We start from the raw sequence: 56,557 nt of genomic DNA on the forward strand, positions 1-56,557 counted from the left end.
GACGGCACTGCTGGCCCGCGAGCACGGCGGGCCCGAACTGCGGTTCCAGTTGCTGTGGTACCCGACCGTCACCGCGGCGAGGTTGCCGCCCGCCGAGTCGCCGGCCACGGCGATGTTGTTCGGGTCGCCGCCGAGCCCGGCCGCGTTGTCGGCTACCCATTGCAGCGCCGCCCAGCAGTCGTTCACGCCCGCCGGGAACGGGTGCTCGGGCGCCAGCCGGTAGCCGACGGACACCACGATGGCCTCGGCGCCGACGGCGTGCGCGCGGGCGACCGGGTCGTGAGTGTCCAGGTCGCCCAGGCAAAACCCGCCGCCGTGGTAGAAGACGACCACAGGCAATGACGTGAGGTCGCTGTCGGGCCAGTAGATACGCACCGGGATGTCGGCGAGCTCGCCGTGGGGGATGGTGCGGTTCTCAATCCGCAGGTCCGGCAGCATACTCGTGGGAACCTTGAGCAGCCGGAGCCGCTTTCGGGCGACCTCGACGCCGTCGGCCTCGCGAAAGGTCATCGGATAGGCGTCGAGCAACGTCTTGAAGGTCGGATCGATGCCGGGGCGGGCGGTGGTCGGCTCGCTCATGCGTTCACCGTACGCCGCGGGGTGATCGGTGCAGGGCCGTGCGCAGCGCGGTCAGTCCGGCCTCGAGCGCAGCGGTGGCGGCGGGCACTACCCCGGCATAGCCCAGGTAGCCGTGCACCAGCGTCTCGGCGTTGTGCACGTGGGCGGCGACGCCGGCGGCGGAAAGCAACCCGGCGTAGCGGATGCCGTCGTCGCGCAGTGGGTCGTACCCGGCGACGGCGACGTAGGCCGGTGCCAGGTTGCTGAGGTCCTTCGCGCGCCCCGGCGCCATGTCCGGCGGGGGGTCGGACATGTTGACTTCGCCCGCGTACCAACGGGAGAACGCCGCGACGGACCTGGCATCCAGGATCGGCGCGGCGGCGTTTTCGGTGAACGACGGCAGCGACGCGTCCCACATGGTCGAGGGATACCACAGCAGCTGGAACACGATCGGCAAAGCGCCGCTGTCGCGCGCTCGCTGCGCCACCGCGGCGGAGATGGTGCCGCCCGCCGAATCTCCGGCGACGGCGATCCGGTTCGGATCGCCGCGCAGTTCGGTCGCGTTCTCTGCGACCCAAAGCGTTGCGGCCCAAGCGTCTTCGACGGCGGCGGGGTAGGGGTGCTCGGGGGCGAGCCGGTAGTCGACGGCCACCACGATCGCGTCGGCGCCCACCGCGTGCTGACGCGCCGTGCCGTCGTGGGTTTCCAGGTCGCCTATGACGAAGCCGCCACCGTGAAAATAGAGCAACACGGGAGCGGTGGCGCCCTGCTGATGATCGTCGGAATAGCTTGGTGGCCAATAGATCCGGAGAGCTATAGACCCCACGGGGCCTGGAATCGTGCGGTCCTCGACCCGCAGCTCGGGATGCGGCGGCCGGCGCGGCAGGTCGCGGAACCGCTGGCGCGCTGCGCCGATACCGTCCTCAGTGGATAGCCGGAAGGGAACCGCATCCAGTACCTTCTGCAGGATGGGGTCGATAGCGGGTTTCTCGTCGGCTGTGTTATCCAAGCTGGGCATGGACGTACCGTACGCACCTCGCCTGGTGGCCGGCGCCTGGGTGGTGGCCGGCTGGGTGGCCCTCGGCTATGGCATCTACCTGACCGTGCTGGCGCTGCGCTCGCCACCGGGAATCGAGTTGACCGGTCACTGGGTGTTGCAGCCCGCGTTCAAGGCCTCGATGGCGTTCCTGCTGGCCCTGGCCGCGGCCGGGCACGCCAAGGTCGGCGAGCGGCGGTGGCTGATGCTGGCGCTGCTGCTCTCGGCCATCGGCGACTGGGTGCTGGCGATTCCGTGGTGGTCGCTGTCCTTCGAGGTGGGCCTGGCGGCATTCCTGTTGGCGCACTTGTGTTTTATCGCCGCGCTGCTGCCGCTGGTTCCGGCGCTCTCCGGGGACTCGGAGGATGACCGCCCGACGACCGTGCGCATCGTGGCGGTGGTCCTGATGTGTGCGGCCTCGGTCGCGTTGCTGGTCTGGTTCTGGCCGCACCTGGGCACCGACAAGCTGACGCTTCCGGTCACGGTCTACATCGTGGTGCTGACCGCGATGGTGTGCACGGCCCTGTTGGCGAAACTGCCGACGATCTGGACGGCGATGGGGGCGTTGTGTTTTGCGGCCTCGGATTCGATGATCGCGATCGGGCGCTTCATCCTCGGCAACGAGGCTCTGGCGGTGCCGGTCTGGTGGTCGTACGCGGCCGCCCAGATCCTGATCACGGCCGGCTTCTTCTTCGGCCGCGAGCTTCCGGCTGAACCCGCCGGGGAGGCCCCGGCGCCCGCCGAGAGCTGACTGTCACCGGTGCCCGGTACGCTGCGGACCGGACGGTAAACATTGGATGACAACATGATTCGCGGTCCGGAGACGCCGTGAGTCCGAATGCGCGCAGGCCCGTCGAGGTGGAGCCCATAGCCCGGGTGCTGCCGATGCTGTCGGTGCCGCACCTGGACCGGGAATTCGACTATCTGGTGTCGGCCGAGCAATCCGACGACGCCCAGCCTGGGGTGCGGGTGCGGGTGCGTTTCCACGGCCGGCTGGTCGACGGGTTTGTGCTGGAGCGCCGCAACGACACCGATCACACCGGCAAGCTGGGCTGGCTGGATCGCGTCGTGTCGGCCGAACCGGTGCTCACCCCGGAAATCCGCCGGCTGGTCGATGCAGTGGCCGCGCACTACGCCGGCACCCGCCCCGACGTGTTGCGGCTGGCGGTGCCGGCCCGGCACGCCAGGGTGGAGCGGGAACCCGCGGTCAGCCGCGACGCCGCGGTCCCGAAGCCCGTCGATCCGAACGCCTGGGGCGGTTATGGCCGGGGCGCTCAGTTCCTGGCCGCGCTCGCCGAATCACGGGCCGCCCGGGCCGTCTGGCAGGCGCTTCCCGGCGAGTCGTGGACCGACCGGTTCGCCGAGGCCGCCGCGGAAACGGTGCGGACCGGCCGCTCGGTGCTGGCGATCGTTCCCGACCAGCGCGACCTGGACGCGCTGTGGCGGGCCGCGACGACGCGGATCGACGAGGCCAGCGTGGTGGCCTTGTCGGCCGGCCTGGGGCCGGCGGCCCGGTACCGGCGGTGGCTGGCGGCGCTGCGCGGCTCCGCACGAATGGTGATCGGCACGCGCAGCGCGGTGTTCGCACCGCTGAGCGATCTGGGGCTGGTCATGGTGTGGGCCGACGCCGACGACAGCCTGGCCGAGCCGCGCGCGCCGTATCCGCATGCCCGCGAGGTGGCGATGCTGCGCGCCCATCAGGGCCGGTGCGCGGCGCTGATCGGCGGCTACGCGCGCACCGCCGAAGCCCACGCGCTGGTGCGCAGCGGCTGGGCCCACGACATCGTCGCCGCGCGGCCGGTGGTGCGGGCCCGCACGCCGCGAGTGATCGCCTTGGATGACACCGGCTACGCCGACGAGCGCGACCCGGCGGCGCGCACGGCACGCGTTCCGTCCATCGCGCTGCGCGCCGCCCGCTCGGCGCTGCAGGCCGGGGCGCCGGTGCTGGTGCAGGTGCCGCGGCGGGGGTACATCCCGGCGCTGGCTTGCGCGCGGTGTCGCACGATCGCCCGTTGCCGGCACTGCACGGGCCCGCTGTCGTTGCAGGAGGGTGGCGCCGCACTGCTGTGCCGCTGGTGCGGCCGCGTCGACCCGACGCGACGGTGCGCGCGTTGCGGGTCCGACGCGGTGCGCGCCGTCGTCGTCGGCGCGCGCCGTACCGCCGAGGAATTTGGCCGCGCGTTTCCGGGCACGGCGGTGATCACGTCGTCGGGCGAGGCTGTGGTACCCGAGGTCGCGGCCGGTCCGGCCCTGGTGGTGGCCACCCCGGGCGCCGAGCCGGCGGCGTCCGGCGGTTATGGTGCGGCGCTGTTGTTGGACACCTGGGCGCTGCTGGGCCGCCAAGACCTGCGCGCGGCCGAGGATGCGCTGTGGCGCTGGATGACCGCCGCCGCGCTGGTGCGTGCCCGCGGCGACGGCGGCGTGGTGATGATTGTCGCCGAATCATCGCTTCCCACGGTGCAATCGCTGATCCGGTGGGATCCGGTGGGTCATGCGGAGGCCGAAGTGGCCGCGCGGACCGAGGTCGGGCTGCCGCCTAGCGTGCACATGGCGGCCGTCGACGGGACGGCGGGCGCGGTGACGGCGCTGCTCGACGAGGCCCGCCTGACCGATCAGGAGTCTCTGCACGCGGATTTGCTTGGGCCGGTGGACCTTCCGGCCGGCGTGCGCCGCCCGGCCGGAACTCCCGCCGGCGCCGCGGTGACGCGAATGCTGGTGCGCGTGCCCCGCCACCAGGGCCTGGCGCTGGCGGCGGCGCTGCGGCGCGGCATCGGCGTGCTCAGCGCCCGGCAAACCCGTGAGCCGGCCCGGGTGCAGATCGACCCGCTGCACATCGGTTGACCTTCACCAACCATTACCCTAGGCGACAATATGTGCATGCAATAATCTCTTTTTACGACATTAGAGTGTTGCTACACTTTCTAATCCTTAGCCGCCGAAAGGCCGGAAACCATCCGGGAAGGGGCGTTATGGCAGCGGATCACGCCGCGGTGGACGAGTCGTTGGACGTCATCACCGATGCCCTACTGACGGCCTCCCGTTTGCTGATGGCCATCTCGGCGCGTTCCGTCGGACAGGTGGACGAGACGATCACCATCGCGCAGTTCCGGACGTTGGTGATCCTGTCCAATCGCGGCCCGGTCAATTTGGCCACCCTGGCGGGTCTGCTGGGTGTGCAGCCGTCGGCCACTGGCCGGATGGTGGACCGGCTGGTTGCCGCCGGGCTGATCGACCGGTTGCCGCACCCGACCTCGCGGCGCGAACTGCTCGCCGCGCTCACCGCGCGCGGCCGCGACGTCGTCCACCAGGTCACCGCGCACCGGCGCGCCGAGATCGCGGCCATCGTGGCGAAGATGCCGCCGCCCGAGCGGCACGGCCTGGTGCGGGCCCTGACCGCCTTCACCGCTGCCGGCGGCGAGCCCGACGTACACCTGGACGCCGAGATCGACCTGTAGCGGCTGTGGCGATCGCGAGCGCGGCGGAGCCGCGTGAAGCGGGTCGCCACCGTTGGGTCTAGTGGCGATCGCGAGCGCGGCGGCGCCGGGTGATGCGGGTCGCCACCGTTGGGTCTAGTGGCGATCGCGAGCGCGGTGGAGCCGGGTGATGCGGGTCGCCACCGGCGGGTCTAGTGGCGATCGCGAGCGCGGTGGAGCCGGGTGATGCGGGTCGCCACCGTCGGGTCTAGTCGCTCCGCTTTCGGGCGGTCAGCAGCAGGTACTCCCACCCCATGGTCCCGTTGACCAGGTGGTGCTGCGCGAGTTCGACGAGCTGCGCGTCGAGTTCGGCGGCCAGCACCCGGTTGTGGCCGATGTTCGCGTATGCCTCGATTGTCGGCCCGTAGTGTCGCTTGAAGTAGGTGTGCACGGCCTCGGCGCTGTCAAAGCGGTTGACCGCCAACATGTCTCGTGCCGTGGTTATCTCGGTGATCTGGTCGCCGAGCAGCGCGGCGACGTAGCCGGGGCGCCCCCAAAGTGCCGCCGGCGGCACGGGGTGCGACAGGCTCGGCCGGTAGGGCCGAATGGTGGCGAGCATCCGGCCGAAGAACCCCTCGGGAGTCCAGCTGATCACGCCGATCGTGCCGCCGGGGCGACAGACCCGGGCCAGCTCGGCGGCGGCGCGCTGCTGGTCGGGGGCGAACTGCACGCCGATCGCGGACATGACGACGTCGAACTCGCCGTCGCCGAAGGGCAGTGCATGGGCGTTGGCTTCCCGGTAGTCGATGGTCAGGCCGCGTGCCTCGGCCCTGGCCTGCGACCGCCGCAACAACTCCGGGGTGAGGTCGGTGGAGACCACGGTGGCGCCCGCCGCGGCCGCCGGCAGCGAGATGTTGCCCGAGCCGGCGGCGACGTCGAGGACTCGTAGGCCGGGACGGATGCCGGTGGCTTCGACCAGCGCGGGCCCGAGCGGGGCCATCACTTCCTCGGCCATCAGGGCGTAGTCGCCCAGCGCCCATACCGTGCGATGCGTTGCGGCCACGGAGGCGTCACTGATCGAAGTGTCGACGGTCATCTGGAGCTCCTTGAAGAGAGGGGAAGGATTGTCTTTCGACCTCGTTGTCGACCCGATCAGCGGTGCGGCTCACACCGGCAGATAATGGCTTCTAGCAATAGTAGCCATAGGCAATAGTGTACGCACACACGTTCCCGCTCGGGCGGATCCGGCTGCGCACGCCGCTTCCTAGACTGGGTCGGTGCGTCTTGTCTTCGCCGGAACCCCCGAACCCGCGCTCCCCGCGCTGCGCCGCCTCATCGACTCACCACGTCACGAGGTCATCGCGGTGCTGACCCGGCCCGACGCCGCCGCCGGACGGCGCGGCAAGCCGGAGCCGTCACCGGTGGCCCGCGAAGCACTCGACCGCGGTATTCCGGTGCTGCGGCCGTCGCGGCCGAACTCGGAAGAATTCGTCGCGGAGCTCTCGCGGTTGGCACCCGACTGCTGCGCCGTCGTGGCCTACGGCGCGCTGCTGCGCGACGGCTTGCTGGCGGTGCCGCCGCGGGGCTGGATCAACCTGCACTTCTCGCTGCTGCCCGCCTGGCGCGGCGCGGCGCCGGTGCAGGCCGCCATCGCGGCGGGCGACAGCATCACCGGCGCCTCGACATTCCAGATCGAGCCGAGCCTGGACTCGGGTCCGATCTACGGGGTCGTGACCGAGACGATCCGGCCGACCGACACCGCCGGGGAACTGCTTGAGCGACTGGCTGTTTCGGGCGCAGCCCTGCTGTCGACCACACTGGACGGCATCGCCGACGGGACGCTGACGCCGGTGCCGCAACCCGCCGACGGGGTCAGCATCGCGCCCAAGGTCACCGTCGAGCAGGCCCGGGTGCGCTGGGATCTGCCGGCACTGGTCGTCGACCGCCGCATTCGCGCCGTCACCCCCAATCCCGGTGCCTGGACCTTGATCGGCGACCTGCGCGTCAAACTGGGGCCGGTGCAGCTTTTTCAGGATTCTATGCAACCCAAGCCCCCGGAACCGTTGCCGCCCGGCGCTATTCACGTCGACCGCAAGAGCGTCTGGATCGGCACGGGTTCCGATCCGGTGCGGCTGGGCCAAATCCAGCCGCCCGGAAAGAAATTCATGAACGCGGTCGACTGGGCCCGCGGCGCCCGCCTTGGCCCCGCGGTGCGGGCGACATGAGCACCGGGCGCGACGGATCGCGGCGCGGCCGTTCGGAACGCAACCCGAAACAGCGCGAGCGCCGGCCCCAGCAACGGGACCGCCGACCGCGGCGCCGGCCGCTTGACCCGGCCCGCGCCGCCGCGTTCGACGTGCTTCGGGCGGTCAGTGAGCGCGATGCATACGCGAACCTGGCCCTGCCCGCGCTGCTGCGCGAACGCGAGATCACCGGCCGCGACGCGGCATTCGCCACCGAGCTCACCTACGGCACCTGCCGCACCCGCGGCCTGCTCGACGCCGTGATCGCCGCGGCCGCGGGGCGATCGCCGCAAGCGATCGATCCGGTGCTGCTCGACCTGCTGCGCCTCGGGGCGTATCAGTTGCTGCGCACCCGCGTCGACGCGCACGCCGCGGTGTCCACCACCGTCGAGCAAGCCGGAATCGCATTCGATTCGGCGCGGGCGGGTTTCGTCAATGGAGTCCTTCGCGCCATCTCCGGGCGCGACGAGCACTCCTGGGTCGCCGAGCTGGCCCCCAACCCGGCGCAGGATCCGATCGGCCATGCGGCGTTCGTGCATGCCCATCCCCGGTGGATCGCCCAGGCCTTCGCCGATGCGCTGGGCGCCGCCGCGACCGAACTGGACGCGGTACTGGCCAGCGACGACGAACGGCCTCAGGTACATCTGGCCGCCCGCGCCGGCGCACTGACGGCCGCCGAGTTGGCCGACGCGGTCGGCGGGACCGTCGGCCGTTATTCGCCACACGCGGTGTACCTGGCAGGCGGTGATCCCGGACGGCTGGCGCCGGTGCGCGACGGCGTCGCGCTGGTCCAGGATGAGGGCAGCCAGCTAGTGGCCCGGGCGCTGACCCTGGCGCCGGTTGCCGGCGACGGTGGCCGGTGGCTGGACCTGTGCGCCGGGCCGGGTGGCAAGACCGCGCTGCTGGCCTCGTTGGGCATGCAGCAGCACCCGGAGTCCGGGTTCCGGCTCACCGCGGTGGAACCCGCGCCGCGCCGCGCCGATCTGGTGGCCGAAAACACCAGTGGGTTGCCGGTAGACGTGCTGCGAATCGACGGGCGAGAGACAGGTCTGGAACCGACCTTCGACCGGGTGCTCGTCGACGCGCCCTGCACCGGGCTGGGGGCGCTGCGCCGCAGGCCGGAGGCCCGGTGGCGCCGTCAGCCCGCCGACGTGCCGACGCTGACCAAGCTGCAGCGCGAGCTGCTGGGCGCCGCGATCGCGCTGACCCGTCCCGGCGGCGTGGTGCTCTACGCGACCTGCTCGCCGCACCTGGCCGAAACCGTCGGCGTGGTCGCCGACGCGCTGCGCCGCCACCCGGTCAGCGAACTGGACACCCGGCCGATGTTCGCGCCCGTCTCCGACCTGGGCGACGGGCCGCACGTGCAGCTCTGGCCGCATCGGCACGGCACCGACGCGATGTTCGCGGCCGCGCTACGCCGCGAGGCGGGGTAGGGGCGCGCCGGATGTGAAACGGGCCGTGCGGCTCAGTAGTCTGGCGCTCATGCCTCGCAATACGGAACCGTTGAAGGGGCCTCTGATCGCGCCGTCGATCCTTTCCGCTGACTTCTCCCGGCTCGCCGACGAAGCCGCCGCCGTGACCGGCGCCGACTGGTTGCACGTCGACGTCATGGACAACCACTTCGTGCCGAATCTGACCTTCGGGCTGCCCGTGGTCGAGAGCCTGCTGGCGGCCACCACCATCCCGATGGACTGTCATCTGATGATCGAGAACCCCGACCGCTGGGCGCCCCCGTACGCCGAGGCGGGGGCGTACAACGTCACCTTCCACGCCGAGGCCACCCAGAATCCGATCGCGGTGGCCCGCGATATCCGCGCCGCCGGCGCCAAGGCGGGCATCAGCGTCAAGCCGGGAACCCCGCTGGAGCCCTACCTGGAAATCCTGCCGCAGTTCGACACCCTGCTCATCATGTCGGTCGAGCCCGGGTTCGGCGGCCAGAGCTTCATCCCCGACGTGCTGAGCAAGGTGCGCACCGCGCGCAAGCTCATCGAGGCGGGGGAGTTGACGATCCTGGTCGAAATCGACGGCGGCATCAACGAGGACACCATCGAACAGGCCGCCGAGGCCGGCGTCGATTGCTTCGTCGCCGGGTCGGCCGTCTACGGCGCCGATGACCCGCAGGCCGCGATCGACGCGTTGCGGCGCCAGGCCGCCAACGCATCCCCGCACCTGCGTCGATGACGGTTCCGCCGGGCGACAGCCTTGACGCCGCGATGCGCCTGGCGATCGACCAGTCCAATCACGTCAAGGGGACCACGTATCCCAACCCACCGGTGGGGGCGGTCGTCTTGAACGCCGGTGGCGAGGTGGTCGGTGTCGGCGCGACCGAACCGGCCGGTGGCCGTCACGCCGAGATCCTGGCGCTGCGGCGCGCCGGTGATCTCGCGGCACGGGGCACTGTCGTGGTCACCCTCGAGCCGTGCAACCACTACGGCAGAACCCCACCGTGCGTGAACGCCCTGCTGGAAGCGAAGGTCGGCAGCGTGGTGTACGCCGTTGCCGATCCGAACCCGGAAGCCTCCGGTGGAGCGGCCCGGCTCGAGGAAGCCGGCGTAACGGTGCGGTCCGGCGTGCTGGCCGACGAGGTGACCGCCGGCCCGCTGCGGGAGTGGCTGCACAAGCAACGGACCGGGCTCCCACATCTGACTTGGAAATACGCCAGCAGCGTCGATGGCCGCAGCGCGGCGGCGGACGGCTCCAGCCAGTGGATTTCCAGCGAGGCGTCGCGGCTGGATCTGCACCGCCGCCGCGCGGCCGCCGACGCGATCGTGGTGGGGACCGGCACCGTGCTGGCCGACGACCCGGCGTTGACCGCCCGGCTGCCCGACGGCTCGCTGGCCGACCGGCAACCGCTGCGAGTCGTCGTCGGGAAGCGTGAAATACCCTCGGAGGCAAAGGTTCTCAATGAGGACTCGCGGACCATGCTGATCCGCACGCACGATCCACTAGAGGTGCTCAAGGCCGTGTCGGACCGCACCGATGTGCTGCTGGAGGGCGGCCCGACCCTAGCGGGCGCCTTCCTGCGGGCCGGGGTGGTCAACCGGATTCTGGCCTACATCGCGCCGACCCTGCTGGGCGGCCCCGTCACGGCGGTCGACGACGTGGGGGTGACCACGATCGGGCGGGCGCTGCGCTGGCAGTTCGACGGCATCGACCGGATCGGACCCGACCTGGTGCTCAGCCTGGTGCCGCGCAGCGGTTAGCGCTCGCCCAGCGAGACCGCTTGCGGCTCAGGGATTTCCGGCTCTTCGGCGTGCTCTTTGCGCCCGCCGAGCAACAGGCCCAGCAGGGCGCCCGCGATACAGATCACGACGGTGGCCAAGAAGATGTCGCCGTACATCTGCGCGAAGGCCTTCAGGTACAGCGTGCCCTGCGCGGCGATGCGCTCCAGCAAGGTGGCGTCGGGCGGGATCGAGGCGGTCAGGTTCGCGACGATCTGGTTGAACCGGTACAGGCCCCACGCGCTGAGCGCGGCCACACCGATGAGCATGCCGGTCATCCGGGCCACCACCACCGCCGCCGAGGCGATGCCATGTTGGGCGGACGGCACCACGCGCAGCGCGGCGGAGGTCAGCGGCCCGATCACCAGGCCGAGGCCAACGCCGGGCACCAGCAGGTCGGCGTGCAGCACGGGCACGCTGAACAGCCCGAAGATGTTGTGCTTCTGGTTCAGCACGTCCTGGCGCCAGAAGTGGATCAGCCAGTAGCCGTACGCCGCGATCAGCAGCCCGACGAAGGTCATGATGCGGTCACCGACCCGGGTGGCGATCCACCCGCCCAGCACCGCCCCAATCGGCAAAGCGATCAAAAACCACAGCAACAGGCCGGCGGCCTGCGTCTGATCCTGTCCCAGCACGCCCTGGCCGAACAGTTCCACGTCCACCAGCGTCACCATCAGCGCGGCGCCGGCGAACAGCGAGGCGCCCAGCGCGGCCAGGAACGGGCGGAAGTGCACCCCCGCCGGTTCGATCAGCCGGGTGCGGGCGAAGCGTTCCCAGAGCAGGAACAGCACCGCCACCACGACCGCCCCGATGACCAGCGGCAACCCGTAGCTCGGCAGGATCTGCTTGCCGTCGGGTTGCGGGTTGTAGAGACCGATCACGGCGAGGCCCAGGGCGACCGCCAGCAGCACACCACCGACCAGGTCGACCTTTTCGGGCTCCTCGACCCGTTGGTGCGACGGCAGGCTGAACTGGATCATCACCATCGCGATGAGGGTCAGCGGGACGTTGATCCAGAACACATAGCGCCAGTCGTGTGTCAGGAAGACGATGAAAATCCCGTACAGCGGGCCCAGCACGCTGCCGAGCTCCTGCGCGGCGCCGATGCCGCCCAGCACACCGGCGCGGTTGCGCTGCGACCATAGATCGGCGCCCAGCGCGAGGGTCACCGGCAACAGCGCGCCACTGGCCACGCCCTGGATGGTGCGGCCGCCGACCAGCAGGTGGAAATCGCCCCAGTGACCGGCCAGCGCGGTGACCACCGAGCCGACGATGAACAGCGCCAGGCTGACCTGCAGCACCAGCTTGCGGCCGAACCGGTCGGAGGCTCGGCCCAGCAGGGGCATGGCGGCGATGTACCCCAGCAGGTACATCGTGATGATCCAGGTGATGCGCTGCAACTGGTTAATCGGTATGTGAACGTCGGTCATGATGTCGCGCATGATCGTCACGACGACATAGGCGTCCAGGGCGCCCAGCAGGACCGCGAGGCTGCCCGCGCTGATCGCTACGCGGCGTCCGGTTTGGTGCCCCGCTGGGACTTCGGTTGCCGTGGTCACTGGCTCACCGGGGGCTTGGTGACCTGAACCTGCTGGCCCCAGTTGGACAGGGTGATCTGGGCGGTGTTGCCCGAGCTCTTCTGCAGGTTGGCCTGGACCAGCTGGTGGTCACCGCTCTCTTGGATCCATACCGTGCTCGGCACCGGCTGCGTCGCGTTGAACTGCGGGACGATCTTGTTCACCGCGTCCGCGGAGACGTTTCCACTGATCCGAATCGTGTTCTGCCCGTTGATGTTGTCGCGGCCCTCGGCTTTGGCGTCGCTGAAGTGCGCCAGCACGTTGCCCAGCCCGGTGTCGGGGTTCAGCAACACCGAAACGTCGTAGATGTCGGAGGCCTTGCCGAAGTCACTCCACTTGTTCGGGGTGAGGGCGGCGTACAGGGTCCCGTCGACCACCACGAAGTTGGCGTCGATATCGGACCCGCCCAGGGTGATCGTCGCGTTGCCCTTAGCGGCGGTGGCAGGCGCCGTGGCGAGGTCACCGGTGAGCGTCTTGAGCGGTAGCCCCTGAATCTTGCCCTGAACGCTCAGCACGAGGTGCGCGCTCTTCACATTCTTGGTGGCGTCGGCGGACTGCTTGACCAAGGTCGCGGCGTCGGGGAGCGGTGCGCCACTCTGCTTTGAGCCCGACGAGCAGCCGGCGATCAAGGCGGTGGCGAGGGTCAGGGATGCGATGACGGCCGATAGACGGCGGCGGGTCTGCATACTGTGCATCGTAGAGGGTGCCGGTGACTGCTCTGGTGAACGCGGGGTGCCGGTGTCGCCCGGATGCCGGCCTTTGTGGTGCTCATCTGCCTGCGAGAGGGCCAATTAGCCTAGGAGGATGTTTACCGGGATTGTCGAGGAACTCGGCGAGGTGACTGCTCGCGACGTCCTTTCCGACGCCGCGCGGCTGACCATTCGCGGCGCCGTCGTGACAGCCGACGCGGGCCATGGCGATTCAATCGCCGTCAACGGCGTGTGCCTGACCGTTGCCGAGCTGTTGCCCGGCGGTCAGTTCACCGCCGACGTCATGGCCGAATCGCTCAACCGTTCCAATCTGGGCGAACTGCAGGTCGGCAGCCGGGTGAACCTGGAGCGTGCCGCGGCGGTCAACAGCCGGCTCGGCGGCCACATCGTGCAGGGGCACGTCGACGGGACTGGGCGCATCGCGGCCCGCACGCCGTCCGAGCACTGGGAAGTAGTACGAATCGAGATGCCCGGCGAGGTGTCCCGCTATGTCGTGGAAAAGGGATCGATCACCGTCGACGGGATTTCGCTGACGGTGTCGGGGCTGGGCGACGAGCCGGGGAACTGGTTCGAGGTCTCCCTGATTCCCACCACCCGCGAATTGACCACCTTGGGCCGCGCTCCGGTCGGGACGCGGGTGAACCTGGAGGTCGATGTCATCGCCAAGTATGTCGAGCGGTTGCTGGCCCGATAATTCTCTGGACAGCCGAAACGGGCCACCGGCCAACGACGGGGCAACGAAATGTGATCCCGGCAACGATTACGCGACGCCGTCGGACGGTGAGCGGCATCGGTCCGGCACCGGGACGGCGGTGGATTCCGTGGCGACGGGGATAAGCGCGGGGGCATCGGAGGTGGTCAGGGCATCGGCGCGGCCGATGCGCTCGGCGGCGCAACGGCACCCGAGGCCGTCCCACTGATCAAACCGCGGCAATAACGGGGACGCCCCAGTGGTTCATACTGAATGCAACACGTGGGCTTCTCATGTGAGCCGATCCGACAGTGTTCCCGCCGGCCTGCGGGAACGGCGAGGTAGCAAGATGACGAGGTTGGACTCCGTCGAGAGGGCGGTTGCCGACATCGCCGCCGGTAAGGCCGTCATCGTCATCGACGACGAGGACCGCGAGAACGAGGGCGATCTGATCTTCGCCGCGGAGAAGGCGACGCCGGAGATGGTGGCCTTCATGGTGCGCTACACCTCGGGATATCTCTGTGTGCCGTTGGATGGTGAGATCTGCGACCGGCTCGGGCTGCTGCCGATGTATGCGGTGAACCAGGACAAGCACGGCACCGCATACACCGTCACAGTCGACGCGCGACGGGGTGTGGGCACCGGGATTTCCGCCTCGGACCGGGCGACCACCATGCGCCTGCTGGCCGATCCCACCAGCGCCGCCGACGACTTCACCCGGCCGGGACACGTGGTTCCGTTGCGCGCCAAGGACGGCGGCGTGTTGCGCCGTCCCGGTCACACCGAGGCCGCCGTCGACCTCGCCCGGCTGGCCGGGCTGCAGCCCGCGGGCGCCATCTGCGAGATCGTCAGCCAAAAAGACGAGGGCGCGATGGCCCAGACCGACGAATTGCGGGTGTTCGCCGACGAACACGACCTGGCGATGATCACCATCGCCGACCTGATCGAATGGCGGCGCAAGCACGAGAAGCACATCGCCCGGATCGCCGAGGCGCGGATCCCGACGCGGCACGGCGAGTTTCGTGCCATCGGCTACGCCAGCATCTACGAGGACGTCGAACACGTCGCGCTGGTGCGCGGCGACATCGCCGGGCCCGACTTCGATGGCGACGACGTGCTGGTGCGCGTGCACTCCGAATGCCTGACCGGCGACGTATTCGGGTCGCGCCGCTGCGACTGCGGACCCCAGCTGGACGCGGCGATGGCGATGGTCGCCCGCGAGGGACGCGGCGTCGTGCTGTACATGCGCGGGCACGAGGGCCGCGGCATCGGGTTGATGCACAAGCTGCAGGCCTATCAATTGCAGGACGCTGGTGAAGACACGGTCGACGCCAATCTCAAGCTCGGATTACCGGCTGATGCAAGGGATTACGGTATCGGCGCGCAGATATTGGTGGATCTCGGGGTTCGTTCGATGCGGCTGCTGACCAACAACCCGGCCAAACGGGTCGGGCTGGACGGGTACGGCCTGCACATCATCGAGCGCGTGCCGCTGCCGGTGCGTGCCAACGCGGAGAACATCCGATACCTGATGACCAAACGTGACAAGATGGGCCACGACCTGGTCGGCTTGGACGACTTTCACGAATCCGCTCATCTGCCAGGTGAATTCGGCGGTGCGTTGTGAGCGGTGGCGCCGGCGTGCCGGAAATACCGGCGCTTGACGCCTCTGGTGTGCGGCTCGGCATCGTGGCAAGCACCTGGCACAGTGAGATCTGCGATGCGCTGCTCGACGGCGCACGCAAAGTCGCCGCCGACTCGGGTATCGATGACCCGACGGTGGTCCGCGTGCTCGGTGCGATCGAAATCCCAGTGGTGGCACAGGAGCTCGCCCGCGACCATGATGCCGTCGTCGCGCTCGGCGTCGTGATCCGCGGTCAGACACCGCATTTCGAATATGTCTGCGATGCGGTAACCCAGGGCCTGACGCGGGTCTCACTGGACGCCTCCACGCCCGTCGCCAATGGCGTGCTGACCACTGACAACGAGCAGCAGGCCCTGGATCGGGCCGGGCTTCCGGCATCGGCTGAGGACAAAGGGGCCCAGGCCGCCGGGGCGGCCCTGTCCGCCGCGCTCACGCTGCGCGAGTTGCGCGCTCGGTCGTGACGTCGCCGTCGGACCGCGAGAGCTGGGATGCGGTGTTGCGTCCGCATCGCACGCCGTTATTCGCTTATGGGGCGGCATTCCTCATCGCCGCGGCGCACATCGCGGTGGGGGCGCTGCTCAAGGTGGGCTCCACCGGGGTTGTCTTTCAGACCTCCGATCAGGTGGCGATCGCGGCGCTGGGTTTGGTCATCGCAGGCGTGGTGCTGTTGTTCGCGCGGCCGCGGCTGCGAGTGGGGCCGGCCGGCGTTTCAGTGAGAAATCTGTTGGGCGACAAGCTGATCGAATGGCCAGATGTTGTCGGAGTGTCGTTCCCGGTGGGCCACCGATGGGCGCGAATCGACTTACCCGACGACGAGTACATACCGGTGATGGCCATCCAGGCCGTCGACAAGGGACGCGCCGTAAACGCCATGGACACGGTGCGGTGTCTGCTGAGGCGCTATCGACCGGACTTGCAGACGCACTGAGCGCTACCATCGGCCCGCCGCCGCATTTTCGGCGTGCACCGCCCGTATCGCCTGGTCGTAGTCAAGTGGTATTAATCATCGGACCGTAAGCGGGGTCGGCCGATGCGACCCCGGCTCCAGCGGTCGACGACAGTGCCACCCCGCCGAATGGTGACGGCCTCGTTGACCAAGCGGCGCTTCATCATTGACGGACACCCATTACTAACCCCGCGATGGATCGTCCGCCTGCGGGTTTGTTCCTTCCTCGGTCTCGGGATTCCAGCTGTTCGGCAGCAGCGGCAGACTCGGGCTGTCCTCCAACGAAGCGCCGGCAACTGTGGTCAAGCCTCCTGGAGCGGCGCCGGCGGCGCGAGCGGTGCCGGCGAACCCCATGCGCCCGGCACCCAGATCCGAAGCCGTCGTCGGGGGCTCATCGGATTCCACCCGGCGATCTTGGTCGAGGTATTCGTAGCGGTGACCGGGGTCGGTCAGACTCGTCCGGTGGCGCCGGCGCCGCCGGGACGGTTCTCGTGGGGCCGCGACCGCTGCCGCCGCGACGGCGTCGACCTTGGGCGACTTCTGCTCCGCGCGGGAGCCGACGCTCATGCCCGTGCCGGCCCCGAGGCCGGGAGGGCCGACCACATAGGGGTAGCCGAACGCCGGGACCCCGGGCGCGGGCGGAACCGGCGTAGCGGCGGACGTCGAGGCGACGGCGGGGGCGGGCGCATGCATTGGGGCGGTGGCCGGCGTGGCAGCGGGCGCTCCGAGGCCGGGGGCCATCGCAACGGGCGCTTCAGTGTGGGACGGAGCAGGCACTGCCGTCGCACCGGGCAGCGTGGGCGCGGGTTGAGCCGCGCTCGCCAACCCGGCCAGCCCCGCCAAACCGGGCGCACTGGCAACCGGGATGAAGGGGGCGATCAGGCCGAAGGAGAGCTGGGTCAATTCCGGCACCTGCGGGGCGAAGTACAAAAGCGACTCTCCGGCCCAGTGTGGAACCTCGGTGACCAGCAACGGGTCGGTCATCAGGTCCGAGAGTGTCGCGGACGGGTTCGAGGGCGACTGGCTCAGGTCCCCGCTGATGGCCCTCGCCACTTCCTGCACGCGAGTTACCCACCAGCTCAACTGAGTTGGGTTTCCGCCGGCGTCCTGGTTGGGGACGTCGGTCTTCTGAATCGCCGGCGGCGGGGCGGTGGGTGGCTTCCACGTCATCGCGGTCTCGGAGACGGCTTCGTAGATCGCCATTGTGGTGGCCGCCTGCAGCCACATCTGCAGATACTCGATCTCGTTCTGGGCGATCGGAATCGTATTGACACCAAAGAAATTCGTCGCCACCAGCTGCGCGAAGACGGCGTGGTTGGTGGCCAGCTCCTCCAGCGTCGGCATGGCAGACAGTGCGGCGGTGTAGGCCGCGGTCACGGTCTCGGACTCGAGGGCCGCCGCGGTGCTGTTGGCGCTGTTCTGCAAGAGCCATGCCAGATATGGCACGTGGGCGGCCACGAATGCCTCCGCGCTGGGTCCTTGCCACGTGCCGGCCTGCACCGCCGCCAGCAAGTCGCCGAGTTCCTGGGCGGCGGTGTCATATTCGGCACTGAGCGCTTGCCACGCCTGCTCCGCCGACAGTAAGGATCCGGGCCCGGGGCCACTGGACAGCGCCGCCGAATGCACCTCCGGGGGGAAGGCGGCCCAGATCGGCATGGTCATCGCCGGCCGTCCGCGTGCGCCCGTGCTGCCATGTTGCCCTCCTCCCGACCCAACCGGTCAGCGGTCCCGCGGTGGCCGGCGGCGCACCGATCAGCCTCGCGGGAGCGCGTTATCCGGCCTCTCAGTGGCTTTCGGCGTTTCAGCGATGCGACAACTGCGGGCCGGCGAAGACGCAGCCGCCGCCATCGCGTCGTCAGTCAACTGATCCGTCCATGTGCTGAGACGGGCCAGCTGTGCGATAGGGACAGCGACGGCAGGAACGTTAGCCCGCACATACAGTATTGTACGCAGAAAATAACCGCAAAGACGGATATAAATCCGCATTTTCACTGAAAATGCGAAGCTAACTGTCAGCCATCGGACAGCCGGACGAGGAATCCGTTCAGGATCAGCGTCTGGGCCAGCCCCGTCTGTTGCCCTGCGCTGAGCCCGGGCAGATCGCCCACCCGAAACGCCCCGGTGCTGCGGGCCAAAAACAGCATCGCCGCTTCATGGTCGGCGCCGGCGCCCACCGACAGCTGAGCGAACTGCAGGACGACGCGGTCCTCTACGCGCGCAACTCGCGCGTAGAGCGGTTCATACTTGGCGACCAGCGTCTGCCCGTCGATGCCCACCGTGTCTTTGACCCGCCCGACCGGAGGGCATCGGCCGCGCCGGACCAAGACCTCGGCCAGCGCTTCGAGGCTTTCGGTGAGGATCTGCGGATCCTCGACGGCTCGCAGGGTGTCCCGGACGAAGTCGTCCAGGCCGGCGCGGGCGGCTGCGTCATCCAGGTGTCGCGGCGGCAGGCGGTCGTGCACGCGCGGGTCGCGCAAACTGAGCGCATACAGCGCGTGGGTGAGGAGCGTGAGCACGGTGGGCGCATGCAGCCCGATCGTCAAATGGACCGACGGCTCGGAGTGCGTTTCGGCCGAATGCACTTGGCCGCGGGGCAGATACAGCACATCGCCGGGCTGCATGCGCACATCGGTCGACGCGGTGGGCTCGGCCGTCCCCACCCCTTTGCGCCGCTGGATCTCATGCGGCGGCACGGCGGCAGCACCGGACACATGCCACGTCTTGGATCCCTGGATCTGCAGGACCAGCACGTCGTGGGGGTCGTAGTGCGGGACGAAGCCGGTCGATTCCGGTGGGGTGACGTAGGCGTTGACCCGTGTCGGGAAGTTCAGTTCGACTTCGATGGAGTGCGACAACGACGCGATCGTGCGTGAGTATCGCTCGAGTCCGTTCAAGACCATGGTGTAGCCGTCGGCCAGGCAGAGTCGTATCCGGACCGGGTCCAGGCCGCCATCGGCGCGTCGGTAGGTCCCCGGATCCTTGTCCTCGCCGCTTTTGACGAGCCGCACGGCCGACGGTTCCGGCTGCACCTGTTCCAGGAGCCCGTCCACGGCCGAGGGGCCGGGCAGCAGCCCGGCGAAGTAACCCGGCTGGCATCGCTTGATGTGGTGGTGCCTGCTTGCCCAGATCTCCGCGAGGAACGAGTCGACCGGGACAGGCTGCAGCAACCAGGCTAGCGAGGACTCGACGGTGATCCCCCCAAAACATCGTGGCGACCGGTATGCACCACAGTAGACCGGCACTCGCGCGCGCCCCGCCTTTCTCGGCGCTGGGCCGGCGGCTACTAGCCTGGGTCTGTGCCCGATCCCGCCACCTATCGCCCCGCCCCCGGGTCCATTCCGGTGGAGCCTGGCGTCTACCGATTCCGGGATCCGCACGGGCGAGTCATCTACGTCGGCAAGGCCAAGAGCCTACGCAGCCGGCTGACGTCATACTTCGCCGACATCTCCAGCCTGCACCCGCGCACCAGGCAGATGGTGACTACCGCGGCCAAGGTGGAGTGGACGGTGGTCAACACCGAAGTCGAGGCGCTGCAGCTCGAATACAACTGGATCAAGGAGTTCGACCCGCGGTTCAACGTCCGCTATCGCGACGACAAAACCTATCCGGTGCTGGCGGTGACCCTCAACGAGGAGTTCCCGCGGCTGATGGTCTATCGCGGTCCCCGCCGCAACGGGGTGCGATATTTCGGGCCGTACTCGCACGCGTGGGCCATCCGCGAGACGCTGGACCTGCTCACCCGAGTGTTTCCGGCCCGTACGTGCTCGGCGGGAGTGTTCAAGCGGCACAAGCAGATTGACCGTCCCTGCCTGCTCGGCTACATCGACAAATGCTCGGCGCCGTGTATCGGTAGGGTCAGTGCGGAACAGCACCGCCAGATCGTGGACGATTTCTGCGACTTCCTGTCCGGCAAGACCGACCGGTTCGCCCGCGAGCTGGAGCAGCAAATGAACGCCGCGGCCGAGCAACTCGATTTCGAGCGGGCCGCTCGACTGCGCGACGACCTGGGCGCGGTGAAGAGGGCGATGGAGAAACAGGCCGTCGTCCTCGGCGACGGCACCGACGCCGATGTGGTGGCGTTCGCCGACGACGAACTCGAGGCCGCGGTGCAGGTGTTCCACGTGCGTGGCGGCCGGGTGCGCGGTCAGCGCGGCTGGATCGTCGAAAAGTCCGCGGAAGCCGGTGATTCTGGCGAGGAACAGCTGGTCGAGCAGTTTCTGACGCAGTTCTACGGCGAGCAGGCCGAATTGGGCGGCGCCGCAGACGAATCCACCAACCCGGTGCCGCGCGAGGTGCTGGTGCCGTGCCTGCCGTCCAACGCCGGCGAGCTGACCAGTTGGCTGTCCGGCCTGCGCGGATCGCGGGTGGCGCTGCGGGTGCCGCAGCGCGGTGACAAACGGGCGCTGGCCGAAACGGTACAGCGCAACGCCAAAGAGGCACTGCAGCAACACAAGCTGAGGCGCGCCGGCGATTTCAACGCCAGATCCGCTGCGCTGCAGAACATCCAGGAGGCCCTCGGCTTGTCCGACGCGCCGCTGCGCATCGAATGTGTGGACATCAGCCATGTGCAGGGCACCGACGTGGTGGGCTCGCTGGTGGTGTTCGAGGACGGACTGCCGCGCAAATCGGACTACCGGCACTTCGCCATCCGGGAAGCCGCCGGACAGGGGCGCTCCGACGACGTCGCCTCCATCGCCGAGGTGACCCGTCGCCGCTTCGCGCGGCACCTGGCCGAACAAAATGACCCGAATATGCTTTCACCGGAAGGAAAGTCTCGCCGCTTCGCCTATCCGCCCAATCTCTACGTCGTCGACGGCGGTGCGCCACAAGTCAACGCGGCCAGCTCGGTGCTCGAGGAACTCGGCATCACCGATGTCGCCGTGATCGGCCTGGCCAAGCGACTGGAAGAGGTGTGGGTACCCTCGGAGCCCGACCCTGTCATCATGCCGCGCAACAGCGAAGGGCTATATCTGTTGCAACGCGTCCGTGACGAAGCGCATCGGTTCGCGATCACCTACCATCGCAGCAAGCGATCCAAGCGAATGACGGCATCGGCGCTGGATTCGGTGCCAGGCTTGGGAGAACATCGCCGCAAGGCGTTGGTAAGCCATTTCGGATCGATAGCCCGCCTCAAGGAGGCCACCGTCGACCAGATCACCGCGGTTCCCGGGATCGGGGTGGCAACAGCCACGGCCGTTGTGGAGGCGCTGCGACCCGAACAAACCGAGGCCGCCCCATGACGGGCCCAGGTGAGTTCGCGGGCGGTCGCTCGGTGGACGCCCCGGCCGGCATCGACGTGGTGCTGGTGACCGGATTGTCGGGCGCTGGGCGGGGTACCGCGGCCAAGGTGCTCGAAGACCTCGGCTGGTACGTGGCGGACAACTTACCCCCGCAGCTGATCACCCGGATGGTCGATTTCGGTCTGGCCGCCGGCTCGCGGATCACCCAGCTGGCGGTGGTGATGGACGTGCGGTCGCGCGGCTTCACCGGCGATCTGGATTCGGTGCGCACCGAGCTGGCCACCCGAAACATCGCCCCGCGCGTGGTGTTCATGGAAGCATCCGACGACATGTTGGTTCGCCGCTACGAACAGAATCGTCGCAGCCACCCGCTGCAGGGTGATCAGACCCTGGCCGAGGGCATTGCCGCTGAGCGGCGCATGCTGGCATCGGTTCGCGCCACCGCCGACCTGATCATCGACACATCGACGTTGTCCGTGCGCGGCTTGCGCGAGACCATCGAGCGGGCATTCGGCGGCGCCGCCAGCGCGACCACCAGCGTCACGGTCGAGTCGTTCGGCTTCAAGTACGGCCTGCCGATGGACGCCGACATGGTGATGGACGTGCGGTTCCTGCCGAACCCGCACTGGGTCGACGAATTGCGTCCACGCACCGGGCAGGACCCGGCGGTGCGCGATTATGTGTTGAGCCAGCCCGGCGCGGCGGAGTTCCTCGACGCCTACCATCGATTGCTGACTCTGGTCGTCGACGGCTACCGCCGGGAGGGCAAGCGCTATATGACGGTCGCCATCGGCTGCACCGGCGGCAAACATCGCAGCGTCGCGATCGCCGAGGCGTTGATGCAGTTGCTGAACGCCCAGAAGGGGGAAGCGCAACTGTCGGTGCGGGTGCTGCACCGGGATCTGGGCCGCGAATGACCGAGCCGATAAACCGGGGCATCGTCGCGCTGGGCGGCGGACACGGCCTGTACGCGACGCTGTCGGCGGCTCGTCGGCTGACTCCCCATGTCACCGCGGTGGTCACCGTCGCCGACGACGGCGGTTCTTCGGGCCGGCTGCGCAACGAACTGGATGTCGTGCCCCCCGGCGACCTGCGAATGGCGTTGGCCGCCTTGGCATCCGACAGTCCGCACGGTCGGCTGTGGGCGACCATCATGCAGCACCGGTTCGGCGGCAGCGGCGCCTTGGCCGGGCATCCGATCGGCAACCTGTTACTGGCCGGCCTGTCCGAGGTGCTGGCCGATCCGGTGGCCGCCCTCGATGAGCTGGGGCGCATCCTCGGCGTCAAGGGGCGGGTGCTGCCGATGTGCCCGATCGCGCTACAGATCGAGGCCGACGTCTCCGGCCTGGAAAGCGACCCCCGGATCTTCCGGCTGATCCGCGGCCAGGTGGCCATCGCGACCACACCGGGCAAGGTGCGCCGCGTGCGGCTGCTGCCCGACAACCCCCCGGCGACACGGCAGGCCGTCGACGCCATCATGGCCGCCGACTTGGTGGTGCTGGGCCCCGGCTCGTGGTTCACCAGCGTGATCCCGCATGTGCTGGTGCCCGGACTCGCGGCGGCGCTTCGGGCGACCACCGCTAGGCGCGCCCTGGTGCTCAATCTGGTGGCCGAGCCGGGGGAGACGGCGGGCTTCTCGGTCGAGCGTCATCTGCACGTGCTGGCGCAGCACGCACCGGCATTCAGCGTGCACGACATCATCATCGATGCCGAACGGGTGCCCAGTGAGCGCGAACGCGATCAACTGCGCCGCACCGCCACACTGCTTTCGGCCGAGGTCCACTTCGCCGACGTGGCCAGACCTGGTACACCTTTACATGATCCAGGCAAACTCGCGGCGGCCCTGGACGGGGTCCGGGCGGCCGGTAAGGCTCCGGGAGCGTCTCCGATCACTGCCACCGCGGATATTCGGGTCGACGGTGCAGGACCACAAGCCGGTGGGAGTGGACCGGCCGGCAGCGGACCAAGGGGTGACGACGCGTGGCGATGACGACCGAAGTCAAGGACGAACTGAGCCGCCTCATTGTGAAATCGGTCAGTGCCCGCCGCGCGGAAGTCACGTCCCTGCTGAGGTTTGCCGGCGGGCTGCACATCGTCGGCGGCCGCGTCGTGGTCGAGGCGGAGGTGGACCTGGGCAACGTCGCGCGGCGGTTGCGCAAGGACATTTTCGAACTCTACGGGTACAACGCCGTCGTGCATGTGTTGTCGGCCAGCGGGATTCGCAAGAGCACCCGATACGTGTTGCGGGTGGCCAATGACGGCGAGGCGCTGGCCCGCCAGACCGGCCTGCTCGACAACCGCGGCCGGCCGGTGCGCGGGCTGCCGGCGCAGGTGGTGGGCGGCAGCGTCGGCGATGCCGAAGCCGCGTGGCGAGGAGCCTTCCTGGCGCACGGGTCGCTGACCGAGCCGGGACGCTCGTCGGCGCTGGAAGTCAGCTGCCCCGGCCCGGAGGCGGCGCTGGCGCTGGTGGGTGCCGCGCGGCGGCTCGGTGTCAGCGCGAAGGCCCGCGAGGTGCGTGGCGCCGATCGGGTCGTCGTGCGCGACGGCGAGGCGATCGGCGCTCTGCTGACGCGGATGGGCGCCCAGGACACCCGGCTGGTGTGGGAGGAGCGCCGGATGCGGCGCGAGGTTCGGGCCACCGCCAACCGACTGGCCAACTTCGACGACGCCAACCTGCGCCGGTCGGCCCGGGCGGCGGTCGCCGCCGCGGCCCGGGTGGAGCGGGCCCTGGAGATACTGGGCGACACCGTCCCGGACCACCTGGCCTCGGCTGGCAAGCTGCGCGTCGAGCACCGGCAGGCGTCGCTCGAGGAACTCGGCCGGCTCGCCGACCCCCCGATGACGAAAGATGCTGTGGCGGGCCGTATTCGGCGGCTGTTGTCGATGGCTGACCGCAAGGCGAAGGTCGAGGGCATTCCCGACACCGAGTCGGCGGTCACGCCGGATTTGCTAGAGGACGCTTAACCCCGACGCGCGGTGTGCGGCGGTTGCTCCACCGGGCCCGCGCGACTCGCCGGTGGCAAACCGTGTTTGAGCGCTGAACAGTCGGACGGGCAGACGCTCGCAATCGTTGCGGTGAAGAATTTCGATGCGCGCGGTCCGGTGTGGTTCTTCCGTGGCATCCGTTCATGTTCCGGGCCCGAGCGGATCCCATGAATGCGATTTCTTTACGTTGGGTATGAATGCGGCTATCGATATCCTTTTATGGACGAACGGCGGGGCATAAATAGGCGAGGTTGGGATCTTTAGACACCTATTCGACGCGCAAATTCAGAGGGCTTACATAAAATCTTTGAAAATGATATGAGTGCAGACGTACCCGCCGCGTGAGCCAACGGGAGCTGCCTATAGGCAGGCGTGGAGAACGCGCGCTGGCACCGTGGCCACGCCGAACTCAGCTCAGCCACACCTTCGTCCATCGCGATCGCGCGGCCGGTGTTCCGGCCCTCTTCTGTGCTGGGTCCACGCTCTGGTCGGCAGGGCCCAGTCCCCGTGCGGGCGTCGCGGTACGACCCCATTCGCCGCGAACTCAATTTGTGATGGCGAGATTTTTATTCGTGGTTAACGGCCGAGGGGCGCCTTTCCCGGCTCTTCAGCACCCATTCACCATCTCGTCTTCTCGGATTTGTGCGAGGTAGAGACGTTTATCGCCGGTTCGGTTATCGAATCTCGCATGCGCGCCCCGGCGTCGGAACCCTGCGACGGCGCCGACCGTGGTCGATTCTCGGCGGACGGCCTTGGGGTGATCGCTGGCTACTGTCCTGTCTACGAAAGGACATGGTCGTCGCCCAGCAAACTCTTCTGGCGGCGATGAAGTGCTCAACGACGTTGACGTTCGCCTTGTCGGCGACGCAAGAGGCGGGGGAAGGCATTGGATTTCGGGTTGTTACCGCCGGAGATCAACTCCGGCAGGGTCTACTCAGGGCCGGGATCGGCGCCGTTGCTGGCAGCTGCGGCCGCCTGGCAAGGGTTGGCAGCCGAATTGCGTTCGACCGCAGCGTCTTACGGTTCGGCCATCTCGGAGCTGAGAACCACCTGGCGTGGGCCCTCGTCTGCAGCGATGGCCGCCGCGGCGGCCCCCTACATCGAGTGGCTTGACGGCACCGCCGTGCAGGCCGAACAGACGGCAGCCCAAGCCAATGCGGCGGCTGCGGCCTATGAAGCAGTTTTCGCGGCCACGGTCCCGCCGCCGGTGATCGTGGCCAACCGGGCGTTGTTGGCGTCGCTGATTGCGACCAACTTCCTGGGCCAAAACACTCCGGCGATCGCCGCCACTGAGGCCCAGTACGCCGAGATGTGGGCCCAAGACGCCGCAGCTATGTATGCCTATGCCGGTTCTGCGGCGGCCGCAACCCGGCTGCCCCCGTTCAGCGCAGCCCCGACGATCGCCGACGGGACCGTTGACCAGGCGGCCGCGGTCACGTCCGCGCTACGGTCGTCGACCGTATCGGGCGCGGAATCTTTGCTGACACAGTCGGTCTCGCAGGCTCCGTTGGCGGCGCAAAGCCTTGCCTTGAACGCCGATGCGGCAACGGCGGCAGCCGGGCTGCCGCTGAGCCTGACGGACGTCACCGGAATCCTGAAGACGTTCAACAGTGTCATGGGAGTTGTCTCCGGACCGTACACGCCGCTGGGCCTGGGGAATTTGATGAAGAACTGGTACCAGATCTCCATCAGCATCCCGAGCCTCGGTGTGGGCATCCAGGGTATCGGCCCCCTGCTGCATCCGAAGCCGCTGCTCGGCGTATTGGCCCCGCTGCTGCACAGCGACCTGCTGAGCGGTTCGGCCGCGCTGTCGAGTGCGGGCTCGGTTTCGGCGGCGGCGGGCCGTGCCGGCTTGGTGGGGTCGTTGTCGGTGCCGTCGAGCTGGGCCTCGGCGGTCCCGGCAATCAGGACGGTTGCCGCCGAGCTGCCAGAGACCATGCTGGACGCCGCTCCCGCAATGGCGGTGAACGGTCAACAGGGCATGTTCGGCCCGACCGCTTTATCGAGTCTGGCCGGGCGTGCTGTCGGCGCGACCGCCACCCGCACGGTCGCCGGGTCGACCGTGCGGGTTCCCGGTGCTGTGGCTGCCGACGACATCGCGACCACATCGACCGTCATCGTGATACCGCCGAACACAAGATAAGAGAGGTTGCGGCAATGGTTTTCGGGGATTTCGCAGCGCTGTCACCGGAAGTGATCTCCACCCAGATCTATACGGGCCCGGGCGCGGCGCCGTTGCTGGGGGCTGCCGCGGCTTGGGACGGGCTGGCTGCCGAGTTGCACTCCGCGGCGGCATCGTACGGATCGGTGATTGCGGAACTGGCCGGCGAGTCGTGGCAGGGCCCGGCCTCAGAGGCGATGACCGCCGCGGCGGCCCCCTATGTGGCGTGGCTATCGACCACAGCGGGCCAGGCCGAAGCGACTGCCGTCCAGGCCCGGGCCGCGGCCGGCGCCTACGAGGCCGCGTTGGCGGCCGTCGTGCCGCCGGCGGTTATCGCGGCGAACCGCAGCCTGCTGGCCACGCTGTTGCAGACGAACGTCTTGGGGCAAAACGGCGCGGCGATCGCGGCGACCGAGGCCGAGTACAGCCAGATGTGGGCCCAAGATGTCGCGGCGATGTTCGGGTACGCCAGCGCGTCGGAGTCCGCCGGCGAGTTGACGCCGTTCGAGAAAGCACCGGCGACCACCAATGACACCGGTTCGGCGACCCAGGCTGTCGCCGTCGCCGCGTCGGAGTCGCAGTCGTTGTCGTCGTGGCTCAAACAGATCGAGGACTACATCACTTCGCTCACCGGCCAATACACCAAGTTTTGGCAGGACTTGATCGGCGGGGCCACGGGGAGTACTGAGATCGCGCCCTTCTGGGAGACGCTGTATTCGACCATTTCGCAATTCGGCACACAGGCGACGTGGACCAACGTTGTCAATTCCAGTACCAGCATGGGCATCTCGCAGTGGAAGAACTTCTTCATCTATGCGCCGTGGAGCGCCGCGATGTCGAAAACGTCGTTGGGCGCCGGTCTGGCGTCTCCGGGGCATGTGGCCGCGGCCGTCCCAGTCAAGCCCGTATCGGCGGTATTGGGCAACGCGCCGACTGTGGGCAAATTATCGGTGCCGCCGAACTGGGCCACCGCGGCGCCGGCGATCAGGCTGGCCTCCAGCGCGCTACCGGCCACCAGCCTCGCTGCGGCCGCCCCGGCAGGTATCCCCGGCGCCCTGGTCAACGAGGCGACGCTGGGCGGCCTGGCCGGCGGCGCCCTGGGCAGCCCGGCGGCGCGTGTCGTCAGCTCGACCGGCATCGAGGCGCCCGGAATCACCGGCGAACGCCGCACGAAGCCGGTCAAGCTGGACCGCATCATCGCCCAACTTCAGGAGATGCCCGACCAGGTACAGCACTGGAACGTCGACGAGGCCGGCCTCGATGACCTGGTCGCCAAACTCAGAACAACGCCCGGCGTACACGCCGTGCACGTGACCGAGGGCGAGGAGATCGCCGTCGGATCGTCCGGCTCGAAGCTGGGGTAGCGCAAGACCGGAACACCCGCGAAAAACCACCATCAACGTACGCATCGAAGGGGGATGCATGAAACTGCTGTTAGCGCTTCTCGGTGTATCGCTGGGGATCGTTACCGCGGTCCCCGCGCACGCCATACCAGGCGAGGATGAGGCGGCCGCCGACGAAAACAATGAAGTCTTCATCGCTGACCTACATACGGTGGGCATCAGCTTCCAGGACCCGAACCAAGCCGTGAGCGCCGGGAAAGCGGTCTGCGGCTTGCTCGCTCGGGGTGTATCGGGTCTTCAACTCCTCAACGACCTGCGGGACAACAACCCCGCACTGACCACCAACGGCGCCGCCCAGTTCGCGACGATATCGGCGAAGGCGTATTGCCCACGGCAACTGGACGCCTCGGCGGGACCCGGCGCCAAAAGCGGATGAACGACTGAGGGTCAACAGCCGCAAGATAATCCGCGACCGCATCACAGCACGACACCGCAATGGCCGAAACCGATCCCCTTCACTCCTTAGAGAAAAGCCTGATGTTGCAGCATAACTCGCCCGCCGTTGAGCTGGGGTCAGTGACGGATTTCGGTACGCTTCCGCCGGAAAGCAATTCCGGGAGGATGCATTCGGGTCCCGGTGCCGGGTCAATGATGGACGCCGCCAAGGCTTGGGGTGCGCTGAGCGCCCAGCTCAGTGACATGGCACTGAGCTATCGGGCGGCTATCTCAACGCTGGATTCCGAACAACGAGGTGCTCCGGCGACGGCGATATTCCGTGCCGTCGCAGACCATCTCGCTTGGCTCGACGCTACCGCCGCGCGGGCCCGTCAGACGGCAGCCCAGGCCAAGGAAGCCGCGAGCGCCTACGGTTTGACGCGTGCGGCGGTAGTGGCGCCTCATCTGATCGATGCCAATCGGTTGCAGCGGATCGCGCTGGCCGCCTCGAACTGCCTGGGCCAAAGCAGTGCGGCCATCGCGGACACCGACGCCGACTACGAAAGGATGTGGGCCCAGGACGCCGCCGCCATGTATGCCTACGCCCGTGCCTCGGCCCGCATCTGGAAGCTGACGCCGTTCAGTTCGCCCCCGCCTCCCGCCGGCCTCTGCGAGGCCGCGCACCATGGCCCGGGGTTCAGCGAGCCGTCCCGAAACTGGCGTCTGACGGTGGCGCCGGAAGTAATCGCCACCGGCTGCCAAGTGATCTCGACTATCTCAGAAGCGCTCGATGAGTTGTCCTCCTCCCCGCTGGCCACCTTCGACGAGTCCCTGCTGCCGATAACGGCACCCTTGTCCAGGCTGAGTGCTTTGTCGGCGCCACTGGACTTCGCGCTCAGCCACCTGAGTTCGGTCAACAAGGCCGCCTCGTTGAACAGGGCCGCCGTCATGTGGTCGCTGCGGCCCGGAGCGGGCCGCACGAATCACGCGGCGCCACGTGTGAGCGTCGGTAGCGGGGCGGCAATCGGGATCTTGTCGGTTCCGCGGGCGTGGACTCGATCAATGCCCAGCCCGAAGTCGCCGAGTCCGCAAGCAACTCCCGTGGATCGCAGCCAATGAGCTCGCCACTTTCCATTCGGTGACACCATGTCGCCTCGGCCAAACCGACCGGTAGTTTGTTCGCCATTGCTGTTCGCGACGGGGGCAGGGGGGCTACGGTCGGGTGATGAAACGGCTTTCGAGTGTTGATGCGGCGTTTTGGTCAGCGGAAACCGCGGGCTGGCACATGCACGTCGGGGCGTTGGCGATCTGCGACCCGAAGGAGTCCCCCGAGTACAGCTTTCAACGCCTCCGTCAATTACTGATCGAACGTTTGCCGGAGGTACCGCAGTTGCGGTGGCGGGTCACCGGCGCGCCGCTGGGCTTGGACCGGCCCTGGTTCGTCGAAGACGAAGAGCTGGACGTGGACTTCCACGTCCGCCGCATCGGTGTTCCCGCGCCCGGCGGTCGCCGCGAGCTCGAGGAACTGGTGGGCCGGTTGATGTCCTACAAGCTGGACCGCTCCCGGCCGCTGTGGGAGATGTGGGTGATCGAGGGCGTCGAGGGCGGCCGGGTCGCCACGCTGACCAAGATGCACCACGCCATCGTCGATGGGGTCTCGGGTGCCGGCCTGGGTGAAATCCTGTTGGACGTCACACCGGAACCGCGTGCGCCGCAACAGGAAACGGTCGGGTCGCTGGTGGGTTTCCAACTGCCGGGGTTGGAGCGGCGGGCCGTGGGAGCGCTCATCAACGTCGGTGTCAAGACGCCGTTTCGCATCGCGCGGCTGATGGAGCAGACCGTGCGCCAGCAGATCGCCACCCTGGGTGTGCGCAGTAGGCCGCCCCGCTATTTCGAAGCGCCCAAAACCCGCTTCAATGCACCGGTCTCGCCGCACCGGCGCATCACCGGCGCCCGCGTCGAACTGGCCCGCGCCAAGCTGATCAAGGACGCGTACGGCGTCAAGCTCAACGACGTCGTACTGGCCCTGGTGGCCGGGGCCGCGCGTGACTACTTACAGAAGCGCGGTGAGCTGCCGGCCAAACCGCTGATCGCCCAGATCCCCGTCTCGACGCGGACCGACGACGACAAGGACGACGTCGGTAACAAGGTCAGCTCGATGACCGTCTCGTTGGCCACCGATGTCGACGACCCCGGTGAGCGGCTGCGGGCCATCCACGAAAGCACCCAAAGCGCCAAGCTGATGGCCAAGGCGTTGTCCGCGCATCAGATCATGGGGCTGACCGAGACCACGCCGCCCGGGTTGTTGGGTCTGGCCGCGCGGGCCTACACCGCCAGCGGGCTGTCGCGGAACCTGGCGCCCATCAACCTGGTCGTCTCCAACGTCCCCGGCCCGCCGTTCCCGTTGTACATGGCGGGCGCCAAACTGGATTCGCTGGTGCCGCTGGGGCCGCCGGTGATGGACGTCGCGCTGAACATCACCTGCTTCTCCTACACCGACTACCTGGACTTCGGTTTCGTGACGACGCCCGAGGTGGCCAACGACATCGACGACATGGCCGACCGGATCGAGCCGGCGCTGACCGACCTGGAGAAGGCCGCCGCGCGGGAGAACGGTTAGGGGCCGCCGCCGTCAGGCCTAGTCGCGCTCGGGCGGATTCGTCGCGTACACCCAGGACAGGAATCGAGCCACGGCCTCCGCGGACCGATGCGCCCGTGGGGAGCTGAAGATGTCGAAAGCGTGCTGGGCGTGCGGTAATTGGGCGTAGGCGACCGGGTTTTTGGATACCCCACGCAGTTCCTCGACGAACTCGGCGGCCTCGCCGACCGGGATGAGCGAATCGTCGTGGCCGTGCAGGACGAAGAAGGGCGGTGCGTCGGCGCGCAGCCGCCGGATCGGCGAGGCGTCGACGAAGATGTCGCGATGCGCAGCGAATTTCTTTTTGACAACCAGCTTTTGGAGCATGTCCACGAATTCGCGCCGGCCTTCGCCCTCGGTGGAGAACCAGTCATAGCGCCCGTACACCGGCACCGCGGCCACCACCGAGGTGTCGGCGTCCTCGAAACCGGGCTGGAATTTGGGGTCGTTGGGCGTCAGCGCCGCCAACGAACAGAGGTGGCCGCCGGCGGATCCGCCGGTGATCGCCACGAAGTTCGGGTCCCCGCCGTAGCGGGAGATGTTCTCCTTGACCCAGGCGAGCGCGCGTTTGACGTCGATGATGTGGTCGGGCCACGTATGCCGCGGCGATACCCGGTAGCCGATCGACACGCACACCCAGCCGCGCGCGGCCAGGTGGCTCATCAGCGGATAGGCCTGGGGGCGGCGCATTCCGATCACCCAGGCGCCGCCAGGCACCTGCAGCAGCACCGGCGCCTTGCCGTCGCGCGGCAGGTCGCGGCGGCGCCAGATGTCGGCGAGGTTGGCGCGCCCGTGCGGGCCGTAGGACACCACGTTCGTCTTCTCGACGTAGCGCCGGCGCGCGATGGTGTTGCCCAGCGGCAGGGTGCGTCTGCCGCTGCGCGTCGGCGTCGTCTGGGGCAGCTTGCTCAGCGCCTCTTCGTAGTCATCGCCCAGTTGGTCGCGCAGCCCCGCCTCAAGCACCGGCCCGGGGGTGGTGACGCCGCGATACTTGATGACGCCCAGGATGGCCCAGGACGCCACGGTCAGCGCCAGGGCGGCTTTCCCGCGCCGCCCCGCGAAGTCCCCGCGCCGACCCCGCCGCAGCGCGTCGAGCAGCGAGGCGGAGAAGTAGATGCCGGGCACCTCCGAGGCCGGCCAGCCATACCAGAAGACCAGTACGGTGCTGTAGCCCTTGCGGGCCAGCGGGCGTAATCCGTTGGCGGCGTTGATCAACTCGAGCCCGGCCCGTGCGAGCGGCCGGGGCTTTGTGATCGTTCGAGGCAGCCGCTTCACCCCTTCACCCGCGCTTGCAAGTCGGCGCGCAGGACCTTGCCGGTGCTGCTGCGCGGAAGTTCGTCCAGGACCGTGATTTCGCGGGGGATTTTGTAGTTGGCCAGGTTCTCCCGCACGTGCTGCTTGAGCGCCTCAGGAGCGGCGGCCGCGTCGAGCGAGGCGCCGGGCTGCAGCACCACGAAGGCTGCCAGCCGCTGCCCGTATTGTTCGTCGTCCACGCCGATCACCGATGCCTCCGCCACGTCGGCGTGTGCCACCAGGATCTTCTCCACCTCGATCGGGTACACGTTCTCGCCGCCGGAGACGATCATCTCGTCGTCGCGGCCGACGACGAACAGGCGCCCCGCCTCGTCCAGATAGCCCAGGTCGCCCGACGACATGAAGCCGGCGTGGAAATCCTTCCCTTTGCCGGTTGAGCCCTCCGTGTAACCGTCGAACTGAGTGTTGTTGCGCACGTAGATGCTGCCGACCTCGCCGGTGGGCACCTCGTTGAATTCCGGGTCCAGGATGCGGATTTCGGTTCCCCCCGCGGGCCGGCCGGCGGTGTCGGGTGCGGCCCGCAGGTCCTGCGGAGTGGCGGTGGCGATCATGCCGGCCTCGGTGGCGTTGTAGTTGTTGTAGATCACGTCACCGAATGCGTCCATGAACGCGATGACCACGTCGGGCCGCATCCGCGATCCCGATGCCGCGGCGAATCTCAGGGATCGGCCGCTGTAGCGACGTCGCACCTCGGCGGGCAACTCCATGATGCGGTCGAACATCACCGGCACCACGGCAAGCCCGGTGGCCTGGTGGCGGTCGATGAGATCCAGCGTGGCCTCGGGGTCGAATTTGCGCCGGGTGATCACCGTGCAGGCCATGGACGCGGCGAAGATCAACTGGGAGAAGCCCCAGGCGTGGAACATGGGCGCGACGATCACAATGTTTTCCTCGGCCCGCCACGGCGTGCGGTCCAAAATCGCCTTGAGCGTGCCTATTCCGGCGTTGCCGCCGGTTTGGTTGGCGCCCTTGGGTGTTCCGGTGGTGCCGGAGGTGAGCAGGATCATCCTGCCCTTGCGGCCGGAGCGGCGGGGTTGTTGCCCGGCGTGATCGGCGATCAGCTTCTCGACGGTGACATCGTGTCTCCCGTCCGTCCAGGCCACGACGCGGCTGGCGTCCGGCTTGTCCGCCAGGGCGCGGTCCACCGTCGGGGTAAACTCTTCGTCGTAGACCACGGCGTCAACGCCCTCGCGGTTGACGACCTCGGCCAGCGCCGGCCCGGCGAACGAGGTGTTGAGCAGCACGACGTCGGAGCCGATCCGGTTCACGGCCACCACCGCTTCGACGAAGCCGCGGTGATTGCGGCACATGATGCCCACAACCTTCGGCTGGCCCCCGGGCAGGTGTTGCAGCGCGGCGCCGAACGCGTTGATCCGTTGATCGAGTTCCCGCCAGGTCAGCGTGCCGAGTTCGTCGATCAGCCCGGGGCGGTCGGGGCAGCGCTGCGCCGCACCGGCGAAGCCCACGGTCATGCCCATGCCCTCGCGGCGCATGGCCGCGGCCATCTTGAGGTAGCGGTCGGGCCGCATCGGCGCGATCATGCCGGCGCGGCTCAGCGTGGTGATCAATCCGAGCGTCTCGCTCAACGGAATTCGCATCGCTTAGCCCAGGATCGGGAAGCGACGCTTGGCGGCCAGCTCGGTGAGGGCCTCCTGCATCACCGACCGCACGTACTCGTCGACCTCGTCGACATCGGGGTCGTCGCCGAACTGCTTGGCGATGTCGATGGGTGGGAGCACCTGGGTCACGATCTTGGTGGGCAGCGGCAGGTTCGGCGGGATCACCGCGCTCAAGCCGAAGGGGAAGCCGAAGGACAGCGGCAGAATCGCGCTGCGCAGCAAGCGTTTAATGCCCAGCCGCTCGGCCAGCCAGGTGCCGCGGGTCAGATAGAGCTGGGTTTCCTGACCGCCGATGGACACCGCCGGCACGATCGGGACGCCGGCCTCGATCGCGGTGCGGACGTATCCCTTGCGGCCGTCGAAGTCGATGACGTTCTCCGAGCGGGTGGGCCGATAGGCGTCGTAGTCTCCGCCGGGGAACACGATCACCACCCCGCCGGACCGCAATGCCTGCGCCGCGTTCTCGCGGTTGGCGCGGATGTATCCGGTGCGGCGGAAGAAGTCTGCGGTGGGCCCGGTCATCAGGATGTCGTGGCTCAGCGTGTAGACCGGGCGGTCGTACCCGAGTTTGTCGTAGAAGTGGATGCTGAAGATCGGAACGTCCATGGGGAACATGCCGCCGGAGTGGTTGCCGACGACCAGCGCTCCGCCGGGTGGGAACGTGTCCAGGCCGTGCACCTCGGACCGGAAGTATGCCTTCAGGACCGGGCGCATGACCGCCATCAGCCGCTGGGTCAGGCCAGGGTCGAACTTGCCGATGTCCCCGCCGTCGGGTTTGCCGTTGTCGGTCACGTTCCTCCCTTGACGCCCGCGCGGGGCCGCTTCGCCGAATCGATGGTAGCGACAAAGGCCCGGCGGCTGTCATGGTGTTTCGTATTCGAAGACCCGAAGGTGAGATGGGTCGGGCCCCGGGCGCAGCCCGGCCGGCACCGGGCAACCGGCGCGGGCGGCGCTCGACGCCCGCCGTCCGGTGCGTATCGGGAAACCCTCAACGTCCTGATCGACAGAGGTGCGCCGGCGATTTGTCCGCCCGGTACCGGCGGAGGCACGCCCTGCGGTCCGCCGGAGCATCTCTGGCGTGCGCTGAATCACCTTTTACCGCAGCTGTTTTCGTCATCGATTCCCTGGCGAGGTAGCCAGGCGCAGATCACCGGCGTGCGCAAATCGGCCCGCCCGCACGGTCGTGCCGATACATTCGATGGGCCAGCTGGTTTCTAGACAGGAACGAGGCCGTCCATGGGATTCATGTCACCGGAACTTCCGGACGTCGATCGCAGTACCTGGCACACGCTGCCGCGGGCCACCCGACTGCAAGTCGTGACCCGGCACTGGGCGGAATACGGATTCGGGACACCGTACGCGGTGTATTTGCTGTACCTGCTCAAGATAGCCCTGTACGTCGTCGTACCGGCCGCGGTCATCTCGCTCACCCCCGGGCTCGGTGGCCTGGGCCACATCGGTGACTGGTGGACGCAACCCATCGTCTACCAGAAGGTCGTCATCTTCACGCTGTTATTCGAGGTCATGGGCCTCGGCTGCGGATCCGGGCCGCTGACGGGGCGGTTCATGCCACCGATCGGAGGCATCCTTTACTGGTTGCGGCCCAACACGATTCGCCTGCCGCCCTGGCCCGGCAAGGTTCCGTTCACCGGTGGTGACCGCCGTACCGTCATCGACGTTGCGCTGTATGCCATCGTTCTGATCGGCGGGCTGTGCGCGCTGCTGTCACCCGGCCACGGCGGGCCGGTCACCGCCACCGGCGACGTCGGCCTGATCGACCCCGTCCGGGTCATCCCGACGATCGTCGCCCTGGCGCTGTTGGGACTGCGCGACAAGACCATCTTCCTGGCCGCCCGCGGCGAACACTATTGGCTGAAGCTGCTTGTGTTCTTCTTCCCGTTCGCCGATCAGATCGCGGCGTTCAAGCTCATCATGCTGTGCCTTTGGTGGGGGGCGGCGACCTCCAAGCTCAACCACCATTTCCCGTACGTCGTGGCGGTGATGACGAGCAACAACGCGCTGCTGCGGCCCAAGCTGTTCACCCCGATCAAGCACCTGCTCTACCGCGACCACGTAAACGACCTACGGCCCACCTGGTTGCCGAAGCTGATGGCTCATGTCGGTGGCACGACAGCGGAATTCATCGTTCCCACGATCCTGGTGTTCGTCGCCGGCGATCAACCGTGGCGGTGGTTCCTGATCGGGTTCATGGTGGTCTTCCACCTCAACATCATTTCCAACCTCCCGATGGGAGTGCCGTTGGAGTGGAACGTGTTCTTCATCTTCTCGCTGTTCTATCTCTTCGGGCACTACGGCGAAATTCGTGCCACCGATCTTTCCTCGCTGCTGCTGCTGGCGCTCGTGGTGGTCGTGGTGGCCATCGTGATCGCGGGAAACATGTTCCCCGAGAAGATTTCGTTCCTGCCGGCCATGCGCTACTACGCCGGCAACTGGGCCACCAGTCTGTGGTGCTTCCGGGCGGGCGCCGAGGAGAGGGTCGACGCCGAGGTCGTCAAGAGCTCCGCGCTCGTGGTCAATCAGCTGGCCCGGCTCTACGGCCCGGAGACCGCCGAAATCATGGCGGACAAGGTGGCGGCGTTCCGCGCGATGCATATTCACGGGCGGGCGCTCAATGGCCTGTTGCCGCGGGCGATCGGCAACGAGGCCGACTACAAGGTGCGCGAGGGCGAGGTCGTGGCCGGGCCCCTGGTCGGGTGGAACTTCGGTGAAGGCCATTTGCACAACGAGCAGCTGCTCGAGGCGGTACAGCGGCGCTGCAACCTCGAGGACGGCGACCTTCGCGTGATCGTCCTCGAGGGTCAACCCATCCATATCCAAAAGCAGTGGTACCGCATCCTCGACGCCAAGACCGGATTGATCGAGGCGGGCTACGTCACCATCGAGGACATGGCGTCGCGTCAGCCATGGCCCGAGCCGGGTGACGAATTTCCGGTCCACCTCACCACGCAGCCCGTCCTTCACGGAGAGTCGTGACGAAGGCGGTCGTCGTCGGCGCCGGGCCCAACGGCCTGGCCGCGGCAATCCACCTCGCCCGCCACGACATCGACGTCCAGGTGCTAGAGGCGCGCGACAGCGTCGGCGGCGGAGCACGCTCGGGTGAGCTGACGGTGCCCGGCGTCATCCACGACCACTGCTCGGCGTTTCATCCGCTGGGAATCGGTTCACCGTTCTGGCAGCAGGTGGACCTGCAACGCTACGGCCTGGCGTGGAAGTGGCCGGAGGTCGATTGCGCACACCCGCTCGACGACGGGACCGCCGGGGTGCTGTACCGGTCGATCGATCGGACGACGGCCGGGATGGGTCCCGACGCCTCGCGGTGGCGCCGCGCGATCGGGGACCTCGCGGCCGGATTCGACGCCCTGGCCGAAGACTTGCTGCGCCCGGTGCTCAACATTCCGCGTCACCCGGTTCGCCTCGCCGCATTCGGGCCGCGTGCGGTGCTGCCGGCCACTACATTGGCCAGGTGGTTTCGTACCGAGCAGGCCCGAGCGCTGTTCGGCGGATCGGCCGCGCACGTCTACACCCGGCTGGACCGCCCGCTCACCGCGTCCCTCGGGCTGATGATCCTGGCCAGCGGCCACCGGTATGGATGGCCGGTCGCCGAAGGGGGATCGGGTTCGATCACCAAGGCGCTCGCCGCGGCCCTGCAATCGCACGGCGGTACCGTCGCCACCGGAGTGACCGTGGGCGGCCGCCGCGACATCCCGGACGCCGACATCATCATGCTCGACCTGAGCCCGGCCGCGGCGCTGCACCTCTACGGCGACCTCATGCCCGGGCGCATCAAACGCTCCTATGCGCGCTACCGCCAGGGATCCTCGGCCTTCAAGGTCGACTTCGCCATCGAGGGTCACATCCCGTGGACCAACCTCGACTGCGGTCGCGCCGGCACGGTTCACCTGGGCGGCACTTTCGCCGAGATCGCCGACACGGAACGCGAACGCGCGCAAGGCAAGATGGTGCCGCGGCCGTTCGTCCTCGTCGGGCAGCAATACCTGGCCGATCCCTCCCGGTCGGCGGGCAACATCAACCCGATCTGGGCTTACGCGCACGTGCCGTTCGGCTACACCGGCGACGCCACCGACGCCGTAGTCGACCAGATCGAGCGGTTCGCCCCTGGATTTCGCGACCGCATCGTTGCCAGCGTCAGCAAGGGCACCGCGGATTTGGCGGCCTACAACCCGAACTTCATCGGCGGCGACATCATCGGCGGCGCCAACGACGGGCTGCAGGTCATCCTGCGCCCGCGCGTCTCGGTCAACCCGTATGCGACGGGTGTGCCGGGTGTGTACCTCTGTTCGCAGTCCACGCCGCCGGGAGCGGGCATCCACGGCCTGTGCGGTTACTACGCCGCCGAGGCGGCGTTGGGCTGGGTCTGCAAGCGCTCTCCCGGGTGATGTTCAGCACACGATTTGACCTGTACCGATGGCCATCCTGCACAGGCGGTGATCCACACCATTACCGGCTCGGCGATCGCGCCTGTCGCTGATCTAGGCTGACCACAGGCACTGTGCGGCTCACATGCAGCAGGCACGGCGAAGACGACCAGGAAAGACAGGGAGAAATCAAGTGACGGTCCGAGTAGGTATCAACGGCTTCGGTCGAATCGGGCGGAACTTCTACCGGGCCTTATTGGCTCAACAGGAGCAGGGCACCGCCGACATCGAGGTGGTCGCGGTCAACGACCTCACCGACAACGCCAGCCTGGCGCACCTGTTGAAATTCGACTCCATTCTGGGCCGCCTGCCCCACGACGTCAGCCTCGAGGGTGACGACACGATCGTCGTCGGCGATAAGAAGATCAAGGCGCTCGAGGTCAAGGAAGGCCCGGCGGCGCTGCCCTGGGGCGACCTGGGCGTCGACGTCGTCGTCGAGTCCACCGGCATCTTCACCAACGCCGCGAAGGCCAAGGGCCACCTGGACGCCGGCGCCAAGAAGGTGATCATCTCCGCGCCCGCCACCGACGAGGACATCACCATTGTGCTGGGCGTCAACGACGGCAAGTACGACGGCAGCCAGAACATCATTTCCAACGCCTCGTGCACCACGAACTGCCTGGGGCCGCTGGCCAAGGTGCTCAACGACGAGTTCGGCATCGTCAAGGGCCTGATGACCACCATCCACGCCTACACCCAGGACCAGAACCTGCAGGACGGGCCGCACAAGGACCTGCGCCGGGCGCGTGCCGCCGCGCTGAACATCGTGCCGACCTCGACCGGTGCCGCCAAGGCCATCGGCCTGGTGCTGCCCGAACTGAAGGGCAAGCTGGACGGGTACGCGCTGCGGGTGCCGATCCCCACCGGCTCGGTCACCGACCTGACCGCCGAGCTGAAGAAGACCGCCACCGCCGACGAGATCAACGCCGCGATGAAGGCCGCAGCCGAAGGGCCGATGAAGGGCATCCTGAAGTACTACGACGCGCCCATCGTTTCCAGCGACATCGTCACCGACCCGCACAGCTCGATCTTCGACGCCGGCCTGACCAAGGTGATCGACGACCAGGCCAAGGTGGTGTCCTGGTACGACAACGAATGGGGTTACTCCAACCGCCTCGTCGACCTGGTCGCCCTGGTCGGCAAGTCGCTGTAAGCCGTGGCTGTCCATAACCTGAAAGACCTGCTCGCCGAAGGGGTTTGTGGCCGCGGCGTGCTGGTGCGCTCCGATCTGAACGTTCCGCTCGAAGACGGCAAGATCACGGATGCGGGCCGCATCACCGCCTCGGTGCCGACGTTGCGGGCGTTGGTCGACGCGGGTGCCAAGGTGGTGGTCACCGCACACCTCGGGCGGCCCAAGGGCGGAGCCGACCCGAAGCTGTCACTGGCGCCGGTCGCCGCGGCGCTCGGTGAGCAGCTCGGCAGGCACGTGCAACTGGCAGGCGACGTCGTGGGCACCGACGCCCTGGCGCGCGCCGAGGGGTTGACCGACGGGGACGTCCTGCTGCTGGAGAACGTCCGCTTCGACGGCAGGGAAACCAGCAAGGACGATGGCGAGCGGCTGGCGCTGGCCAGGCAGCTGGCCGAATTGGTCGGGCCGACGGGCGCTTTCGTTTCCGACGGGTTCGGCGTGGTGCACCGCAAGCAGGCCTCGGTGTACGACATCGCCACCTTGCTGCCGCACTACGCGGGCACGCTGGTGGCCCAGGAGATTCAGGTGCTCGAGCAGTTGACCAGCTCGACGGAGCGGCCCTACGCGGTGGTGCTCGGCGGGTCGAAGGTCTCCGACAAGCTCGGGGTCATCGAGTCGCTGGCGACAAAGGCCGACAGCATCGTCATCGGCGGCGGCATGTGCTTCACCTTCCTTGCCGCCCAGGGCTTCTCGGTGGGCAAGTCGCTGCTGGAAGAAGAGATGGTGGAGACCTGCCGGAACCTTCTCGACACCTACGTCGATGTGCTGCGCCTGCCGAGGGACATTGTGGTGGCCGAGAAGTTCGCCGCTGACTCACCGCCGCAAACCGTGTCGGCCGACGCCATCCCGGACGACATGATCGGCCTGGACATCGGGCCGGACTCGGTCAAACGGTTCACGGCGCTGTTGTGCAACGCCAGGACCTTGTTCTGGAACGGCCCGATGGGTGTGTTCGAGTTCCCCGCCTTCGCCGCGGGTACGAAGGGCGTCGCCGAGGCCATCGCGGAGGCGACCGGCAAGGGCGCTTTCAGCGTGGTGGGCGGCGGGGACTCCGCGGCCGCGGTGCGCGCGCTGGGCATCCCCGAGGGGGACTTCTCGCACATCTCCACCGGTGGCGGAGCGTCGCTGGAATACCTTGAGGGCAAGACGCTTCCGGGTATCGAGGTGTTGAGTCGACCCCAGCCAGACCACAACTAGGGAGGCCCGAAGTCGTGAGCCGCAAACCGCTGATCGCCGGCAACTGGAAGATGAACCTGAACCACTTCGAGGCCATCGCGCTGGTGCAAAAGATCGCATTCGCGTTGCCGGACAAGTACTACGACAAGGTGGACGTCACTGTCCTGCCGCCGTTCACGGATCTACGCAGCGTGCAGACCCTGGTCGACGGTGACAAGCTGCGGTTGACCTACGGCGGGCAGGACCTGTCGCAGCACGACTCGGGCGCCTACACCGGCGACGTCAGCGGCGCCTTCCTGGCCAAGCTGGGTTGTACCTTCGTCGTCGTCGGGCACTCCGAGCGGCGGACCTACCATCAGGAGGACGACGCGGTGGTGGCCGCCAAGACCGCCGCCGCGCTCAGACACGAATTGACCCCGATCGTCTGCATCGGCGAGCACCTTGATGTCCGCGAGGCGGGAAATCACGTCGGACACTGCGAGGAGCAGCTGCGCGGCTCGCTGGCCGGGCTGTCCGCCGAACAGATCGGCAAGGTCGTCATCGCCTATGAACCGGTGTGGGCCATCGGCACCGGGCGGGTGGCCAGCGCAGCAGACGCCCAGGAGGTGTGCGCGGCGATCCGCACGGAACTTTGCGCACTGGCGTCACCGCAGATCGCGGAGGGCGTGCGGGTGCTCTACGGCGGATCGGTGAACGCGAAGAACATCGGCGAGCTGATCGCCCGCGACGACATCGACGGCGGTTTGGTCGGGGGCGCGTCCCTGGATGGCGAGCAGTTCGCCACGCTGGCGGCGATCGCCGCCGGTGGGCCGCTGCCGTGAAAACGATTCCGTCCCGGTAGGCTGGCCGGCATGCAGTTGGCTTTGCAGATCACCCTGGTCGTCACCAGCATCCTGGTGGTGCTGTTGGTGCTGCTGCACCGCGCCAAGGGTGGCGGCCTGTCCACGCTGTTCGGTGGCGGCGTGCAGTCCAGCCTGTCCGGTTCCACGGTGGTGGAAAAGAACCTGGACCGGCTGACGTATTTCATCACCGCCATCTGGCTGGTGTGCATCGTCGGCATGGAGCTGCTGATCAAATACCGCTGACGGCTGATCTGTCGACGGGCGGACGCCGACATCCGCATCGATACTGGGTCCCATGGTTGAGGCTTCCGATAGCACGCTGGAACCGATCGGCGCCGTACAGCGCACCTCGGTGGGTCGCGAGGCGACGGAGCCGATGCGGGCCGACATCCGGCTGTTGGGCGCCATCTTGGGTGACACGGTGCGTGAGCAGAACGGGCACGAGGTCTTCGCGCTCGTTGAGCGTGCCCGAGTGGAGTCGTTTCGGGTGCGGCGTTCCGAGATCGATCGGGCCGAACTGGCGCGGATGTTTGACGGCATCGACATCCACCAGGCCATCCCGATCATCCGGGCGTTCAGTCACTTCGCCTTGCTCGCCAACGTCGCCGAAGACATTCACCGGGAGCGCCGCCGGGCGATCCATGTCGCCGCCGGCGAAGCGCCGCAGGACAGCAGCCTGGCTGCGACCTACGCCAAACTCGATCGGGCGCAGCTGGATTCGGCCACCGTCGCCAACGCGCTGAAGGGCGCGGTGGTGGCCCCGGTGATCACCGCGCACCCCACCGAGACCCGCCGGCGCACCGTCTTCGTCACCCAGCACCGGATCACCGAACTGATGCGGTTGCGGGCGGAGGGGCACCAGGAGACCGACGAGGGCCGCAACATCGAACTCGAGCTGCGCCGCCAGGTCCTGACGCTGTGGCAGACCGCACTGATCCGCTTGTCCCGGCTGCAGATCACCGACGAGATCGAGGTTGGGCTGCGCTATTACGCCGCCGCGTTCTTCAGGGTGATTCCACAGGTCAACGCCGGGGTGCGCGACGCGCTGCGGACGCGCTGGCCCGACGCCGACCTGCTCAACCAGCCGATCCTGCAGCCCGGGTCCTGGATCGGCGGTGACCGCGACGGCAATCCGAACGTGACACCCGACGTGGTGCGCCAGGCCACCGGCAACGCCGCGTTCACCGCGCTCGCGCACTACCTGGCCGAACTGACCGCCCTGGAACAGGAACTGTCGATGTCGGCGCGCCTGGTCGCGGTCACCCCCGAACTGACCGAGCTGGCCGAGGGATGTGGGGAGAAGGCCCGCGCCGACGAGCCGTACCGGCGCGCGGTGCGCGTGATCCGAGCCCGGCTCTCCGCGACGGGTGCGCAGATCCTGGACCGGCGACCTCAGCACGAGCTGGACCTGGGGTTGACGCCGTATGTCGCGCCGACCGAATTGCAGGCCGACCTGGACACCATCGACGCGTCGCTGCGCGGGCACGGTAGCGCACTGCTGGCCGACGATCGCCTGGCGCTGCTGCGAGAAGGCGTGCGGGTCTTCGGGTTTCATCTGTGCGGCCTGGACATGCGGCAAAACTCCGACGTGCACGAGGAAGTGGTCGCCGAGCTGCTGGCCTGGGCAGGGGTGCACCCCGATTACGGTTCGCTGACCGAAGACGAGCGGGTCGAGCTGTTGTCCGCCGAGCTGGGCACCCGCCGTCCGTTGGTCGGCGACCGCGCGGACCTGTCCGAGCTGGCCCGCAACGAGCTGGACGTGGTCCGCGCGGCCGCCCACGCGATCAAGCGCTACGGGCCGTCCGCCGTGCCTAACTACGTGATCTCCATGTGCCGATCGGTCTCCGACGTTTTAGAGGCCGCGATCCTGCTCAAGGAGGCGGGCCTGATCGACGCGTCGGGGGACGCGCCGTACTGTCCGGTGGGTATCTCGCCGCTGTTCGAGACGATCGACGATCTGCGCAACGGCGCGACGATCCTGCACGCGATGCTCGAGCTTCCGATCTATCGCGCGCTGGTGGCCGCGCGCGACGACAGCCAGGAAGTGATGCTGGGCTATTCCGACTCCAATAAGGACGGCGGATACCTGGCCTCGAGCTGGGCGGTGTACCGAGCCGAGCTGGCCCTGGTTGAGGTGGCGCGCAAGACCGGAATCCGACTGCGGCTCTTCCACGGTCGCGGCGGCACCGTGGGACGAGGTGGCGGGCCGAGCTACGAAGCCATCCTGGCGCAACCGCCCGGGGCGGTGAACGGTTCGCTGCGGCTCACCGAACAGGGCGAGGTGATTGCCGCGAAATACGCTGAACCGCAAGCGGCGCAACGCAATCTGGAAAGCCTGCTGGCCGCCACGCTGGAGTCCACGCTGCTGGACGTGGAAGGATTGGGCGATGCCGCGGAACCGGCGTACGCGGTGCTCGACGACGTTGCCGAGCTGGCGCAGCGCTCCTACGCCGAATTAGTACACGAGACACCGGGTTTCGTTGACTACTTCATGGCCTCCACGCCGGTCAGCGAGATCGGGTCGCTGAACATCGGCAGCCGGCCCACCTCGCGCAAGCCCACCGAATCTATTTCGGACCTGCGCGCCATCCCGTGGGTGCTGGCGTGGAGCCAGTCGCGGGTCATGCTGCCCGGCTGGTACGGCACTGGGTCGGCGTTCGAGCAGTGGATCGCGGCCGGCCCGGAAAGCGAAAGCGAGCGGGTGGACACACTGCACGACTTGTACCAGCGCTGGCCGTTTTTCCGTAGCGTGCTGTCGAATCTGGCACAGGTGCTGGCCAAGAGCGACCTCGGCCTGGCGGCGCGCTACGCCGAATTGGTCGCCGACGAGGAATTGCGGCACCGCGTCTTCGACAAGATCGTGGACGAGCACCGGCGAACCATCGCCATGCACAAGCTCATCACCGGCCAGGACAACCTGCTTGCCGACAACCCGGCGCTGGCGCGTTCGGTGTTCAACCGCTTCCCATACCTCGAGCCGCTCAATCACCTGCAGGTGGAACTGCTTCGCCGCTACCGTTCCGGCGATGACGACGAGTTGGTGCAGCGCGGCATTCTGCTGACGATGAACGGGCTGGCCAGCGCGCTGCGCAACAGCGGCTGACTATCCGCGAATCGCTATTGACGTGGCGGTTCAGCTCAGCCCTTCACCAGCTCGCCGACGTGCGCGGTGACCGAATCGGTGAGGCCCTGCAGGTCATAACCACCCTCGAGCACCGTCACCAATCTGCCCCCGCACAGCTTTTCGGCCGATTTCATCAATTCCCTTGTCACCCAGCCGAAGTCGGTGTCCGTCATCCGCAGTGAACCGAGCGGGTCACGCTCGTGGGCGTCGAAACCGGCGGACACGATGATCAGCTCGGGCGAAAACGCATGCAGCGCGGGCACGATCCGATCCTGAAACGCCGCGCGCAATGCGGGGCCGTCATCACCGGGCGCCAGAGGCGAATTGAAGATGTTGCCGACACCGGTTTCCCGCACCGCACCGGTCCCCGGGAACAGCGGCATCTGATGAGTCGACGCGTAGAGCACACTGGGGTCGGAGTAGAAGATCTGCTGGGTGCCGTTGCCGTGGTGGACGTCGAAATCGACGATCGCGACCCGTGCCAGCCCGTGCTTGCGCTGTGCATGACGCGCGCCGATGCTGATGTTGTTGAACAGGCAGAAGCCCATGGCGCGCTCGGTCTCGGCGTGATGGCCCGGCGGGCGACACGCGACGAACGCGTTCTGCGTTTCACCGGCCAGCACCCTGTCCACCGCCTGCAGCGTGGCGCCCACACCACGCAGCGCCGTCTCCCAGGTCGAGGGCTCCATCATGGTGTCGCCGCCGTCGAGATAGACGTACCCGTGCTCGGGTCGAGCCGCTTCCAATGCGTCCACATAGCGGTTGGAGTGCACATAGCGCGTCGCCGCAAGGCCGGCTGGCTCGGCCTCCTCGCGCACCAGGGCGTCGAAACGCGGCCGGCTCAGCGCCGCCTCCACCGCGCGATAGCGGTCCGGCCGCTCCGGATGGCCGGGAGCGGTCCGATGCGCGGCGAAGGCGGAATGGTGCACCAGCAGCGTGGCCATCGAAAGTCCCGCCAACCGCCTACTGCACGGTCCGGTTGCGCAGTCTGTCCACGAAGCCGCGCACCGCGTGCTCGGTGACCGCGAGGGGGGAAATCATGGTCTCGCCCACCCGCACCATGTCGTCGACCCGCGCAACGATGGCTTCCACCGGTTCCACCAGCACGATCAGCCGCTTGGCCAGGTCATCAAGGCTGGTCATGGTGCCATCCAGGTGATCCAGTCCGGCCTCCAGGCGCTCGACTGTGGCGTTCAGTGCTGAAAGGGAACTGCTGAGCTCCTTCATCGTGGTGCTCAAACCGTCGAGGACGTCTTCGACCTGCTCCACCGTCTTGTCGGCGTTCAACGCGGCCTGGGTGAGCGTTTTGATCCGGCTTCGCTCTTGCCCCCCGCGCACGGTTCTGTCTGCCATGTCCGTCATTATGACCCGGCCGGGGCGCGCGGGAGCCCGAAGGCGTGCACCACGTGGAAAGCGCGGCCAATCGCGGGACCGCTTCGGCGGCCGGAGGGTGCGGTCAGCTGCGCCGCGAAGACCGCGACGGCAGCTTGGTCGCGGCGTCCTCGTCGAGCAACCACAGCGTGGTCTCCTGCCCGACCGCCCCGGCCGCCGGCACCGAGACGGGTGCGGCGCCGCCGACGGCGGCGGCCACCGCGTCGGCCTTGCCACCGCCGGAGACCATCAGCCACACTTCGCGGGAACGGGCAATGGCGGGCAGTGTCAAGGTGATTCGCTGCGGCGGCGGCTTGGGGGAGTCGTCGACCGACACCACCATGCGGCTTGTCTCGAGCACGGCCGGGGTGTCGGGGAACAGCGAGTTGATGTGACCCTCGGGGCCCATCCCCAGCAGGTGCACGTCGAAATTCGGAACCGGTTCGCCGGGCGGGGCATTGGCGGCCAGCAGCTGCTCGTAGGCCAGCGCCGCCGCGGCGAGATCATTGCCGAATTCCCCATCGCTGGCCGGCATCGGATGCACCTGGCTGGACGGGATGTCGACGTGGGACAGCAACGCCGCCCGTGCCTGTTTGTCGTTGCGCTCGTCGTCGTCCTCGGGGACGTAGCGTTCGTCGCCCCAGAACAGATGCACCGATGCCCAGTCAATCTCTCGCCCCACCAACGACTTCAGTAACCCGATGCCGTTGCCGCCGCCGGTCAGCACTATGAGCGCTCGGCCCCGCGCCACCACGGCGTTCGCGATGGTATCGGTCAGTCGCGCGGCGGCGGCGTCGACCATGGTCTGGCTATCCGGGAAAATCTCAATGCTGGTACTCATACGTACTGCACTTTCTCAATGCCTTCGAGCGCTGTTTGGTATATCTCGTCGGGATCCAGTCGACGCAGGTCTTCGGCGAGGCACTCTCCGGTTTCCCTGCGCGCCAAGGGGAGTAGCGCGTCCGGTCGGGCCGTTCGACTCAACGTGGCCGTTCTTCCCTCCTGCGGCCGGCTCAAGACGATGGTCTCGCTCTTGCGCACCAGTTCGATCTTCAGCTCGCCGACCTCCCGGCGCACCGGGCCGTCGATGCGGCTGGCCAGCCACCCCGCGAGGACGTCCAGGGCCGGCTCCGTTCCCAGACCCGACACCACCGCCGACTCGATCGGCTCGTGCGGCGCCAGGTCCACGGCCGAGGTGAGCAGCGCGCGCCAATAGGTGATGCGCGCCCAGGCGAGGTCGGTGTCACCCGCGGTGTATCCGGGCAGCCTGCTCTTGATCGCCGCCAACGGGTCAACCCCGTTAGTCGCGTCGGTGATACGTCGAATAGCCAACCGGCCCAACGGATCTTGTGCTGGGACCGCGGGCGCGACATCGGGCCACCAGACCACCACCGGGATGTCAGGCAGCAGGAAGGGGGTGACCACGCTGGCGGCGTGGCTGGACAGCGGCCCGGACAGCCGCAGCACCACGACTTCGCTGGCACCGGTGTCACCGCCGCCGCGCAGCTGCGCATCCAGGCGCGGTTTGTCCGCATACGGATTGCCCCTCATCGTCACGATGATCCGGCTGGGGTGCTCATGGCTGGCGTCGTTCGCGGCTTCCAGCGACTCTTCCACGATCTCTTCGCTGTCCGGCGCGATGATCAGGGTCAGCACCCGGCCCATCGCGACGGCACCGACCCTTTCACGCAGTTCGTCGAGTTTCTTGTTGACCGCCGTGGTGGTGGTGTCCGGCATATCGATGATCATCAGGGTCGCCGCCATTCCCGGTCGGTGCGGCGCAGCATCTCGAAGGCGGAGTCCGGACCCCACGTGCCCGACTCGTACGGTTCCGGTTTACCGTCGGCGGCCCAATTGTTGAGGACGGGATCGAGTATTTCCCAAGCCAATTCGACCTCTTCGTTGACCGGAAACAGGGACGGCTCGCCCAGCAGCACGTCAAGGATCAGCTGTTCGTAAGCTTCCGGTGACTCCTCGGCGAACGCCGAGCCGTAGGAGAAGTCCATGTTGACGTCGCGGACTTCCATCGCGGTGCCCGGCACCTTGGACCCGAATCGCAGCGTGACGCCTTCGTCGGGCTGCACCCGGATCACCATGGCGTTGGTGCCGAGTTCGTCGGTCATGGTCGCATCGAACGGCAGATGCGGCGCCCGCTTGAAAATCAGCGCGATTTCGGTCACCCTGCGGCCCAGGCGTTTTCCGGTGCGCAAGTAAAACGGAACGCCGGCCCAGCGGCGGGTGTCCACCTCGAGCGTGATGGCGGCGAACGTTTCGGTGGTCGAGTCCTTGGCGAACCCCTCCTCCTCCAGCAGCCCGACGACCTTCTCGCCGCCCTGCCAACCGGCGGCGTACTGGCCGCGGCTGGTGGTCTCGTCGAGGGGCTCGGCGAGGTGGGTGGCCGAGAGCACCTTGATCTTCTCGGCTTGCAGCGCCGCCGGGCTGAAGCTGACCGGCTCCTCCATCGCGGTGAGCGCCAGCAGCTGCATCAAATGGTTCTGGATCACGTCGCGCGCGGCGCCGATGCCGTCGTAGTAGCCGGCCCGGCCGCCCAGGCCGATGTCCTCGGCCATGGTGATCTGCACGTGGTCGACGTAGTGCGAGTTCCAGATCGGGTCGAACAGCTGATTGGCGAACCGCAGAGCGAGGATGTTGCGGACGGTCTCCTTGCCCAGGTAGTGGTCGATCCGGAACACCGACTCCTCGGGAAAGACCGCGTTGACAGCCTTGTTCAGCGCCTGCGCGCTTTCCAGGTCGTGACCGAACGGCTTCTCGATGACCACCCGGCTCCACCGCTTGCCCTGCGGGCGCGCCAATCCCGACTTGTGCAGCTGGTCGCACACCACCGGGAAGGACTTGGGCGGGATGGCCAGATAGAAGGCGTGGTTGCCGCCGGTGCCGCGCTCGGCGTCCAGCTTGTCCAGAGTCTCGGCCAGCCGCCCGAACGCCTCATCATCGTCGAAAGCGCCCGGTACGAAGCGGAATCCTTCGGCCAACCGATCCCAGTTCTCCTGCCGGAAAGGCGTGCGGCAGTGTTCCTTGACCGCCTCGTGCACGACCTTGCCGAAATCCTGGGTGCTCCAATCCCGGCGGGCGAAGCCCACTAGCGAGAAGCTGGGCGGGAGCAGACCGCGATTGGCCAGGTCGTAGATCGCCGGCATGACTTTTTTGCGGGCCAAGTCGCCGGTGACACCGAAGATCACCATCCCGCATGGTCCCGCGATTCGCGGTAGCCGCTTATCGCGCTTGTCCCGTAAGGGGTTATGCCATTGTTGCGCGGTGCGGGCTGGGCTCATTTGGAGGTGGAACCCAGCTGCTTCTGCGTTTCCTCCAGCAGCTCGTTCCAGGAATCCACGAACTTCTCCACGCCTTCGTTCTCCAGCACCTTGAAAACGTCGGTGAGATCGATGCCGACCCCCGAAAGCTTGTCGAACACTTCCTGCGCGGCGCCGGCGGTGCCGGTGACCGTGTCACCTTTGATCTCGCCGTGGTCGGCGACCGCGTCAATCGTCTTCTCCGGCATGGTATTCACCGTATTCGGCGCCACCAGCTCGGTGACGTAGAGGGTGTCGGAGTAGTCGGGATTCTTGACGCCTGTCGACGCCCACAGCGGACGCTGAACCCGGGCTCCGTCGGCCTTGAGCGCCTCGAAGCGATCTCCGCCCTCGAAGACCTCCTGGTAGGCAGCGTAAGCCAGCCGGGCGTTGGCCACACCGGCTTTGCCCGCCAGCGCCTTTGCATCGTCCGAGCCGATCTTCTCCAACCGCTTGTCCACCTCGGTGTCCACCCTCGACACGAAGAACGAAGCGACGGAATGGATCTTGGACAGGTCGTGGCCGGCCTCGCGAGCCTTCTCCAGGCCGGCCAGGTAGGCGTCCATCACCTGACGGTGCCGTTCGACGGAGAAGATGAGCGTGACGTTGACCGAAATCCCTTCGGCCAGAACGGTGGTGATGGCCGGGATGCCCGCCTTGGTGGCGGGGATCTTGATGAACAGGTTCGGGCGGTCGACGATCTTCCACAGCTCGACGGCCTGCGCGACGGTCTTCTCGGTGTCGGCCGCCAAGCGTGGATCCACCTCGATGGACACCCGGCCGTCCACACCGTCGGATGCCTCCCACTCACGCTTCAAAACATCGCAGGCGTTGCGGACGTCGTCGGTGGTGACCGTGCGGATCGTGGCGTCGACGTCGGCGCCACGCTCGGCGAGCTCCGCGATCTGGTCGTTGTAGGAATCGCCCTCCGCGAACGCTTTCTGGAAGATCGACGGGTTGGTGGTCACGCCAACGACGCTCTTGGTGTCGATCAGCTCTTGCAGGTTGCCTGATTCCAGCCGTTGCCGCGACAGGTCGTCAAGCCAGACGGATACACCGGCGGCGGACAGCGCCGCCAGATTCGGGTTCTGAGCGGTCATGTGAATTACCCTTTCCTCAGTTATCCACTACTTCTTCCGCGGCGGCCGCAACGGCTTCGGCGGTGAAGCCGAATTCACGGAATAAGGTTTTGTAGTCGGCGGATTCGCCGTAGTGCTCGATCGAGACGATCTTGCCGGTGTCGCCGACGAGCTTGTGCCAGCTCTGCGCGACGCCGGCCTCGACGGCCACCCGAGCCGACACGGTCGGCGGCAGCACGCTGTCGCGGTAGTCGTCGGGCTGTGACTCGAACCATTCGACGCACGGCATGGAAACCACTCGCGCCACGATGTCCTTGTCCGCCAACAACTTCTGCGCCTCGACCGCCAGCTGGACCTCCGAGCCGGTGGCGATCAGCACCACGTCGGGGTCTTGGCCGGCTTCTTCGCCGTCCGCTCCCAGGATGTAGCCGCCCCGGGCGACACCGTCGGCGCTGGTGCCCTCCAGGGTCGGCACATTCTGGCGGGTCAGGATCAGTCCGACCGGTCCGCTGCCATTGCCGCGGGCCAGTACGGTGCGCCAGGCGTAGGCCGTCTCGTTCGCGTCGGCGGGCCGCACCACCGACAGATTCGGGATGGCCCGCAGCGCCGCAAGGTGCTCGATCGGCTGATGGGTCGGACCGTCCTCACCCAGGCCGATGGAGTCGTGGGTCCACACGTAGATCGTGTCGATGTCCATCAACGATGCCAGCCGCACCGCGGGCCGCATGTAGTCGGAGAACTGCAGGAACGTGCCACCGTACGCCCGGGTCGGGCCGTGCAGCACGATGCCGGACAGGATGGCACCCATCGCGTGTTCGCGAACACCGAAGTGCAGCGTGCGACCGTACCAGTGTGCCGTGTAATCCTTGGTCGAAATGGACGGCGGCCCAAAGGAATCGGCGCCCTTGATGGTGGTGTTGTTGCTGCCCGCGAGGTCCGCCGAACCGCCCCACAGCTCCGGCAGTTTCGGTCCGATCGCGTTGAGCACCTCGTTGGAGGCCTTGCGGGTGGCGAGCGGGTCGGAACCGGGCTCCCAATGCGGCAGGTCGGCGTCCCAGCCGTCGGGCAGCTCCTCGGCCGTCAACCTTTCCAGCAGTGCCTTGCGTTCGGGTTGCGCCTGCGCCCAGGCGTCGAAGTCCGCCTGCCATTTCTCGTGCGCTTCCTTGCCCCGGTCCACCAGCTTGCGGGTGTGGGCGATCACCTCGTCGCGTACTTCGAACGTCTTGTCCGGGTCGAAGCCGAGGATCTTCTTGACGGCGGCCACTTCCTCGTCGCCCAGGGCCGCGCCGTGCGCCTTACCGGTGTTCATCAGCTTGGGCGCGGGATAGCCGATGATGGTGCGCAGCGAGATGAACGACGGCCGGTCGGTGGCCGCCTTGGCGTTGGCGATGGCCTCCTCGATCGCGACGACGTTCTCGCCGCCCTCGATCTCCTGCACGTGCCAGCCATAGGCCCGGTACCGCGCGGCGGTGTCCTCACACAGCGCGATGTTCGTGTCGTCCTCGATCGAAATCTGGTTGTGGTCGTAGAAGACGATGAGGTTGCCCAGCTGCTGGACGGCCGCCAGCGACGAGGCCTCCGAGGCGACGCCCTCTTCGATGTCGCCATCGGAGGCGATGACGTAGATGAAATGGTCGAACGGGCTGGTGCCCGGGGCGGCGTCGGGATCGAACAGCCCTCGTTCGAAGCGGGCCGCCATCGCCATGCCCACCGCCGAGGCCAGTCCCTGCCCGAGCGGGCCGGTGGTGATCTCAACGCCCTTGGTGTGCCGGAACTCCGGGTGCCCGGGGGTCTTTGATCCCCAGGTGCGCAACGACTCGATGTCGGACAGCTCCAGGCCGAAACCACCCAGGTACAGCTGCAGGTACAGCGTCAGGCTGCTGTGCCCGCAGGACAGGACGAACCGGTCGCGGCCCAGCCAGTAGGTGTCGCTGGGGTCGTGGCGCATCGTCCGCTGAAACAAGGTGTACGCCAGGGGCGCCAGGCTCATCGCCGTACCAGGATGGCCATTGCCGACCTTTTGCACCGCATCGGCGGCCAGCACCCGAATCGTGTCGACGGCGGCCGCGTCGAGCTCGGACCAGTCGTCGGGAAGGTGCGGTTGGGTCAGCGTGGAGATCTCTTCGAGTGTCGTCACAGACTCTGTCCTTGGGTCATCGAGCTGATCAATTCCACCCTAGTGCGGGAGGGCCGGCTCTTGCAGCGCAGGATTTCGGGTACCCACGGCCGGCAGATGTGAAAATTACGCGCCCGTCGCAACGGTCTAACATTCAGTTCGGAAATCCAGAGAAATCAGCCGTGTTGGACCCGCGGGCGGGCCATTGCCATAACGCGGTCTACCATCGTGTGTAGTAGATGCTGCGCGCCGCTGCGACCCCAAGGAGTTATTGCGTGAGCGTTCGCGGGCGCGTCGCGCCGAGCCGATTGCCAAGCCGAATGCAAGGCACGGTGCTGGCTTACCTGGCGCTGACCAAGCCGCGGGTCATCGAATTGCTGCTCGTCACCGCGATCCCGGCGATGTTGCTGGCCCAGCGTGGAACGGTGAACCCGCTGCTGATCGTCAACACGCTGATCGGTGGGATGCTGGCAGCCGGGGGCGCCAACACGCTGAACTGTGTGGCCGATGCGGACATCGACAAGGTGATGAAGCGTACGGCCCGTCGGCCGCTGGCCCGCGCCGCGGTGCCAACGCGTAACGCCCTGGTGCTCGGCCTGGTGCTGACGGTGGCGTCGTTCTTCTGGTTGTGGTGGACGACGAATCTGCTGTCCGGACTGCTGGCCATGGCGACGATCGCGTTCTATGTGTTCGTCTACACCCTGCTGCTCAAGCGGCGCACCTCGCAGAACGTGGTGTGGGGCGGCGCGGCCGGCTGCATGCCGGTGATGATCGGCTGGTCCGCCGTTACCGGCACCATCGGTTGGCCCGCGCTGGTGATGTTCGCCATCATTTTCTTCTGGACGCCGCCGCACACCTGGGCGCTGGCGATGCGTTACAAGGACGACTACAAAGCGGCGGGTGTGCCGATGCTGCCGGCCGTGGCGACCGAGCGTCAGGTGACCAAGCAAATCCTGATCTACACCTGGCTGACGGTGCTGGCCACGCTGGCGCTGGCGCTGGCGACGGGATGGCTGTACGCGGCGGTCGCCGTGGTGGCCGGGGTGTGGTTCTTGGCGATGGCCCACCAGCTGTACGCCGGCGTCCGCGCCGGCGAGCCGGTCAAGCCGTTGCGATTGTTCCTGCAGTCGAACAACTACCTGGCCGTGGTGTTCTGCGCGCTGGCCGTGGATTCCGCCATCGGCCTGCCGCACTTGTTCTGACTTTCGACCACTTCGGCCCACCCACTCCGCCGGGTGACACCCCTGCCTTTCAGCGACAACGGTTCCCGTGGGGACGTTGTCGCGCAGAGGCGGGCACAAATGACGGCATCCGCGGCGGCGGCGGGTGGGACTCCTGTGACTAGGCCGGTTCAGGGCAGCAGAACGATCGAGCCCGCCGTCTTGCGGCCCTGCAGGTCCCGGTGGGCTCGGGCGGCCTCGGCAAGCGGGTAGCGCCCGCGCACCTCGACGGTGATGTCGCCGCCGGCGATCGCGGTGAACAGTTCCTCTGCGCGCCAGCTGAATTCTTGTGCGGTGCGGACGAAGTGCGCCAGCGACGGCCGGGTCAGATACACGGACCCGGCCGCGTTGAGACGCTGCGGGTCGAACGGCGGAACGGGTCCGCTGGCCGCACCGAAGAGTGCCATGGTGCCCCGGATGGCCAGGCTGGCCAGGCTGGCGTCAAAGGTGGTCGCGCCCACGCCGTCGTATACCGCGGCCACCCCGGCGCCGTCGGTCAACGAGCGGATCCGCTCGCCGAACGCCGCGGGATCGTCAGGGTAGGGGAGCACCTCGTCGGCGCCGGCCTGGCGGGACAGGCGCTCCTTGTCCGGAGTCGAGACCGTGGTGATCACCCGCACACCGAGCAGGTGAGCCCACTGCGTCAAGATCAGGCCCACGCCGCCCGCGCCGGCGTGCACCAGCACCGTGTCGCCCGCCTGCACCGGGTACACCGACTTCAACAGATAATGGGCGGTCAACCCCTTCAGCAGCGCCGAGGCCGCCACGTCGGCGGTCACGCCGTCGGGCACCCCAGCGGTCAAATGCGCTGGGGCGGTAGCGTATTCCGCATACCCGCCGGACGCCGCGGCGCTGACCACGCGATCGCCGACGTCGAGCCCGTCGACGCCGTCGCCCAGTGTTTCGACGGTGCCGGCCAATTCCGAGCCGAGGATGAACGGCACCTCCCGCGGGTACTGCCCGGAGCGGAAATAGGTGTCGATGTAGTTGACGCCGATGGCCTCGGCCTTGATCAGGACCTCACCCGGTCCGGGCGTCGGTGTGGGCGCATCGACGTAGCGCAGCACCTCGGGGCCGCCGGTCTCGCTCACTTCGATTGCGTGCATGTGCTTATCATGCCCGGGCATGAAACTCGCCCGCCCGGACGTCTTCCATCCCCGCATCGTGCTGGCGGGGCCGGGCGGCGATGCGGACAGGACGGGCGATGACGCCGGCCTGGTGGGCGAGCTACGCCGGCGTGGTCTGCACGCGCGCTGGCTGCCCTGGGACGACCCGGAAACCGCCAGCGCAGATCTGGTGATATTGCGAGCTGTGGGCACCCGGGATCGGCGCGCCGAATTCCTTGCCTGGACACGCCGCCTACCCCACCTGCTCAACCCGCCCAGCGTGGTGGCGTGGAACCTCGATGAGCGGTATTTGCACGACCTCGAGGCGGACGGGGTGCCGACGACCGGGCCCGACGCAACGCCCGAAACGGCACTGATCTTCCTGGGGGGCGAGCAGTCGCACGCCTGGCCGGTCGAGCCGGAGTTCGAATCGTGGGATCTCGGCCACGCCGCGCTCGCCGCGGCCGCCGGGCGCGCCGGCATCGCAGCGGGGGAGCTGCTCTACGCGCGCGCCGACGTGGCCGGTGACCGCCTCGTCGCGCTCGACGTGGTCGCGCCGTCGTTGGGCTGGCGCCGGCTGGACACCGCGGCCCGCGAACTCGCCCAGCTCCGGTTTGCCCTGGCGTTGGAGTCAGCTTGCGAGCGGCTCGGTCTCGGCCCGCTCTCGCATCGAAGCCCATAGCGCCGCGGTGGCCGCCGTGCACGCCGCGGCCCCGGCCACATGCAGGGCGACCAGCACGGCGGGCACTCCGGTGTAGTACTGCGCGGTGCCGACCGCGGCTTGAGCGAGCACCAGTGCCAGCAGCACCGCGAGCCGCAGCAGCACCGGTCGGGCGGCACGCACCGCCAGCAGCCCGAAGCCAAGCCCCACCAGTAGCGACAGGTAGGCGATCAGCAGCGACGAGTGCAGGTGCACCAGGGTGTCGACCTCGACTTTCAGCCGGGGCACGGTCCGGGTGGGGCTTCGATCACCCGCGTGCGGCCCGGCGGCCGTCACGAGCGTGCCGGTGACCAGCACCGCGGCCAGGTTCAGGCCGGACAGTGCGGTCAGCGCGCGCAGCGGCCTGGCCACTCGCCGACGAACCGCTCCGGCGTCGGCTTCACCGACTTTCACGTACAGCAGCACCGCCAGCCACACCATCGTCATCGACGTCAGCAGGTGAACGGCCACCGTCCACCACAGCAGCCCGGTGCGGACGGTGATGCCGCCGATCACCGCCTGCACGACGGTCGACACCGGCATCAGCCAGGCATAGACCAGCACCTCGCGCCGCCGCCGCGCCCGGGTGACGGCCAGCACGGCCAGGGCAGCGGTGATCACCACGGTGAAGGTGACCATGCGATTGCCGAATTCGACGGCCTGATGGATGCGCGGCACCTCGGCGTGGGCCACCGGAACGAAACTGCCCGGAAAGCACTGCGGCCAGGTGGGGCAGCCCAGACCCGAGGCCGTGACGCGGACGATCGCGCCGGTGATGGCGATGCCGCCCTGGGTGAGGATGACGGCCCCGGCGATCAGGCGCTGCACGCCCGGGCTGGGGTTGGGCAGCAGATCCACCAAGCGCAACAGCGTCCGTCCAACCACGGCCCGATCCTAAGACACCGAAAACTACGGCCTGTAGTACGGCCGGTCGCGCCGAGACATAACCATGCATGTCCGCGTCGGCGCGTCGTGTGCGTGGTTTATGTGTCGAGCCGGCCGGCGGCCCGCCCGAAGGAGTACGGAGGCCGACGTCAGGTGAAGCGGAACCAGCGCAGCGCGCTCAGCGCGCCCACCGCGCCCCATGCCAC

Annotated in this window: 48 protein-coding genes and 1 pseudogene; 29 read left to right on the forward strand and 20 right to left on the reverse strand. The window is 67.9% G+C overall.

Annotated elements, in window-relative coordinates:
• A partial coding sequence (locus A5686_RS17040) for an alpha/beta hydrolase (RefSeq protein ID WP_156750116.1) occupies positions 1 to 579 on the reverse strand: 579 nt, incomplete at its 3' end.
• A gap of 4 nt (positions 580 to 583) precedes the next feature.
• Complete coding sequence (locus A5686_RS17045) at positions 584 to 1,576, reverse strand: alpha/beta hydrolase (protein WP_067936599.1); 993 nt, start codon at positions 1,574 to 1,576, stop codon at positions 584 to 586.
• Between A5686_RS17045 and A5686_RS17050 the strand changes: the two genes are divergently transcribed.
• The 3 genes from A5686_RS17050 (at position 1,575) to A5686_RS17060 (ending at position 5,049) form a co-directional block, all read left to right on the forward strand.
• Complete coding sequence (locus A5686_RS17050; RefSeq protein ID WP_067936601.1) at positions 1,575 to 2,345, forward strand: lysoplasmalogenase; 771 nt, start codon at positions 1,575 to 1,577, stop codon at positions 2,343 to 2,345. The two genes, A5686_RS17045 and A5686_RS17050, sit on opposite strands and share 2 nt — an antisense overlap.
• 77 nt (positions 2,346 to 2,422) lie before the next feature.
• Positions 2,423 to 4,435, forward strand: coding sequence for a primosomal protein N' (locus tag A5686_RS17055; protein WP_197520609.1), 2,013 nt, complete (start codon positions 2,423 to 2,425; stop codon positions 4,433 to 4,435).
• A 128-nt stretch (positions 4,436 to 4,563) separates the two neighbouring features.
• Positions 4,564 to 5,049, forward strand: a complete 486-nt coding sequence (locus A5686_RS17060) for a MarR family winged helix-turn-helix transcriptional regulator (RefSeq protein ID WP_067936603.1) — start codon at positions 4,564 to 4,566, stop codon at positions 5,047 to 5,049.
• A gap of 226 nt (positions 5,050 to 5,275) precedes the next feature.
• On the opposite strand, the gene A5686_RS17065 is transcribed toward A5686_RS17060, so the two are convergent.
• Positions 5,276 to 6,103 carry a class I SAM-dependent methyltransferase gene (locus A5686_RS17065; protein WP_067936607.1) on the reverse strand — a complete coding sequence of 276 codons (828 nt, stop codon included), beginning with the start codon at positions 6,101 to 6,103 and terminating at the stop codon, positions 5,276 to 5,278.
• 181 nt (positions 6,104 to 6,284) lie between these two features.
• Between A5686_RS17065 and fmt the strand changes: the two genes are divergently transcribed.
• Genes fmt through ribD form a run of 4 tightly spaced genes read left to right on the forward strand, consistent with a single transcriptional unit; the run spans position 6,285 to position 10,453 of the window.
• Entirely contained in the window at positions 6,285 to 7,232 is a 948-nt protein-coding gene (fmt, locus tag A5686_RS17070) for a methionyl-tRNA formyltransferase (protein WP_067936610.1), read from the forward strand.
• Entirely contained in the window at positions 7,229 to 8,683 is a 1,455-nt protein-coding gene (locus A5686_RS17075) for an RsmB/NOP family class I SAM-dependent RNA methyltransferase (RefSeq protein WP_067936612.1), read from the forward strand. The genes fmt and A5686_RS17075 overlap by 4 nt, the downstream gene beginning before the upstream one ends.
• A gap of 49 nt (positions 8,684 to 8,732) precedes the next feature.
• Positions 8,733 to 9,431: a ribulose-phosphate 3-epimerase gene (gene rpe, locus A5686_RS17080; protein WP_067936615.1), complete on the forward strand. Its 699-nt coding sequence runs from the start codon at positions 8,733 to 8,735 to the stop codon at positions 9,429 to 9,431.
• Positions 9,428 to 10,453 (forward strand): bifunctional diaminohydroxyphosphoribosylaminopyrimidine deaminase/5-amino-6-(5-phosphoribosylamino)uracil reductase RibD, encoded by a 1,026-nt coding sequence (gene ribD, locus A5686_RS17085; protein WP_067936618.1) that lies wholly within the window; start codon positions 9,428 to 9,430, stop codon positions 10,451 to 10,453. Before rpe ends, ribD begins: the two co-directional genes overlap by 4 nt.
• Here ribD and A5686_RS17090 read toward each other — a convergent pair.
• Together A5686_RS17090 and A5686_RS17095 are read right to left on the reverse strand one after the other, a co-directional pair.
• Positions 10,450 to 12,030 carry an MFS transporter gene (locus A5686_RS17090; RefSeq protein ID WP_067936620.1) on the reverse strand — a complete coding sequence of 527 codons (1,581 nt, stop codon included), beginning with the start codon at positions 12,028 to 12,030 and terminating at the stop codon, positions 10,450 to 10,452. The genes ribD and A5686_RS17090 overlap by 4 nt on opposite strands.
• On the reverse strand, positions 12,027 to 12,734 hold the full coding sequence (locus tag A5686_RS17095) for an LppX_LprAFG lipoprotein (protein ID WP_067936623.1): 708 nt from the start codon (positions 12,732 to 12,734) through the stop codon (positions 12,027 to 12,029). Before A5686_RS17095 ends, A5686_RS17090 begins: the two co-directional genes overlap by 4 nt.
• A 118-nt stretch (positions 12,735 to 12,852) precedes the next feature.
• Here A5686_RS17095 and A5686_RS17100 point away from each other — a divergent pair, with 118 nt between their 5' ends.
• The 4 genes from A5686_RS17100 (at position 12,853) to A5686_RS17115 (ending at position 16,022) form a co-directional block, all read left to right on the forward strand.
• Positions 12,853 to 13,452 carry a riboflavin synthase gene (locus A5686_RS17100; protein ID WP_067936625.1) on the forward strand — a complete coding sequence of 200 codons (600 nt, stop codon included), beginning with the start codon at positions 12,853 to 12,855 and terminating at the stop codon, positions 13,450 to 13,452.
• A 346-nt stretch (positions 13,453 to 13,798) separates the two neighbouring features.
• The gene (locus tag A5686_RS17105) at positions 13,799 to 15,076 is read left to right on the forward strand and encodes a bifunctional 3,4-dihydroxy-2-butanone-4-phosphate synthase/GTP cyclohydrolase II (protein WP_067936710.1); all 1,278 of its coding nucleotides are present in this window, start codon (positions 13,799 to 13,801) and stop codon (positions 15,074 to 15,076) included.
• Complete coding sequence (gene ribH, locus A5686_RS17110; RefSeq protein WP_067936627.1) at positions 15,073 to 15,555, forward strand: 6,7-dimethyl-8-ribityllumazine synthase; 483 nt, start codon at positions 15,073 to 15,075, stop codon at positions 15,553 to 15,555. The genes A5686_RS17105 and ribH overlap by 4 nt, the downstream gene beginning before the upstream one ends.
• Positions 15,552 to 16,022, forward strand: a complete 471-nt coding sequence (locus A5686_RS17115) for a PH domain-containing protein (protein WP_067936630.1) — start codon at positions 15,552 to 15,554, stop codon at positions 16,020 to 16,022. Before ribH ends, A5686_RS17115 begins: the two co-directional genes overlap by 4 nt.
• A gap of 6 nt (positions 16,023 to 16,028) precedes the next feature.
• On the opposite strand, the pseudogene A5686_RS27990 reads toward A5686_RS17115, so the two are convergent.
• The 3 genes and pseudogenes from A5686_RS27990 to A5686_RS17125 form a co-directional block, all read right to left on the reverse strand.
• Positions 16,029 to 16,207, reverse strand: a pseudogene (locus A5686_RS27990) (hemophore-related protein); the annotation flags it as partial.
• Positions 16,208 to 16,223: 16 nt separating this feature from the next.
• A complete protein-coding gene (locus A5686_RS17120) occupies positions 16,224 to 17,702 on the reverse strand; it encodes a PPE family protein (protein WP_067936633.1) in 1,479 nt (492 codons plus the stop codon).
• Positions 17,703 to 18,052: 350 nt separating this feature from the next.
• Positions 18,053 to 19,234: a cupin domain-containing protein gene (locus A5686_RS17125; protein WP_067936713.1), complete on the reverse strand. Its 1,182-nt coding sequence runs from the start codon at positions 19,232 to 19,234 to the stop codon at positions 18,053 to 18,055.
• A 102-nt stretch (positions 19,235 to 19,336) separates the two neighbouring features.
• Between A5686_RS17125 and uvrC the strand changes: the two genes are divergently transcribed.
• The 9 genes from uvrC (at position 19,337) to A5686_RS17170 (ending at position 30,824) form a co-directional block, all read left to right on the forward strand.
• Entirely contained in the window at positions 19,337 to 21,280 is a 1,944-nt protein-coding gene (gene uvrC / locus A5686_RS17130) for an excinuclease ABC subunit UvrC (protein WP_067936636.1), read from the forward strand.
• Positions 21,277 to 22,197, forward strand: coding sequence for an RNase adapter RapZ (rapZ, locus tag A5686_RS17135; RefSeq protein WP_067936639.1), 921 nt, complete (start codon positions 21,277 to 21,279; stop codon positions 22,195 to 22,197). Before uvrC ends, rapZ begins: the two co-directional genes overlap by 4 nt.
• An 8-nt stretch (positions 22,198 to 22,205) precedes the next feature.
• The gene (gene yvcK / locus A5686_RS17140) at positions 22,206 to 23,270 is read left to right on the forward strand and encodes a uridine diphosphate-N-acetylglucosamine-binding protein YvcK (RefSeq protein WP_156750118.1); all 1,065 of its coding nucleotides are present in this window, start codon (positions 22,206 to 22,208) and stop codon (positions 23,268 to 23,270) included.
• Positions 23,267 to 24,244 carry a DNA-binding protein WhiA gene (whiA, locus tag A5686_RS17145; protein ID WP_040631623.1) on the forward strand — a complete coding sequence of 326 codons (978 nt, stop codon included), beginning with the start codon at positions 23,267 to 23,269 and terminating at the stop codon, positions 24,242 to 24,244. The genes yvcK and whiA overlap by 4 nt, the downstream gene beginning before the upstream one ends.
• A 907-nt stretch (positions 24,245 to 25,151) precedes the next feature.
• Positions 25,152 to 26,408 carry a PPE family protein gene (locus tag A5686_RS17150; protein WP_067936645.1) on the forward strand — a complete coding sequence of 419 codons (1,257 nt, stop codon included), beginning with the start codon at positions 25,152 to 25,154 and terminating at the stop codon, positions 26,406 to 26,408.
• A 14-nt stretch (positions 26,409 to 26,422) separates the two neighbouring features.
• Positions 26,423 to 27,790 (forward strand): PPE family protein, encoded by a 1,368-nt coding sequence (locus A5686_RS17155; RefSeq protein ID WP_067936647.1) that lies wholly within the window; start codon positions 26,423 to 26,425, stop codon positions 27,788 to 27,790.
• A 58-nt stretch (positions 27,791 to 27,848) separates the two neighbouring features.
• Positions 27,849 to 28,205, forward strand: coding sequence for a DUF732 domain-containing protein (locus A5686_RS17160; protein ID WP_067936650.1), 357 nt, complete (start codon positions 27,849 to 27,851; stop codon positions 28,203 to 28,205).
• Between the two features lie 140 nt (positions 28,206 to 28,345).
• A complete protein-coding gene (locus A5686_RS17165; protein ID WP_231986401.1) occupies positions 28,346 to 29,323 on the forward strand; it encodes a PPE family protein in 978 nt (325 codons plus the stop codon).
• A 106-nt stretch (positions 29,324 to 29,429) separates the two neighbouring features.
• On the forward strand, positions 29,430 to 30,824 hold the full coding sequence (locus A5686_RS17170; RefSeq protein WP_067936717.1) for a wax ester/triacylglycerol synthase family O-acyltransferase: 1,395 nt from the start codon (positions 29,430 to 29,432) through the stop codon (positions 30,822 to 30,824).
• Positions 30,825 to 30,842: 18 nt separating this feature from the next.
• Here the strand turns inward: A5686_RS17170 and A5686_RS17175 are convergent, their stop codons facing one another.
• From A5686_RS17175 to A5686_RS17185, 3 genes are read right to left on the reverse strand one after another with little or no spacing between them, the layout of a single operon-like run.
• Positions 30,843 to 32,108: an alpha/beta hydrolase gene (locus A5686_RS17175; protein WP_197520610.1), complete on the reverse strand. Its 1,266-nt coding sequence runs from the start codon at positions 32,106 to 32,108 to the stop codon at positions 30,843 to 30,845.
• Positions 32,109 to 32,113: 5 nt separating this feature from the next.
• Positions 32,114 to 33,754 carry an acyl-CoA ligase FadD12 gene (gene fadD12 / locus A5686_RS17180; protein WP_067936658.1) on the reverse strand — a complete coding sequence of 547 codons (1,641 nt, stop codon included), beginning with the start codon at positions 33,752 to 33,754 and terminating at the stop codon, positions 32,114 to 32,116.
• 3 nt (positions 33,755 to 33,757) lie between these two features.
• Entirely contained in the window at positions 33,758 to 34,498 is a 741-nt protein-coding gene (locus A5686_RS17185) for a lysophospholipid acyltransferase family protein (protein WP_231986402.1), read from the reverse strand.
• 513 nt (positions 34,499 to 35,011) lie between these two features.
• Between A5686_RS17185 and A5686_RS17190 the strand changes: the two genes are divergently transcribed.
• The 7 genes from A5686_RS17190 (at position 35,012) to ppc (ending at position 44,542) form a co-directional block, all read left to right on the forward strand.
• Complete coding sequence (locus A5686_RS17190; protein WP_067936662.1) at positions 35,012 to 36,769, forward strand: DUF3556 domain-containing protein; 1,758 nt, start codon at positions 35,012 to 35,014, stop codon at positions 36,767 to 36,769.
• Positions 36,766 to 38,193: an NAD(P)/FAD-dependent oxidoreductase gene (locus A5686_RS17195; RefSeq protein ID WP_067936665.1), complete on the forward strand. Its 1,428-nt coding sequence runs from the start codon at positions 36,766 to 36,768 to the stop codon at positions 38,191 to 38,193. Before A5686_RS17190 ends, A5686_RS17195 begins: the two co-directional genes overlap by 4 nt.
• Before the next feature lie 172 nt (positions 38,194 to 38,365).
• Positions 38,366 to 39,385: a type I glyceraldehyde-3-phosphate dehydrogenase gene (gene gap / locus A5686_RS17200; protein WP_067936668.1), complete on the forward strand. Its 1,020-nt coding sequence runs from the start codon at positions 38,366 to 38,368 to the stop codon at positions 39,383 to 39,385.
• 3 nt (positions 39,386 to 39,388) lie between these two features.
• Entirely contained in the window at positions 39,389 to 40,618 is a 1,230-nt protein-coding gene (gene pgk, locus A5686_RS17205) for a phosphoglycerate kinase (RefSeq protein WP_067936670.1), read from the forward strand.
• A gap of 14 nt (positions 40,619 to 40,632) precedes the next feature.
• The gene (gene tpiA, locus A5686_RS17210; protein WP_067936673.1) at positions 40,633 to 41,418 is read left to right on the forward strand and encodes a triose-phosphate isomerase; all 786 of its coding nucleotides are present in this window, start codon (positions 40,633 to 40,635) and stop codon (positions 41,416 to 41,418) included.
• 30 nt (positions 41,419 to 41,448) lie between these two features.
• Positions 41,449 to 41,682 carry a preprotein translocase subunit SecG gene (gene secG, locus A5686_RS17215; protein WP_065054303.1) on the forward strand — a complete coding sequence of 78 codons (234 nt, stop codon included), beginning with the start codon at positions 41,449 to 41,451 and terminating at the stop codon, positions 41,680 to 41,682.
• A gap of 52 nt (positions 41,683 to 41,734) precedes the next feature.
• The gene (gene ppc, locus A5686_RS17220) at positions 41,735 to 44,542 is read left to right on the forward strand and encodes a phosphoenolpyruvate carboxylase (protein WP_067936677.1); all 2,808 of its coding nucleotides are present in this window, start codon (positions 41,735 to 41,737) and stop codon (positions 44,540 to 44,542) included.
• Positions 44,543 to 44,577: 35 nt separating this feature from the next.
• Here ppc and A5686_RS17225 read toward each other — a convergent pair whose 3' ends face one another.
• The 7 genes from A5686_RS17225 to tkt all read right to left on the reverse strand — a co-directional run bounded on the left by A5686_RS17225 (position 44,578) and on the right by tkt (position 52,461).
• On the reverse strand, positions 44,578 to 45,507 hold the full coding sequence (locus A5686_RS17225; protein ID WP_067936680.1) for a histone deacetylase family protein: 930 nt from the start codon (positions 45,505 to 45,507) through the stop codon (positions 44,578 to 44,580).
• A 19-nt stretch (positions 45,508 to 45,526) separates the two neighbouring features.
• Positions 45,527 to 45,925, reverse strand: a complete 399-nt coding sequence (locus A5686_RS17230; protein WP_067936682.1) for an ATPase — start codon at positions 45,923 to 45,925, stop codon at positions 45,527 to 45,529.
• A gap of 94 nt (positions 45,926 to 46,019) precedes the next feature.
• A complete protein-coding gene (gene pgl / locus A5686_RS17235; RefSeq protein ID WP_067936685.1) occupies positions 46,020 to 46,775 on the reverse strand; it encodes a 6-phosphogluconolactonase in 756 nt (251 codons plus the stop codon).
• The gene (opcA, locus tag A5686_RS17240; protein WP_067936719.1) at positions 46,772 to 47,683 is read right to left on the reverse strand and encodes a glucose-6-phosphate dehydrogenase assembly protein OpcA; all 912 of its coding nucleotides are present in this window, start codon (positions 47,681 to 47,683) and stop codon (positions 46,772 to 46,774) included. The genes pgl and opcA overlap by 4 nt, the downstream gene beginning before the upstream one ends.
• Positions 47,683 to 49,227, reverse strand: coding sequence for a glucose-6-phosphate dehydrogenase (gene zwf / locus A5686_RS17245; RefSeq protein WP_067936688.1), 1,545 nt, complete (start codon positions 49,225 to 49,227; stop codon positions 47,683 to 47,685). Before zwf ends, opcA begins: the two co-directional genes overlap by 1 nt.
• Positions 49,224 to 50,345: a transaldolase gene (tal, locus tag A5686_RS17250; RefSeq protein ID WP_067936691.1), complete on the reverse strand. Its 1,122-nt coding sequence runs from the start codon at positions 50,343 to 50,345 to the stop codon at positions 49,224 to 49,226. The genes zwf and tal overlap by 4 nt, the downstream gene beginning before the upstream one ends.
• Positions 50,346 to 50,361: 16 nt before the next feature.
• Positions 50,362 to 52,461, reverse strand: coding sequence for a transketolase (tkt, locus tag A5686_RS17255; protein ID WP_067936693.1), 2,100 nt, complete (start codon positions 52,459 to 52,461; stop codon positions 50,362 to 50,364).
• 254 nt (positions 52,462 to 52,715) lie between these two features.
• Here tkt and A5686_RS17260 point away from each other — a divergent pair, with 254 nt between their 5' ends.
• Positions 52,716 to 53,642 carry a heme o synthase gene (locus A5686_RS17260; RefSeq protein WP_067936696.1) on the forward strand — a complete coding sequence of 309 codons (927 nt, stop codon included), beginning with the start codon at positions 52,716 to 52,718 and terminating at the stop codon, positions 53,640 to 53,642.
• 149 nt (positions 53,643 to 53,791) lie between these two features.
• Here the strand turns inward: A5686_RS17260 and A5686_RS17265 are convergent, their stop codons facing one another.
• Positions 53,792 to 54,766: a quinone oxidoreductase gene (locus A5686_RS17265; RefSeq protein ID WP_067936699.1), complete on the reverse strand. Its 975-nt coding sequence runs from the start codon at positions 54,764 to 54,766 to the stop codon at positions 53,792 to 53,794.
• Positions 54,767 to 54,785: 19 nt separating this feature from the next.
• Here A5686_RS17265 and A5686_RS17270 point away from each other — a divergent pair, with 19 nt between their 5' ends.
• Positions 54,786 to 55,448: a hypothetical protein gene (locus tag A5686_RS17270; protein WP_067936702.1), complete on the forward strand. Its 663-nt coding sequence runs from the start codon at positions 54,786 to 54,788 to the stop codon at positions 55,446 to 55,448.
• On the opposite strand, the gene A5686_RS17275 is transcribed toward A5686_RS17270, so the two are convergent.
• On the reverse strand, positions 55,398 to 56,327 hold the full coding sequence (locus A5686_RS17275; protein ID WP_369829717.1) for a heme A synthase: 930 nt from the start codon (positions 56,325 to 56,327) through the stop codon (positions 55,398 to 55,400). The two genes, A5686_RS17270 and A5686_RS17275, sit on opposite strands and share 51 nt — an antisense overlap.
• Positions 56,328 to 56,557: the final 230 nt, after the last annotated feature.

Source organism: Mycobacterium sp. E2479 (assembly GCF_001667925.1).
Lineage (GTDB): Bacteria > Actinomycetota > Actinomycetes > Mycobacteriales > Mycobacteriaceae > Mycobacterium.

What these genes read in the sequence shown, in the direction of transcription:
- A5686_RS17050 (WP_067936601.1), top strand. Translation starts at nt 1,575, where the DNA reads ATGGACGTACCGTACGCACCTCGCCTGGTGGCCGGCGCCTGGGTGGTG.
- A5686_RS17045 (WP_067936599.1), bottom strand. Translation starts at nt 1,576, where the DNA reads ATGCCCAGCTTGGATAACACAGCCGACGAGAAACCCGCTATCGACCCC.
- A5686_RS17060 (WP_067936603.1), top strand. Translation starts at nt 4,564, where the DNA reads ATGGCAGCGGATCACGCCGCGGTGGACGAGTCGTTGGACGTCATCACC.
- A5686_RS17065 (WP_067936607.1), bottom strand. Translation starts at nt 6,103, where the DNA reads ATGACCGTCGACACTTCGATCAGTGACGCCTCCGTGGCCGCAACGCAT.
- A5686_RS17075 (WP_067936612.1), top strand. Translation starts at nt 7,229, where the DNA reads ATGAGCACCGGGCGCGACGGATCGCGGCGCGGCCGTTCGGAACGCAAC.
- rpe (WP_067936615.1), top strand. Translation starts at nt 8,733, where the DNA reads ATGCCTCGCAATACGGAACCGTTGAAGGGGCCTCTGATCGCGCCGTCG.
- ribD (WP_067936618.1), top strand. Translation starts at nt 9,428, where the DNA reads ATGACGGTTCCGCCGGGCGACAGCCTTGACGCCGCGATGCGCCTGGCG.
- A5686_RS17095 (WP_067936623.1), bottom strand. Translation starts at nt 12,734, where the DNA reads ATGCAGACCCGCCGCCGTCTATCGGCCGTCATCGCATCCCTGACCCTC.
- A5686_RS17100 (WP_067936625.1), top strand. Translation starts at nt 12,853, where the DNA reads ATGTTTACCGGGATTGTCGAGGAACTCGGCGAGGTGACTGCTCGCGAC.
- A5686_RS17105 (WP_067936710.1), top strand. Translation starts at nt 13,799, where the DNA reads ATGACGAGGTTGGACTCCGTCGAGAGGGCGGTTGCCGACATCGCCGCC.
- A5686_RS17120 (WP_067936633.1), bottom strand. Translation starts at nt 17,702, where the DNA reads ATGACCATGCCGATCTGGGCCGCCTTCCCCCCGGAGGTGCATTCGGCG.
- rapZ (WP_067936639.1), top strand. Translation starts at nt 21,277, where the DNA reads ATGACGGGCCCAGGTGAGTTCGCGGGCGGTCGCTCGGTGGACGCCCCG.
- whiA (WP_040631623.1), top strand. Translation starts at nt 23,267, where the DNA reads ATGACGACCGAAGTCAAGGACGAACTGAGCCGCCTCATTGTGAAATCG.
- A5686_RS17155 (WP_067936647.1), top strand. Translation starts at nt 26,423, where the DNA reads ATGGTTTTCGGGGATTTCGCAGCGCTGTCACCGGAAGTGATCTCCACC.
- A5686_RS17160 (WP_067936650.1), top strand. Translation starts at nt 27,849, where the DNA reads ATGAAACTGCTGTTAGCGCTTCTCGGTGTATCGCTGGGGATCGTTACC.
- A5686_RS17170 (WP_067936717.1), top strand. Translation starts at nt 29,430, where the DNA reads ATGAAACGGCTTTCGAGTGTTGATGCGGCGTTTTGGTCAGCGGAAACC.
- fadD12 (WP_067936658.1), bottom strand. Translation starts at nt 33,754, where the DNA reads ATGCGAATTCCGTTGAGCGAGACGCTCGGATTGATCACCACGCTGAGC.
- A5686_RS17185 (WP_231986402.1), bottom strand. Translation starts at nt 34,498, where the DNA reads ATGGCGGTCATGCGCCCGGTCCTGAAGGCATACTTCCGGTCCGAGGTG.
- A5686_RS17190 (WP_067936662.1), top strand. Translation starts at nt 35,012, where the DNA reads ATGGGATTCATGTCACCGGAACTTCCGGACGTCGATCGCAGTACCTGG.
- secG (WP_065054303.1), top strand. Translation starts at nt 41,449, where the DNA reads ATGCAGTTGGCTTTGCAGATCACCCTGGTCGTCACCAGCATCCTGGTG.
- ppc (WP_067936677.1), top strand. Translation starts at nt 41,735, where the DNA reads ATGGTTGAGGCTTCCGATAGCACGCTGGAACCGATCGGCGCCGTACAG.
- A5686_RS17225 (WP_067936680.1), bottom strand. Translation starts at nt 45,507, where the DNA reads ATGGCCACGCTGCTGGTGCACCATTCCGCCTTCGCCGCGCATCGGACC.
- A5686_RS17230 (WP_067936682.1), bottom strand. Translation starts at nt 45,925, where the DNA reads ATGACGGACATGGCAGACAGAACCGTGCGCGGGGGGCAAGAGCGAAGC.
- pgl (WP_067936685.1), bottom strand. Translation starts at nt 46,775, where the DNA reads ATGAGTACCAGCATTGAGATTTTCCCGGATAGCCAGACCATGGTCGAC.
- opcA (WP_067936719.1), bottom strand. Translation starts at nt 47,683, where the DNA reads ATGATCATCGATATGCCGGACACCACCACCACGGCGGTCAACAAGAAA.
- zwf (WP_067936688.1), bottom strand. Translation starts at nt 49,227, where the DNA reads ATGAGCCCAGCCCGCACCGCGCAACAATGGCATAACCCCTTACGGGAC.
- tal (WP_067936691.1), bottom strand. Translation starts at nt 50,345, where the DNA reads ATGACCGCTCAGAACCCGAATCTGGCGGCGCTGTCCGCCGCCGGTGTA.
- A5686_RS17265 (WP_067936699.1), bottom strand. Translation starts at nt 54,766, where the DNA reads ATGCACGCAATCGAAGTGAGCGAGACCGGCGGCCCCGAGGTGCTGCGC.
- A5686_RS17270 (WP_067936702.1), top strand. Translation starts at nt 54,786, where the DNA reads ATGAAACTCGCCCGCCCGGACGTCTTCCATCCCCGCATCGTGCTGGCG.